Annotated in this window: 55 protein-coding genes; 21 read left to right on the forward strand and 34 right to left on the reverse strand. The window is 62.5% G+C overall.

Translation table 11 applies throughout. The annotated features are described in order from the left end of the window. The coding region (locus CF161_RS16500; protein ID WP_020297745.1) for an MFS transporter at positions 1 to 559 on the reverse strand (559 nt) is incomplete at its 3' end. Positions 560 to 661: 102 nt separating this feature from the next. Between CF161_RS16500 and CF161_RS16505 the strand changes: the two genes are divergently transcribed. After that, positions 662 to 1,549: a LysR family transcriptional regulator gene (locus CF161_RS16505; RefSeq protein WP_020297746.1), complete on the forward strand. Its 888-nt coding sequence runs from the start codon at positions 662 to 664 to the stop codon at positions 1,547 to 1,549. Positions 1,550 to 1,634: 85 nt separating this feature from the next. Beyond that, positions 1,635 to 2,759 (forward strand): GNAT family N-acetyltransferase, encoded by a 1,125-nt coding sequence (locus CF161_RS16510; protein ID WP_020297747.1) that lies wholly within the window; start codon positions 1,635 to 1,637, stop codon positions 2,757 to 2,759. Positions 2,760 to 2,776: 17 nt separating this feature from the next. On the opposite strand, the gene aqpZ is transcribed toward CF161_RS16510, so the two are convergent. The 5 genes from aqpZ to CF161_RS16535 all read right to left on the reverse strand — a co-directional run bounded on the left by aqpZ (position 2,777) and on the right by CF161_RS16535 (position 7,900). Then, positions 2,777 to 3,472: an aquaporin Z gene (gene aqpZ / locus CF161_RS16515; protein ID WP_020297748.1), complete on the reverse strand. Its 696-nt coding sequence runs from the start codon at positions 3,470 to 3,472 to the stop codon at positions 2,777 to 2,779. 183 nt (positions 3,473 to 3,655) lie between these two features. Beyond that, positions 3,656 to 5,488: an ABC transporter ATP-binding protein gene (locus CF161_RS16520; protein WP_020297749.1), complete on the reverse strand. Its 1,833-nt coding sequence runs from the start codon at positions 5,486 to 5,488 to the stop codon at positions 3,656 to 3,658. A gap of 88 nt (positions 5,489 to 5,576) precedes the next feature. Next, positions 5,577 to 6,140, reverse strand: a complete 564-nt coding sequence (locus CF161_RS16525) for a peptidylprolyl isomerase A (RefSeq protein WP_020297750.1) — start codon at positions 6,138 to 6,140, stop codon at positions 5,577 to 5,579. A gap of 3 nt (positions 6,141 to 6,143) precedes the next feature. Continuing rightward, the gene (locus tag CF161_RS16530) at positions 6,144 to 6,947 is read right to left on the reverse strand and encodes an alpha/beta fold hydrolase (RefSeq protein ID WP_020297751.1); all 804 of its coding nucleotides are present in this window, start codon (positions 6,945 to 6,947) and stop codon (positions 6,144 to 6,146) included. A 29-nt stretch (positions 6,948 to 6,976) separates the two neighbouring features. Beyond that, positions 6,977 to 7,900, reverse strand: coding sequence for a LysR family transcriptional regulator (locus CF161_RS16535; protein WP_020297752.1), 924 nt, complete (start codon positions 7,898 to 7,900; stop codon positions 6,977 to 6,979). 49 nt (positions 7,901 to 7,949) lie between these two features. On the opposite strand from CF161_RS16535, the gene CF161_RS16540 reads away from it, so the two are divergent. From CF161_RS16540 to CF161_RS16550, 3 genes are all read left to right on the forward strand, one after another. After that, positions 7,950 to 8,264 carry a hypothetical protein gene (locus tag CF161_RS16540; protein WP_020297753.1) on the forward strand — a complete coding sequence of 105 codons (315 nt, stop codon included), beginning with the start codon at positions 7,950 to 7,952 and terminating at the stop codon, positions 8,262 to 8,264. Between the two features lie 160 nt (positions 8,265 to 8,424). Continuing rightward, positions 8,425 to 9,024, forward strand: a complete 600-nt coding sequence (locus CF161_RS16545) for an FMN-dependent NADH-azoreductase (protein WP_020297754.1) — start codon at positions 8,425 to 8,427, stop codon at positions 9,022 to 9,024. A 198-nt stretch (positions 9,025 to 9,222) separates the two neighbouring features. Continuing rightward, positions 9,223 to 10,089 carry a carboxylate/amino acid/amine transporter gene (locus CF161_RS16550; RefSeq protein ID WP_020297755.1) on the forward strand — a complete coding sequence of 289 codons (867 nt, stop codon included), beginning with the start codon at positions 9,223 to 9,225 and terminating at the stop codon, positions 10,087 to 10,089. A gap of 54 nt (positions 10,090 to 10,143) precedes the next feature. Here the strand turns inward: CF161_RS16550 and CF161_RS16555 are convergent, their stop codons facing one another. Then, positions 10,144 to 11,442, reverse strand: coding sequence for a mechanosensitive ion channel family protein (locus CF161_RS16555; protein ID WP_020297756.1), 1,299 nt, complete (start codon positions 11,440 to 11,442; stop codon positions 10,144 to 10,146). A 193-nt stretch (positions 11,443 to 11,635) separates the two neighbouring features. Here CF161_RS16555 and CF161_RS16560 point away from each other — a divergent pair, with 193 nt between their 5' ends. Then, positions 11,636 to 12,982 (forward strand): DEAD/DEAH box helicase, encoded by a 1,347-nt coding sequence (locus CF161_RS16560; protein ID WP_020297757.1) that lies wholly within the window; start codon positions 11,636 to 11,638, stop codon positions 12,980 to 12,982. 60 nt (positions 12,983 to 13,042) lie between these two features. Here the strand turns inward: CF161_RS16560 and CF161_RS16565 are convergent, their stop codons facing one another. Beyond that, positions 13,043 to 13,318 carry a hypothetical protein gene (locus CF161_RS16565; RefSeq protein ID WP_020297758.1) on the reverse strand — a complete coding sequence of 92 codons (276 nt, stop codon included), beginning with the start codon at positions 13,316 to 13,318 and terminating at the stop codon, positions 13,043 to 13,045. Positions 13,319 to 13,500: 182 nt separating this feature from the next. Between CF161_RS16565 and CF161_RS16570 the strand changes: the two genes are divergently transcribed. From CF161_RS16570 to CF161_RS32315, 5 genes are all read left to right on the forward strand, one after another. After that, complete coding sequence (locus tag CF161_RS16570; RefSeq protein ID WP_020297759.1) at positions 13,501 to 13,929, forward strand: hypothetical protein; 429 nt, start codon at positions 13,501 to 13,503, stop codon at positions 13,927 to 13,929. Then, positions 13,922 to 14,359 (forward strand): hypothetical protein, encoded by a 438-nt coding sequence (locus tag CF161_RS16575; RefSeq protein WP_020297760.1) that lies wholly within the window; start codon positions 13,922 to 13,924, stop codon positions 14,357 to 14,359. The genes CF161_RS16570 and CF161_RS16575 overlap by 8 nt, the downstream gene beginning before the upstream one ends. 449 nt (positions 14,360 to 14,808) lie before the next feature. Continuing rightward, positions 14,809 to 14,952: a hypothetical protein gene (locus CF161_RS32855; protein ID WP_156882696.1), complete on the forward strand. Its 144-nt coding sequence runs from the start codon at positions 14,809 to 14,811 to the stop codon at positions 14,950 to 14,952. A 9-nt stretch (positions 14,953 to 14,961) separates the two neighbouring features. Further along, positions 14,962 to 15,645, forward strand: a complete 684-nt coding sequence (locus CF161_RS33160) for a hypothetical protein (RefSeq protein WP_177326785.1) — start codon at positions 14,962 to 14,964, stop codon at positions 15,643 to 15,645. 2 nt (positions 15,646 to 15,647) lie between these two features. Next, complete coding sequence (locus tag CF161_RS32315; protein WP_084471729.1) at positions 15,648 to 16,250, forward strand: hypothetical protein; 603 nt, start codon at positions 15,648 to 15,650, stop codon at positions 16,248 to 16,250. Between the two features lie 94 nt (positions 16,251 to 16,344). On the opposite strand, the gene CF161_RS16580 is transcribed toward CF161_RS32315, so the two are convergent. From CF161_RS16580 to CF161_RS16590, 3 genes are all read right to left on the reverse strand, one after another. Next, positions 16,345 to 16,929, reverse strand: coding sequence for a DUF4291 domain-containing protein (locus CF161_RS16580; RefSeq protein WP_020297763.1), 585 nt, complete (start codon positions 16,927 to 16,929; stop codon positions 16,345 to 16,347). 50 nt (positions 16,930 to 16,979) lie between these two features. Next, complete coding sequence (locus CF161_RS16585) at positions 16,980 to 17,252, reverse strand: hypothetical protein (RefSeq protein ID WP_043229655.1); 273 nt, start codon at positions 17,250 to 17,252, stop codon at positions 16,980 to 16,982. Between the two features lie 413 nt (positions 17,253 to 17,665). Continuing rightward, positions 17,666 to 18,613 carry a GyrI-like domain-containing protein gene (locus tag CF161_RS16590; RefSeq protein ID WP_020297765.1) on the reverse strand — a complete coding sequence of 316 codons (948 nt, stop codon included), beginning with the start codon at positions 18,611 to 18,613 and terminating at the stop codon, positions 17,666 to 17,668. A 178-nt stretch (positions 18,614 to 18,791) separates the two neighbouring features. Between CF161_RS16590 and CF161_RS16595 the strand changes: the two genes are divergently transcribed. Further along, on the forward strand, positions 18,792 to 19,184 hold the full coding sequence (locus tag CF161_RS16595; RefSeq protein WP_020297766.1) for a hypothetical protein: 393 nt from the start codon (positions 18,792 to 18,794) through the stop codon (positions 19,182 to 19,184). Between the two features lie 37 nt (positions 19,185 to 19,221). Here CF161_RS16595 and CF161_RS16600 read toward each other — a convergent pair whose 3' ends face one another. The 3 genes from CF161_RS16600 to CF161_RS16610 form a co-directional block, all read right to left on the reverse strand. Then, positions 19,222 to 20,091, reverse strand: a complete 870-nt coding sequence (locus CF161_RS16600; RefSeq protein ID WP_020297767.1) for a DUF6279 family lipoprotein — start codon at positions 20,089 to 20,091, stop codon at positions 19,222 to 19,224. A gap of 65 nt (positions 20,092 to 20,156) precedes the next feature. Then, a complete protein-coding gene (locus CF161_RS16605) occupies positions 20,157 to 20,876 on the reverse strand; it encodes a TorF family putative porin (protein WP_020297768.1) in 720 nt (239 codons plus the stop codon). Positions 20,877 to 21,073: 197 nt separating this feature from the next. Continuing rightward, positions 21,074 to 21,262: a hypothetical protein gene (locus CF161_RS16610; RefSeq protein WP_017337097.1), complete on the reverse strand. Its 189-nt coding sequence runs from the start codon at positions 21,260 to 21,262 to the stop codon at positions 21,074 to 21,076. 349 nt (positions 21,263 to 21,611) lie between these two features. Between CF161_RS16610 and CF161_RS16615 the strand changes: the two genes are divergently transcribed. The 3 genes from CF161_RS16615 to CF161_RS16625 all read left to right on the forward strand — a co-directional run bounded on the left by CF161_RS16615 (position 21,612) and on the right by CF161_RS16625 (position 23,975). After that, a complete protein-coding gene (locus tag CF161_RS16615; RefSeq protein ID WP_020297769.1) occupies positions 21,612 to 22,448 on the forward strand; it encodes a S1 RNA-binding domain-containing protein in 837 nt (278 codons plus the stop codon). Positions 22,449 to 22,476: 28 nt separating this feature from the next. Then, the gene (locus CF161_RS16620; protein WP_020297770.1) at positions 22,477 to 22,890 is read left to right on the forward strand and encodes a DUF2177 family protein; all 414 of its coding nucleotides are present in this window, start codon (positions 22,477 to 22,479) and stop codon (positions 22,888 to 22,890) included. A 161-nt stretch (positions 22,891 to 23,051) separates the two neighbouring features. Beyond that, positions 23,052 to 23,975 carry a DMT family transporter gene (locus tag CF161_RS16625; protein WP_020297771.1) on the forward strand — a complete coding sequence of 308 codons (924 nt, stop codon included), beginning with the start codon at positions 23,052 to 23,054 and terminating at the stop codon, positions 23,973 to 23,975. Here CF161_RS16625 and CF161_RS16630 read toward each other — a convergent pair. Further along, a complete protein-coding gene (locus CF161_RS16630) occupies positions 23,929 to 25,140 on the reverse strand; it encodes an MFS transporter (protein ID WP_020297772.1) in 1,212 nt (403 codons plus the stop codon). The genes CF161_RS16625 and CF161_RS16630 overlap by 47 nt on opposite strands. 103 nt (positions 25,141 to 25,243) lie before the next feature. Between CF161_RS16630 and CF161_RS16635 the strand changes: the two genes are divergently transcribed. Together CF161_RS16635 and CF161_RS33430 are read left to right on the forward strand one after the other, a co-directional pair. Beyond that, complete coding sequence (locus CF161_RS16635; RefSeq protein ID WP_020297773.1) at positions 25,244 to 26,149, forward strand: LysR family transcriptional regulator; 906 nt, start codon at positions 25,244 to 25,246, stop codon at positions 26,147 to 26,149. 124 nt (positions 26,150 to 26,273) lie between these two features. Beyond that, a complete protein-coding gene (locus tag CF161_RS33430) occupies positions 26,274 to 26,402 on the forward strand; it encodes a PA1414 family protein (protein ID WP_020297774.1) in 129 nt (42 codons plus the stop codon). 108 nt (positions 26,403 to 26,510) lie between these two features. Here CF161_RS33430 and CF161_RS16640 read toward each other — a convergent pair whose 3' ends face one another. From CF161_RS16640 to speB, 5 genes are all read right to left on the reverse strand, one after another. Continuing rightward, positions 26,511 to 26,762, reverse strand: a complete 252-nt coding sequence (locus tag CF161_RS16640) for a hypothetical protein (protein WP_020297775.1) — start codon at positions 26,760 to 26,762, stop codon at positions 26,511 to 26,513. Between the two features lie 309 nt (positions 26,763 to 27,071). Further along, positions 27,072 to 28,451, reverse strand: a complete 1,380-nt coding sequence (locus CF161_RS16645; protein ID WP_020297776.1) for a sodium:solute symporter — start codon at positions 28,449 to 28,451, stop codon at positions 27,072 to 27,074. Positions 28,452 to 28,528: 77 nt separating this feature from the next. Next, positions 28,529 to 30,040 carry a cytosine permease gene (locus CF161_RS16650; protein WP_020297777.1) on the reverse strand — a complete coding sequence of 504 codons (1,512 nt, stop codon included), beginning with the start codon at positions 30,038 to 30,040 and terminating at the stop codon, positions 28,529 to 28,531. Positions 30,041 to 30,095: 55 nt separating this feature from the next. Continuing rightward, complete coding sequence (locus CF161_RS16655) at positions 30,096 to 30,503, reverse strand: nuclear transport factor 2 family protein (RefSeq protein ID WP_020297778.1); 408 nt, start codon at positions 30,501 to 30,503, stop codon at positions 30,096 to 30,098. Positions 30,504 to 30,512: 9 nt separating this feature from the next. Continuing rightward, entirely contained in the window at positions 30,513 to 31,463 is a 951-nt protein-coding gene (gene speB, locus CF161_RS16660) for an agmatinase (protein ID WP_020297779.1), read from the reverse strand. A 323-nt stretch (positions 31,464 to 31,786) separates the two neighbouring features. On the opposite strand from speB, the gene CF161_RS16665 reads away from it, so the two are divergent. After that, positions 31,787 to 32,680: a LysR family transcriptional regulator gene (locus CF161_RS16665; RefSeq protein ID WP_020297780.1), complete on the forward strand. Its 894-nt coding sequence runs from the start codon at positions 31,787 to 31,789 to the stop codon at positions 32,678 to 32,680. Between the two features lie 10 nt (positions 32,681 to 32,690). Continuing rightward, positions 32,691 to 33,287 (forward strand): tRNA-uridine aminocarboxypropyltransferase, encoded by a 597-nt coding sequence (locus tag CF161_RS16670; RefSeq protein WP_020297781.1) that lies wholly within the window; start codon positions 32,691 to 32,693, stop codon positions 33,285 to 33,287. 4 nt (positions 33,288 to 33,291) lie between these two features. Here CF161_RS16670 and CF161_RS16675 read toward each other — a convergent pair whose 3' ends face one another. Next, positions 33,292 to 33,687 carry a YbaN family protein gene (locus tag CF161_RS16675; protein ID WP_020297782.1) on the reverse strand — a complete coding sequence of 132 codons (396 nt, stop codon included), beginning with the start codon at positions 33,685 to 33,687 and terminating at the stop codon, positions 33,292 to 33,294. Positions 33,688 to 33,839: 152 nt separating this feature from the next. Then, on the reverse strand, positions 33,840 to 34,427 hold the full coding sequence (locus CF161_RS16680) for a YecA family protein (protein ID WP_020297783.1): 588 nt from the start codon (positions 34,425 to 34,427) through the stop codon (positions 33,840 to 33,842). A gap of 275 nt (positions 34,428 to 34,702) precedes the next feature. Between CF161_RS16680 and recQ the strand changes: the two genes are divergently transcribed. Together recQ and CF161_RS16690 are read left to right on the forward strand one after the other, a co-directional pair. Continuing rightward, positions 34,703 to 36,829: a DNA helicase RecQ gene (gene recQ, locus CF161_RS16685; RefSeq protein WP_020297784.1), complete on the forward strand. Its 2,127-nt coding sequence runs from the start codon at positions 34,703 to 34,705 to the stop codon at positions 36,827 to 36,829. 117 nt (positions 36,830 to 36,946) lie between these two features. Continuing rightward, positions 36,947 to 37,381, forward strand: a complete 435-nt coding sequence (locus tag CF161_RS16690; RefSeq protein WP_020297785.1) for a MarR family transcriptional regulator — start codon at positions 36,947 to 36,949, stop codon at positions 37,379 to 37,381. A gap of 105 nt (positions 37,382 to 37,486) precedes the next feature. Here the strand turns inward: CF161_RS16690 and gspM are convergent, their stop codons facing one another. The 12 genes from gspM to CF161_RS16750 are packed head-to-tail and all read right to left on the reverse strand — an operon-like array spanning position 37,487 to position 47,411. Beyond that, complete coding sequence (gspM, locus tag CF161_RS16695) at positions 37,487 to 37,933, reverse strand: type II secretion system protein GspM (RefSeq protein ID WP_020297786.1); 447 nt, start codon at positions 37,931 to 37,933, stop codon at positions 37,487 to 37,489. 2 nt (positions 37,934 to 37,935) lie between these two features. After that, a complete protein-coding gene (gene gspL / locus CF161_RS16700) occupies positions 37,936 to 39,015 on the reverse strand; it encodes a type II secretion system protein GspL (protein WP_020297787.1) in 1,080 nt (359 codons plus the stop codon). Positions 39,016 to 39,022: 7 nt separating this feature from the next. Beyond that, entirely contained in the window at positions 39,023 to 39,901 is an 879-nt protein-coding gene (gene gspK / locus CF161_RS16705; protein ID WP_043229658.1) for a type II secretion system minor pseudopilin GspK, read from the reverse strand. Further along, entirely contained in the window at positions 39,894 to 40,493 is a 600-nt protein-coding gene (gene gspJ, locus CF161_RS16710; protein ID WP_020297789.1) for a type II secretion system minor pseudopilin GspJ, read from the reverse strand. Before gspJ ends, gspK begins: the two co-directional genes overlap by 8 nt. Then, positions 40,490 to 40,858 carry a type II secretion system minor pseudopilin GspI gene (gspI, locus tag CF161_RS16715; RefSeq protein ID WP_020297790.1) on the reverse strand — a complete coding sequence of 123 codons (369 nt, stop codon included), beginning with the start codon at positions 40,856 to 40,858 and terminating at the stop codon, positions 40,490 to 40,492. Before gspI ends, gspJ begins: the two co-directional genes overlap by 4 nt. After that, on the reverse strand, positions 40,845 to 41,327 hold the full coding sequence (locus tag CF161_RS16720) for a prepilin-type N-terminal cleavage/methylation domain-containing protein (RefSeq protein WP_020297791.1): 483 nt from the start codon (positions 41,325 to 41,327) through the stop codon (positions 40,845 to 40,847). Before CF161_RS16720 ends, gspI begins: the two co-directional genes overlap by 14 nt. Before the next feature lies 1 nt (position 41,328). Continuing rightward, entirely contained in the window at positions 41,329 to 41,763 is a 435-nt protein-coding gene (gene gspG / locus CF161_RS16725) for a type II secretion system major pseudopilin GspG (RefSeq protein ID WP_020297792.1), read from the reverse strand. Between the two features lie 15 nt (positions 41,764 to 41,778). Further along, positions 41,779 to 42,996, reverse strand: a complete 1,218-nt coding sequence (gspF, locus tag CF161_RS16730) for a type II secretion system inner membrane protein GspF (protein WP_020297793.1) — start codon at positions 42,994 to 42,996, stop codon at positions 41,779 to 41,781. A 2-nt stretch (positions 42,997 to 42,998) separates the two neighbouring features. Beyond that, the gene (gene gspE, locus CF161_RS16735; RefSeq protein ID WP_020297794.1) at positions 42,999 to 44,471 is read right to left on the reverse strand and encodes a type II secretion system ATPase GspE; all 1,473 of its coding nucleotides are present in this window, start codon (positions 44,469 to 44,471) and stop codon (positions 42,999 to 43,001) included. Then, positions 44,468 to 46,378 carry a type II secretion system secretin GspD gene (gspD, locus tag CF161_RS16740; RefSeq protein WP_020297795.1) on the reverse strand — a complete coding sequence of 637 codons (1,911 nt, stop codon included), beginning with the start codon at positions 46,376 to 46,378 and terminating at the stop codon, positions 44,468 to 44,470. The genes gspE and gspD overlap by 4 nt, the downstream gene beginning before the upstream one ends. Further along, the gene (locus CF161_RS16745; protein ID WP_020297796.1) at positions 46,375 to 46,896 is read right to left on the reverse strand and encodes a type II secretion system protein N; all 522 of its coding nucleotides are present in this window, start codon (positions 46,894 to 46,896) and stop codon (positions 46,375 to 46,377) included. The genes gspD and CF161_RS16745 overlap by 4 nt, the downstream gene beginning before the upstream one ends. After that, positions 46,893 to 47,411 carry a cytochrome b/b6 domain-containing protein gene (locus CF161_RS16750; RefSeq protein WP_020297797.1) on the reverse strand — a complete coding sequence of 173 codons (519 nt, stop codon included), beginning with the start codon at positions 47,409 to 47,411 and terminating at the stop codon, positions 46,893 to 46,895. Before CF161_RS16750 ends, CF161_RS16745 begins: the two co-directional genes overlap by 4 nt. Positions 47,412 to 47,617: the final 206 nt, after the last annotated feature.

Below are 47,617 nucleotides of genomic sequence, written 5' to 3' on the forward strand. Positions count from 1 at the left end.
CGGCGCGGCGTTCGCGGATCCAGCACCAGGCCAGGCCGGCGGCCAGCAGGGAAAACGGCAGGTTGCTGGAGAACACCCAGCGCCACGAACTGTGGTCGACGATCAGCCCGCCAAGGGGCGGTGACAAGGCGGGGGCGATCAGCGCCACGGCCATGATCAGGGTCGAGATCTTTGCCCGTTGCTCGCCCTGGAACAGGTTGAACGTCAGGGCCTGCCCGACCGGAATCAGCAGGCCGCCACCGATCCCCTGGAGCAGGCGCCAGAACAGCAGCTCGGGAAAACTGCCGGCCAGGGCACAGAGCCCGGCGGTGAGGCTGAACAGCAGCATCGACAGGGTGAGGATTTCGCGGCTGCCATAGCGCCCGGCCAGCCAGGTGCTGATGGGCATGATCAGGGTCAGGCCGAGGATATAGGCGTTGGCGACCCAGGCCACGGCAGTGCCGGACACCTGCAGGTCGGTCGCGATGCTGGGCAGCGCCACGGCCGACATGAAGATATTGACGCAGTCGATAAAGAACCCGAGCAGGAATACCAGCGCCACTTGGTAGCGATAAGTCATGTGATCTCCCGTTTGCCGGGGAGCTTAGGGGCGATATGCCGACCGGGTCCATGCCCCTATACTTGAAACATTGTTTGATGAGGCTTGACAGTGAATAACCCTTTGCACGCTCACCTCAATCGGGTGCAGACCTTTCTCGCGGTGGTGGATTTCGCCTCCTATACCAAGGCCGCCCATTACCTGGGCATGAGCAAAGCCATGGCCAGCCTGCATGTGAAGGCCCTGGAGCAGGCGCTGGGCAGCACCTTGCTGATCCGCAGCACGCGACGTGTTTCCCTGACTGAAACCGGCCAGGATTTCTATCAGGAGTTCAAGGGCATCGTCGCCAGTATCGACAATGCATTTGACAATGTTCTGAATGGCCACGGACGGGTCGCGGGCACGTTGCGCTTCAGTTCCACCGGCGAATACGCCGAGAAATATGTCTTGCCGCTGTTGCCGCTGTTTGCCGCGCGCCATCCCGAGGTGCGCCTGAGTTACCACTTCAACTCATCCTTGAATGACCTGGTGGCGGAAAAACTCGACCTGGTGATTCGCCTGGGCAACCTCGGCGATTCGGCGTTCAAGAGCCGCAAGCTCGACGAATACGAGATTGTGCTGGTGGCCAGTCCGGCATTCGCCGAGGGGGTTGCGGTGCAGGTTCCCCAGGACTTGAGCCGCCTGCCGTGGATCACCCATAACACGCTGCAGGGGCCGCCCAGCTGGACCTTCAGCCACCCGGTGCGGGGCGAGGTCCAGGTCACGCTCATCAGCCAGCATGAGTCCAACGCGTCGACGGCGATTCGCGCGTTGACCCTGGCCGGCCTCGGGGTGGCGGTGCTGCCGGCCTGGATGGTGGACGACGATCTGGCCCAGGGGCGCCTGGTGCGCCTGCTGCCCGAGTACGGCCTGCCGAGGCAGTCGGTGCAGCTGGTGTTTCCCAACAGTGCGCACCTGCCGGCGAAATCCCGGGCCTTTATCGATTTCCTGGCGCAGCACCTGGGCCGTTGAGCGTGCCCTGGCGGTTTTTATTTCGGCGCGCCGGACGATGGGGGATACTCGGCCGGTGTTTGGGCCATCCATACCGGGGAACGCAATGCCGCTTCAATCCTTGAACAGTCTCTCTGCCGTCGACCCGCAACAGTGGGATGCCCTGGTGGCCGATGCGCAGCCGTTTTTGCGTCATGCCTTTCTCAGCGCCCTGGAAGACAGCGGCAGTCTCGGCCCGCGCTCCGGCTGGCAGCCCGAGCACCTGTTGCATGTGCAAGACGGGCGTTTGCTGGCGGCGCTGCCCAGTTATCGCAAATGGCATTCCTATGGCGAGTACGTGTTCGATCACGGTTGGGCCGAGGCTTGCGAGCGTGCCGGAATCGACTACTACCCCAAGCTCCTGACCGCCGTGCCCTTCAGTCCGGTCAGCGGCCCGCGGGTGCTGGCGGCCAGCCAGGAGGACGCCTTCGAACTGCTGAAAAGCCTGCCCGGTTATCTGGAGATCGAGCAGCTTTCCAGCGCCCATATCAATTTCACCGACCCCTTTGCCGACGCCGCCCTGGCCGGGCAGGCGGGTTGGCTGCAGCGCCTGGGGTGCCAGTTTCATTGGCAGAATCGCGGGTACCGGGACTTCCAGGATTTCCTCGACACCCTGGCCTCGCGCAAGCGCAAACAGATGCGCAAGGAGCGCGAGCAGGTGGCGGGGCAGGGCATCGAGTTCCAGTGGCTGGGCGGGCACGAACTGGATGAGGCGCAGTGGGATTTTGTCTACGCCTGCTACGCCAATACTTACGCCGTGCGGCGCCAGACGCCCTACCTGACCCGGACCTTCTTCAGCTTGCTGGCCGAGCGCATGCCCGAGGCCATTCGCGTGGTCCTGGCCAAGCAGGGCCCGCGGCCGGTGGCCATGGCCTTCAGTCTGGTGGGTGGCGACAGTTTCTATGGCCGCTACTGGGGCTGCCTGGCGGAGTTCGATCGGCTGCATTTCGAAACCTGTTTCTACCAGGGCATGGATTACGCCATCGCCCACGGCCTGCAACGCTTCGACGCCGGGGCCCAGGGCGAGCACAAGCTGATTCGCGGTTTCGAGCCGGTTATTACCCATTCCTGGCACTACCTGCGCCATCCCGGGCTGAATGCGGCGGTGAAGGATTTCCTGCAGCAGGAACGGCTCGGCATCCTGGCCTATGCCGAGGAAGCGAGGGCCGCCTTGCCTTATCGGCAAGCCTGACCCTCGCGGTCAGCGCACTAGCGGTCTTCCCGGCCCAGCCAGCGATAAAGCCCGCCACCGATCACCGCACCCAAAATCGGCGCGACCCAGAACATCCACAACTGCTGGATCGCCCAGCCGCCGACGATCAGCGCCGGGCCGGTACTGCGCGCCGGGTTGACCGAGGTGTTGGTGACCGGGATCGAGATCAGGTGGATCAGGGTCAGCGCCAGGCCGATGGCGATCGGCGCAAAGCCCGCCGGGACCCGTTTATCGGTGGCGCCGAGGATGATCACCACAAACATCAAGGTCATCACCACCTCACAGACAAAGCCCGCTGCCATCGAGTAACCGCCCGGCGAATGCTCACCGTAGCCGTTGGACGCCAGGCCGCTGGCCAGTTCGAAGCCGGGTTTGCCGCTGGCGATGTAGTAGATCAGGCCCGCCGCGACAATCCCGCCTATCACTTGCGCCACCACATAGGCTGGCAGCTCCCTGGCCGGAAACCTGCCACCCACCACCAGCCCCACCGACACGGCAGGGTTGAGGTGACAACCGGAGATATGGCCGATGGCGAACGCCATCGTCAGAACGGTGAGGCCAAACGCCAGGGCCACACCCAGTACACCGATACCCAGGGGGGAAGACGCGGCCAGCACTGCGCTGCCACACCCACCCAGAACCAGCCAGAACGTACCCAACAACTCAGTGACTGAACGCTTGAACAGAGACATGAGGTGAATCCTTGATAGGACGACCTATCGATTCGATAACGCCATGATGCGTCCCTGCAGATGAACTACAGGTTCTGCGCCAGAACCTAGGGTGAGTACAGCAGGATTCTGGCCGAATTCCAGCGCCCATAAAAAAGCCAGAGCCCTCTACACACAAGGGCTCTGGCTGGTTTTGCAAGGCTGTCAGTCGATGCCGACAAAGCCCCCGGTCTGGTGCTGCCACAGGCGTGCATACAAGCCGCCGTGGGCCAGCAATTGGGCATGGCTGCCGCTTTCGGCGATGCGGCCTTTTTCCAGGACCACCAGGCGGTCCATACGGGCGATGGTCGAGAGCCGGTGGGCGATGGCGATCACGGTCTTGCCTTGCATCAGGGTTTCCAGGCTCTCCTGGATCGCCGCTTCGACTTCCGAATCCAGGGCCGAGGTGGCCTCGTCCATGATCAGGATCGGCGCGTCCTTGAGCAGCACCCGGGCAATGGCGATGCGCTGGCGCTGGCCACCGGACAGCTTGACCCCGCGCTCGCCGACATGGGCGTCAAAACCGCTGCGGCCTTCGGAGTCCACCAGTTGCGGAATGAACTCGTCGGCCCGCGCCTTGCGCACCGCCTCCCACAGTTCCTCGTCGGTGGCGTCGGGCTTGCCGTACAGCAGGTTGTCGCGGATCGAGCGGTGCAGCAGCGAAGTGTCCTGGGTGATCATGCCGATGTGTTCGCGCAGGCTCTCCTGGGTGACTTCGGCAATGTCCTGGCCATCGATCAGGATGCGCCCGCCCTGCAGGTCATAGAGCCGCAGCAGCAGGTTGACCAGGGTCGACTTGCCCGCACCGGACGGGCCGATCAGGCCGATCTTCTCGCCGGGTCGGATCACCAGCTTGAGGCCGCCGATGACCCCCGATTGCTTGCCGTAGTGAAAGTCCACCTGCTCGAAACGCACTTCGCCCTGGGTCACGGCCAGGCGTGGCGCCTGGTCGCGGTCGGTGACACTCAGGGGCTGGGCGATGGTCTGCAGGCCGTCCTGGACCATGCCGATGTTTTCGAAGATGCCGTTGACCACCCACATGATCCAGCCCGACATGTTGACGATGCGGATCACCAGGCCGGTGGCCAGGGCAATGGCGCCGACCGAAATCAGCGACTGGGTCCACAGCCACAGGGCCAGGCCCGTGGTGCCGACGATCAGCAGGCCGTTCATGCTGGTGATGACCACGTCCATGCTGGTGATGACGCGGCTGGCGAGCTGGGTTTTTTCGGTCTGCTCGGCAATCGCTTCGCGGGCGTAGTTCTGTTCGAACTGGGTGTGGGCGAACAGCTTGAGGGTGGTGATGTTGGTGTAGCCGTCGACGATGCGCCCCATCAGTTTGGAGCGTGCATCGGAGGACACCACCGAGCGGTCCTTGACCCGAGGCACGAAGTAGCGCAGCGCGCCGATGTAGCAGGCGATCCACGCCAGCAGCGGGATCATCAGGCGCCAGTCGGCCTCGGCGAACAGCACCAGGGCGCTGACCGCATAGATCAGCACGTGCCACAGGGCGTCTACGGCTTGCACCGCCGAGTCGCGCAGGGAGTTGCCGGTCTGCATGATGCGCTGGGCGATGCGCCCGGCAAAATCGTTCTGGAAGAAATTCAGGCTCTGCTTGAGCACGTAGCTGTGGTTCTGCCAGCGGATCATGCTGGTCATGCCGGGGCTGATGGTCTGGTGCACCAGCAGGTCATGCAGGCCGACGAACAGCGGCCGCAACAGCAGCGCGACCACGGCCATCCAGATCAGCTCGGTGCCGTGGATCTTGAAGAAGTCCACATTGGGCGTGCCCTGGGCCAGGTCGATCAGGCGGCTCAGGTAGCTGAACAGCGAGACCTCGATCAGGGCCACGAACAGGCCCACCACCAGCAGGGCGGCGAAGCTCGGCCAGACTTGCTTGATGTAGTACAGGTAGAACGCCAGGACCCGGTTTGGCGGTGCAGCCGTGGGGGCGTCGCGGAAGATGTCGATCAGTTGTTCGAAACGGCGATAGAACATTGGGTTTGGTGCCCGCGGGGCGGGCTCTCCTGGTCAAGATATGAGCGGCCGCACGGCACGGTACGACCGCTCCTGACGCCTTGCCTCTTTAGTCGATGCGCTTGGCCGACTTGATCAGCACAGGGTCGATCGGCACATTCTGCATGCCTTGTTTAGTGGTGGTCTGGGAGTTGACGATCTGGTCGACCACGTCCATGCCATTCACCACTTTGGCGAATACCGCGTAGCCGGCATCACGGCCCGGGTCGAGGAAGGCGTTGTCGGCCACGTTGATAAAGAACTGGCTGGTGGCCGAGTTCGGGTTCGAGGTGCGGGCCATCGACAGGGTGCCACGCACGTTGTGCAGGCCGTTGCTGGCTTCGTTCTTGATCGGGTCGCGGGTGTCTTTCTGATTCATCTGTGCAGTGAAACCACCGCCCTGGACCATGAACCCCGGGATCACCCGGTGAAAGATGGTGTTGCTGTAGAAGCCGCTGTCGACGTATTCAAGAAAGTTCTTGCTGGAGATCGGTGCCTTGACCGGGTCCAGTTCGATTTCGATCTTGCCGAAGCTGGTGTCCAGCACGACGTGGGGAGCCTTGGCCGGTTGTGCGGCCATCAGGTTGGCGGCGAACAGAACGGAGCCGGCGACGAGGGCGATTTTTTTCAGCATGGGTCAGTGATCCTGGGTGGTGGTGTCGACTGTGGTTAAAAACTCAAGCAGGGTTTGATTGAAGCGGTGTGGCTGGTCCAGCGGGGTGGCGTGGCGTGAATCATCGATCACCACCAGTCGTGCGTGGGGCAGCAATTTCACGTAGGCCTCTTTCTGCGCCACCGGGGTGTAGTCGTGGTCGGCGCTGACGATCAGAGTTGGACAGGGAATGCGGGAAAGTCGTTCCTTTACCCCCCAGCCAACAATGGCGTCGAAGCTGGCGAGATAAGCACGTTTGTCGTTTTTTGCCCAGCGTTCGGCCATCTTTTGCCGCAGCTCGGCCTGCTCCGGCTTGGGGAACAGGTTGCGGCCCAGGGCTTGGCCGATGGTCGCCAGGCCCAGCACCCGGGCCAGGCTCCAGCGTTTGAACCATTGCCAGTAATCGGCGCGGCTGCGCAGCTTGACCTCGGGCCCGCTGTTGACGATGCACAGGCTCCTGAGCAACTGCGGGTGATCGACTGCCAGTTGGAAGCCGATCATGCCGCCCATGGACAGCCCGACCAGGTGCGCGGGCGCAAGGTTCAGGTGCTCGATCAGGGCAACCAGGTCGGCGCTGAACCCGGAAATGCTGTAGCGCTCGTGGGGTTTGTCGGAGCGGCCGTGGCCACGCACATCGGGCACGATCACCCGGTAACGGGCTGCCAGATCGGTGATCTGCATCTCCCAGTCCAGGGTGCTGGAACCCAGGCCATGCATCAGGATCAGGGGTGTGCCCTGGCCGTATTCCTCAAAGTGCAGGGTGCATCCTTCATGTTCGAAATAGGCCACGGCACAACTCCTGTTGGGGCGGGTGGGGGTCAGGCTTGTTCGGGGGCGGCGAAGGGCGCATCCAGCGGCGCGGTGTCAAAGGTGCGCAGCAGCTCCACCAGAATCTGCGTGGCCGGGCCCAGGGGCTTGTCTTTGTTCGAGTACAGGTAAAAGGTCGGGTGCCGGCTGCCGCCTTGTTCCATCGGCAGCACCTTGAGCACGCCTTCGCGGATTTCCCGTTCGATCAGGTGCCGGGGCAGCCAGGCAAAACCCAGGCCGCTGCCGACGAAAGTGGCGGCGGTGGCCAGGCTGCCCACGGTCCAGCGCTGTTCGGCGCCGAGCCAGCCGACATCCCGGGGTTGCTGGCGGCCGGAGTCGCGGATCACCACTTGCAGCTGGCTTTCCAGGTCCTGGAAGTTCAGCTCGCGTTGCAGGCGATGCAGGGGGTGTTCCGGGTGCGCCACGGCGACGAATTCCACCGAACTCATTTCCGTGCCCAGGTAGCCGGGGATGCTGAAGCCGCTGATGGCCAGGTCGGCGATGCCTTCGAGCAGTACTTCCTCGACCCCGGACAACACTTCCTCGCGCAAGCGCACCCGGCAACCGCGGCTCTGGGGCATAAACGCGGTCAGGGCGCGCACCAGGCGCGCATTGGGGTAGGCGGCGTCGACCACCAGCCGCACTTCGGCCTCCCAGCCTTGTTCCATGTGGTGGGCCAGGTCTTCCAGCTGGCTGGCCTGCTTCACCAGTTGTCGCGAACGCCGCAGCAACACGCCGCCGGCTTCGGTCAAGACCGCCTTGCGGCCGTCGATGCGCAACAGCGGCACGCCCAGTTGGTCCTGCATGCGGGCCACGGTGTAACTGACGGAGGATTGCGAGCGATGCAGCGCCTCGGCAGCCTGGGCAAAGCCGCCATGGTCGACCACGGCCTGCAGGGTTCGCCATTGATCGAGGGTAACGCGGGGCGCTTTCATGAGGGGCTCCTCTTGTCCTAAGCTGGCGCTCCACATTGGAGACTGCCGAATGAAAAAATTCTGTTGTGCGCTGCTGGCCCTGCTGCCGCTCAGCGCCTTTGCCTACCCGATCGATGTCGAGAAACAGCTCAATGGCCTGAGCATCGACTACACCGCCTACGACACCGACCAGGACATCGGCTCCATCCAGTTGAACAACTTCGGCAAGACCGATGCGCTGTGTTCGGTGGTGTTTCGCAACGGCCCCGAAGCACCGCGCACGCGCAAGGTGGAAGTCGCCGCAGGGCAGAGCAAAAACGTCACCGCCAAGTTCAACCGCAAAATTATCAAGCTGCGGCTGGACCTCAGCTGTTCCGCCAAGTGATCCCGGTGGTGCCCGGCTTATAGGGCTTATGCCGGGTACGCTCCGCTTATAAACGAATTTGTTGATTGGTTATAGCAGTTATTTGCGCTTTTTCATCGATATCACTCTGTTTAGTCTCCCCTCCATCGACTTACGCACCCCCCGATGGAGGCTTCAGCCCATGTCCCGCGTCCTGATCATCGAAAGCAGCGCCCGCCAGCAAGATTCCGTGTCTCGCCAACTGACCCAGACCTTTATCAGCCAGTGGCAAGCCGCCCACCCAGGCGACGCAATCACCGTGCGTGACCTGGCGCGCCAACCGGTGCCGCACCTGGACGCCGACCTGTTGGGCGGCTGGATGAAGCCTGCGGAACAGCGCAACGCCGGCGAACACGCCTCCCTGGAGCGCTCCAACCAATTGACCGACGAACTGCTGGCCGCCGATGTACTGGTGCTGGCGGCGCCGATGTACAACTTCGCCATCCCCAGCACCCTCAAGGCCTGGCTCGACCATGTGCTGCGTGCCGGCGTGACCTTCAAATACACCGCCACCGGCCCCCAGGGCCTGCTGACCGGCAAGCGTGCCTACGTGCTGACTGCCCGCGGCGGGATCTACGCCGGCAGCTCGGCCGACCATCAGGAACCCTACTTGCGCCAGGTGCTGGGGTTTATCGGCATCCACGATGTCGAGTTCATCCATGCCGAGGGCATGAACCTGGGCGGCGACTTCCAGGAGAAGGGCCTGAACCAGGCCAACGCCAAGCTCGCCCAGGTCGCCTGATCCGTTAATCGTCAGATAATCGCGCAGTGCTTAAGTAACGCCTGCGCTTCCCCCTTCAAGCGGTTCGCGCATCGAACCTCCCTTTGCACTTGTTGCTCCTGAGTGCTCCTGCCCGATCGAACGCATGGCGAGATCGGGTTTTTTTTGCCTGCGAATCGGCAAACCGCTATCGTCGCCGCCATTCCAGACGAGGCGACCATGGGCTATCTACTTTTTGTCACGCTGATCCAGGCGTTTTCCTTCAGCTTGATCGGCGAGTACCTGGCCGGTCACGTCGACAGCTATTTCGCGGTGCTGGTGCGGGTGGTGCTGGCGGGGCTGGTGTTCATTCCCCTGACTCGCTGGCGCCAGGTCGAGCCCGGGTTCATGCGCGGCATGCTGGTGATCGGCGCCTTGCAGTTCGGCGTGACCTACGTCTGCCTGTACCTGAGCTTTCGTGTGCTGACGGTGCCGGAGGTGTTGCTGTTCACCATCCTCACGCCGTTGCACGTGACCCTGATCGAAGACGCCCTGAACCGTCGTTTCAACCCCTGGGGCCTGCTGGCGGCACTGGTGGCGGTGGCGGGGGCGGCGGTGATCCGCTACGACCGCATCAGCCCGGATTTCTTCCTCGGCTTCCTGTTGCTGCAACTGGCCAACTTCACCTATGCCGCCGGGCAGGTGCTGTACAAGCACCTGGTGGCGCGTCACCCCACGGATCTGCCGCATTACCGGCGTTTTGGCTATTTCTACCTGGGGGCGCTGGCGGTGGCGTTGCCGGCGTTTGTGTTGTTCGGCAAATCCAACTTCCTGCCCGAAGCGCCGCTGCAATGGGCCGTGCTGCTGTTTCTTGGTCTGGTATCCACGGCGCTGGGCCTGTACTGGTGGAACAAGGGCGCGTGCCTGGTGAGCGGCGCGACCCTGGCGGTGATGAACAACCTGCACGTGCCGGTGGGGTTGCTGATCAACCTGTTGATCTGGAACCAGCACGAAGCACTGGGGCGGCTGTTTTTCGGGGCTTTGGTGATCCTGGCGGCGGTATGGATCAGCCGGCGAGGCAACACCTCACAGCCTCGATCCACCTGACACCCCACGCCGGCCCCCCTGTAGCCGCAGCGTTCGGCAGCGGCTACAGGCACATCAGATCGCGCGTTTTTCCACTTCGGGAATTGCGCTGGCCCCCAGCACTGCGGGCAGCAGGCCGGCGCGCAGGTCGTTGCCGCTGGGTTGCTGGTACAGGCTCAGGCCGAATTCCGGCATCACCGCCAGCAGGTAATCGAAGATATCGCCCTGGATCCGCTCGTAATCGGCCCAGGCCGTGGTGCGGGTGAAGCAGTAGATTTCCAGGGGGATGCCCTGGGCGGTGGTCTGCATCTGCCGGACCATGCAGGTCATGTTCGGCTGGATCTCGGCGTGGCTCTTCAGGTACGCCAGGGCGTAGGCGCGAAAGGTGCCGATATTGGTCATGCGCCGACGGTTGGCCGACATGGCGGCGACGTTGCCCTGGGCTTCATTCCAGCTTTTGAGCTCGGCCTGCTTGCGGCTGATGTAGTCGGTCAGCAGGCGGACCTTGCTCAGCCGCAGCTCTTCATCGTCATGCAGGAAGCGCACGCCGCTGGCGTCGATAAACAGGCTGCGCTTGATCCGCCGCCCACCCGATTGCTGCATGCCGCGCCAGTTCTTGAACGACTCGGACATCAGGCGCCAGGTCGGGATCGAGACAATGGTCTTGTCAAAGTTCTGCACCTTGACCGTGTGCAGGGTGATGTCCACCACGTCGCCATCGGCGCCGACCTGGGGCATTTCGATCCAGTCGCCGACCCGCAGCATGTCGTTGCTGGTCAACTGCACGCTGGCCACGAACGACAGCAGGGTGTCCTTGTAGACCAACAGGATCACCGCCGACATCGCACCCAGGCCCGACAGCAGCAACAGCGGCGATCGGTCGATCAGGGTGGCGACAATAATGATCGCGCCAAACACGTACAGCACCATCTTCGCCAGCTGCACATAGCCCTTGATCGAGCGAGTGCGGGCGTGTTCGGTGCGGGCGTAGATATCCAGCAAGGCATTGAGCAGCGCGCCCAGGGCCAGGACCTGGAACAGGATGGTGAAGGCCATCGCCACATTGCCCAGGAACACCAGGCTGGCCTTGCTCAGTTCGGGCACCAGGTGCAGGCCGAACTGGATCACCAGCGATGGGGTCATCTGCGCCAGGCGATGAAACACTTTGTTATGCCGCAGGTCGTTGATCCAATGAAGCGCCGGTTGGCGCCCCAGCAATTTGGTGGCGTGCAGCACCAGATAGCGTGCCACTCGTCCGAGGACCAGGGCCACGATCAGCAGCAGCGCCAGGGCCAACCCCGAAAGCAGGAAAGGGTGCTGGTCGAGGGCGCCCCAAAGGTCTTGGATATTGAGCCAGAGCTGTTTGAAATCCATAAGCTAAAACGATTCTTCTGTCAGACAAGTTCGGTCGATTAGAGCATTTAAGTCGTAAAAAGTGACGGTTGCCGACAAACCCGCTGACAAAAAACCATCGGTTTAGCGCCGTTCGCGCAAAGAAACTCGGCCTCGGCGCTCGAAACCGGTAACCTATGCAGCTGTTTTTTTGCATATCTTCGAGGTAGCACCCGTGTTTTCCCAATTCGCCCTGCACGAACGCCTGCTCAAAGCCGTGGCCGAGCTTAAATTTGTCGAGCCTACGCCTGTGCAAGCAGCGGCTATCCCGCTCGCGCTCCAAGGGCGTGACCTGCGGGTGACAGCTCAAACCGGCAGCGGCAAGACCGCGGCCTTTGTCTTGCCGATCCTCAATCGCCTGATCGGCCCGGCCAAGGTCCGCGTCAGCATCAAGACCCTGATCCTGCTGCCGACCCGCGAACTGGCCCAGCAGACCCTGAAGGAAGTCGAGCGTTTCTCGCAGTTCACCTTCATCAAGTCCGGCCTGATCACCGGCGGTGAAGACTTCAAGGTCCAGGCCGCCATGCTGCGCAAGGTGCCGGACATCCTGATCGGCACCCCGGGCCGCATGATCGAGCAACTCAACGCCGGCAACCTCGATTTGAAAGAAGTCGAAGTGCTGGTGCTCGACGAAGCCGACCGCATGCTCGACATGGGGTTTGCCGAAGACGTGCAGCGCCTGGTGGAAGAGTGCACCAACCGCCAGCAGACCATGCTGTTCTCGGCCACCACCGGCGGTTCGGGCCTGCGCGAAATGATCGCCAAGGTCCTGAACAACCCGGAGCACCTGCAGCTCAACGCCGTCAGCCAGCTGAACGCTACCACCCGTCAGCAAATCATTACCGCTGACCACAACCAGCACAAAGAACAGATCGTCAACTGGCTGTTGGCCAACGAGACCTACCAGAAGGCCATCGTGTTCACCAACACCCGGGCCATGGCCGACCGCATCTACGGCCGACTGGTGGCCCAGGACTATAAAGCGTTCGTCCTGCACGGCGAGAAAGACCAGAAGGACCGCAAGCTGGCCATCGACCGCCTGAAACAGGGCGGGGTCAAGATCCTGGTGGCCACTGACGTAGCCGCACGCGGCCTCGATGTGGACGGCCTGGACCTGGTGATCAACTTCGACATGCCACGCAGCGGCGACGAATACGTGCACCGTATCGGTCGTACCGGCCGCGCCGGCAATGATGGCCTGGCCATCTCGCTGATCTGCCACGGCGACTGGAACCTGATGTCGAGCATCGAGCGCTACCTCAAGCAGAGCTTCGAGCGCCGCACCATCAAGGAAGTCAAAGGCACCTACGGCGGACCGAAAAAGGTCAAGGCTTCGGGCAAGGCCGTGGGCGTGAAGAAGAAAAAGGTCGACGCCAAGGGCGACAAGAAGAAGACCGGGGCCAAGGCTCCGACCAAGCGCAAGATCGCCAATCGGCCGAAAACCGATGCCCTGTCGCTGGTCAGCAAGGACGGCATGGCGCCGCTCAAGCGCCGCAAGCCGGAAGCTCCAGCCGCTGAATAAGCGCCCGGCGTGACCCTGAAAAAAGCCCGGACCTGTTCCGGGCTTTTTGCATCCGGGGCCTCAGCTGTCGGCTTTCTTGCCGGCGGTGTCGAGTTCCTTGATGCGCTGATCGATCAACTGGCACTTGTCGGGCAGGTCCTTGCTCGCGGTTTCCAGGTTCATCTTTTGCAACTCGTCATTGATTTCCTTGGCCTTGGCCGGGTTCTGCTGGGTGAGTTTCGTCACTTCCTGGGCCAGCTGTTCGCGCTTGGCGGTGGCCTCTTCCAGGGTGCAGGCCCAGGCGGGCAGGGCGCAGAGCAGCGTGCTGGCGATGGCAAGGTTACGCAGGGTTTTCATGGCAGTGGCCTCGGGGTCCGATAAGGCAGTTACCCGGTTGAGGCCGAGGGGCGGATAAAAGTTCAGAGTTTCAGGCGCTGCGCAGCGCCAGGAAATGACGTTGTTTCCGCTGGCCGGCTGTTATCGTGAGCGCCCCGAAGCCCCGTGCGGCCGGGAAGCAGTTATCAGCAATGAGATGAGCAATGGATGCCCAATTGAACCAGCAGTGCACCACCCTGCGTGCCATGAGCTCCGCCGAGGCCGCGCAGTGGCTGCTGCGCGAATACCCCGCCGCCAGCCCTGCAAGCGCGGTCGCCCTGCAACTGATCCCCCATCGTTCCTGGCAGCGCAGCGAGCAACGCTTGCTGGCCGAGCACTACCTGACGCTGTCCTTTGCCAGCGCCCGGCCTTATCAGGCGTTTTGTTCGATCATGTCCACCCAAGTGCTGGCCGACTGGGTCGCCCAGCGCCTTCCCCAATCCCCCCGCGACCGCAGCCTGTTGGCGTACCTGTTATTGCCGACCCTGAAGCAGCACATCCGTACCGAGCGCGACGCCGAGGCCATGCAACGTCTGGCCCAGGCTCTGCGCGACAAGGCAGAATCCGACCCGGAGCACACCGCAGATGAGTAACTACTTTGACCAGGAACTGCTACAGGACCTGCGCCAGCCGCTCGCCAGCGGCCAACTGCGGATCGAACCGCAAGTCGATGCTTACTTTGACCTGATGAAGGACTGGTTCGAGATCCGCAACCTGCGCCCACACTGGCCGAGCCTGCCGTTCGCGGTGACCGAGGTGGCGCTGGATCGCCAGCAGCAGACCCAGGCCTTCTGCGACTTCTTTGCCCGAATGGCCCAGCAATACAGCCTCGCCGGAGACGCCGTGTACGTCGGCGACAGCGCCACCAGCCTGGCAGTAGTGGGCGATGTCTCGGCCTTGCTTGGTGTGTCTGAGTGCCTGCTTTCCATTCCCCAGCACCATTACCTGCTGGCGGCGGATCATGGGTGGTTTATGTGTTTCACCTTTGAGGGGGATATGGGGTTTGGGTTTGTGCCGGCGTAAAAAAGACAACGTATGGATTAAGAAGTGTCTGATTGGCTCGTCTACAACAGGGCACCGTCGAGTTGGGTGTGGTTTTCGGTGCGGATATCGACTTTGTTCTTGCCGGTGGCCGTAGCCGACCGAGCCGCTGATCCCGGCCCCGGGGCACTGACCTGAAGTCGGCAGCCGAAGAAAGCAATAGAGAAATAGTATCAAGAGAGGATCACCGCAAGCTCTTCAGTAAAGATGAGAGCAAAAGGGCTTACGCAATTGATCGCCTATTTAAAAATAAGGTCGGTGAGCTTAATAGTGACGCCACTAGACTTCTTGCTGCTCGGATACAGGATATTGCTCGTGAAAGCCCAGAAAAAACCCTTGAAATCGCAGTATTAATTAGCAGTTTAAGAAGCTCCCCGACGGGCTCGAATAATTATGTTCAAGGGGCTGCGGTTCCGGCAGCATTGGCGTATGTGCTGATCTCTCAAGTGTCGACACCTGAAAACCAAGAACGGATGCGTGGCGCTGCCAACACCTTCATTGAAAACTCTAGCCAATTTACCCAGGCGACAAAGGAAGAAGCGGAAAATCAACTGAAGATTTCGCTGTCGCTCTGACAGTTGGTGATGCTCACACCATTTCCAACTCACCTACTTGATGATGAAAACCGCAAGTTGGTCAACCCGGTTGTTGATGCCTCAGGACGTAATCCTGCAAGTGGCGGCTATGCTGAAGGCGGTGGGGTTGCCACCACACCTCATACTGGCGGGACTCAGCTGGATGGAGTACAGACGGGTGGAACGTATGTGACTCCGGAGCACAAGTTGAATCCGGGGGTGATGTATAGTGAAACAGGTGATTCAAAAGACATCGGTAATTCGCAGGATGATAAAATTGCGAAACTTGCGCAACAAGCGCTGTTTGATGAAATAACAAAGTTCCAATCTAAAACTCAGGTCGGTAAGGTCGCGACAATGGTCGGAGCATATGATCCTGTGACAGGTATGACGGCCGTGGGGACGAGTAGTGGTAGCATAAATGTCGATGCGTTGCATCCGGCTACTGTGAAGTATATTGGAAGTCAATTGGGCGTTGAGATCGGTCAGTTCACTGCTCTTTGCAAAAATAAGGTTGGTGCTTGTGCGGAGGTTTCAGGTGCAGATCAGTTGGTTAGACGAGGAGCTAATCCAGCAGGAATAAAATTTACGGACGCCGTAAGGCCCAGAGATGTTTGGGGGAAGAATAACCTGAGCGATGGTCTAATTAAAGCTTGTGAGAACTGTAGTGCTATTTGGTCTAGTGGGGGGTGAGGATGAGTGAATTGAATAAAGATTGGCGTCCAGGATTTGGAATTATCTATACATGGTTTGCAATGGATAAGAACGGAAAAGTTGCTGTTATGGTAAATAATTGCTTTGGAAATTTGCCGAGGGTATTGCTTGAGCTCGAATCAGTTGAGCTTTTGCTCGATAAATTAACAGAGTTTGTGTGGGAGGAGTCTCCTGTTTATACAAGCTATCCCGATAATAAAGAGGGTAGGTTTGGTGTGGATTATTATTCGTCGTGGCGTAATAGTGAGCGGCTTTCTAAAGAGTTAATATTTGAAAAGCTTAATTCTGATTTGGTTGGCTTGGGAGCGTATGCAGAGGCTAATCTATCCGCGAATAAAGGCCTTTTTGTATATCACGCGGTTGAGGGGTCTAAACCCGGTCAAGATTATCCTGCTGGGTATGTTGGAGTAACTAGTATGGGAGACTACTATAGGTATTTGGTTCCTGGCGATTATGCCTCAATAGAGGATTTTCCAAGTGAGTTGCGTAAGGGGATAGTAGTTTCGAAGGTGCTAGATTTTTTGAGTGATCGTATATTGTATAGTGATAGGGTTGATGAGTATTTTTCTAGTGTTTATAAGTGATTCATAAGAGCTTGGTTGGTTGTTGGTGTGATGGTGCTGCGCTTTATTAGTGGGTGTTTGATTTGCATTTTTGGTAAGGTTGGGAGGTTTTTCTTTAAGTGAGATATATGTACTCCCGCTCCTCCGGCATCATCTCCCTAGCCTTTACCAAATCCCCCTCCTGAACCAGTTTGCAGATCGAATGGGCTAAGGGTGTGACGTCAGTAATGCGCTGTATCCACTGATGCACATATAACTGCACCGCCTCTTTACTCAATCCAATTTGAATCGCTCGGTGTTCCTGTGGCTGCAAGTGCAGATCCCGTTCCGGGTCCCATTGAATGCGCACCGGTGAGTTGTTTTTGAGTGTGAGCCATTGTTCTTGGCTGACTGACTCATCGGCATGGCTTAAACAGCCATTGGCCAGAGCCCATTCGAAGCCTTCCCGGCTGATGTCGATGGCGAGGATGCGCTGTTGTCCGGTGTCTTTAAACCCCCAGCCGGCGCGGTACATCATCCACAGGAAGGACGGTTTAACCCAGGTCATGCGTTCCATTTTGAACGGTGGGGAGATGAATGTGCCGTGGGCTAGGGCGGAGTCGGCGATGGTGTCGCAATAGGCTTGGTAGACGCGAATGGTGTGGGCGTCGTAGACCGCTCGGATTTGGCGGTGAGGTATGTTCGATGGTGTTACGGGCATATTTTCCTTGATGGCATTAAGCGGGCGACTTTCAGGTCGCCCGTTTTGTTTTAGAGCGTGAGTTGTTCTTGCAGGCGTCGGGTCGTCACGTCCAGCAAATCGCAGCCGTCGCGCAGCAGGATGGTGCAGACCAGGGACAGTTCCTGGAGCACGACCGGCGCGTGGTCTGGTTTCTCGGGGCCTGCGAAATTTTCCAGCAGTTGGGTGGCGGCACGAATGCGGTAGGCGGCTGCGTCGTGCAGCACGTCGATCGGGGCGTGGGTGTCGATCAGCAGGGACGGCAGAGTGCTGTCGTGTCCTGTAATGGGCATGTATCGGTTCATGTGAAAACCTCTGTGTGATTGGATCAATGCCATCACCCATCGTCGCCAAACAGCAGGGTGGCGGCTGTGCGCAGGTTGGCGAACCGACTACAGAGCAAAGCCGGCAGATCAAGTGATCTCCCACGCACAGCCCCCATAAAGCTGATTGTGCGGACGCAAAATACCTGCAAGCAGGATCTTTTGCATCACTCTGTAGATATAGGTCGCCAAACCCAGCCGTCGTTATTGACGGCTTGCCGACTATAGCCAATCCGTTGATTGCCTTTAAAGGTCTGGCCGGGTTGGGGTTTCTGATGTTGTTGTAAGGCCTTTCCTATTTTGCAGGGAGGCTGCCCGGGGAAATCCTGGCTCAGGTTTGCGACCGCTGTGCGCTCGAGCGGGAGCACGCTCCCTCACCACGGGAAGTCCTGTGGTTAAAGCGCCTTCACCGGAATACAGATCTCACACTCCAACTCACCGGTTTGCGCGTCGTAGTGGGCGTCGACCGGGTAGCGTTCGAAGGCCAGCCGGGCGTCGAGTTGCAGGCCGCTGCGCGGGAGCCAGTCGCGGCAGAGTTCGAGCCAGGCATCGGCGATGTCCGGGCCTTTGCCTGCGTAGGGCGCGACGGCGTAGAGGCCGCCGGGCAGGAGGCTGAGGGTAGCGGGGGCGGTGCTGATGAAGTTGGCGGGGACTTCGATGCAGGCGTCGTAGCGGCATAGGTGGGCCGGGGTGCTGCTGGGGTCGTCGTGGCCGATGCCATAGCGCACGCGGTTGAACAGCTGCTTGTCGATCATCCAGCGCGCTGCGGTCTCGCGCCAGAACAGGCCGATGCCGGTGCCGTAGGGGCCGGTGTAGCGCAGGCAGGCCACGCGCACCGGTGGCAGGTGTTTGAGGGGGACGTTCATCAGCGGCTCCTTGAGGTGAATGAAGGCGTCAGGGTCGTCGAATCCCGGGATATGGGTCTGATCGGGGTTGGGTAACTCGCGCAGGCGGCGCTCGCGCACGTCGCTGAGGCGACGGTGCCAGCGTTTGGGTTCGCTGCTGCGCCAGCTGCTTGGGGTGACTGAATAGTGTTGCTTGAAGGCCCGGGAAAACGCCTCGCCCGAGCTGAAGCCGGCTGTCAGGGCGACCTCGAGAATGCTGGCCTCGGGTTCACTGGCCAGTTGATAGGCAGCGTGGGCCAGACGCCTGCGGCGCAGGTAATCGCCCAGGGGTTCCCCGACCCAGGCGTTGAACAGGCGATGAAAGTGCTGGGGGGTGAAATGCGCGATTTGCGCCAGGTCCGCCAGCTCCAGGGGCTGGTCCAGGTGATGGTCGATATGCTCCAGCACCCGGTTCATGCGCAGGGTGTATTGGTGCAGGCTGAGGTCGGCGGGGGTCATATTTGCAGCTTAGCTGGGGCTTGGCGGTATGCGGGTTAGCCGTTGCCGCGTTTGATCCGGGCCTAGCGGTTTCCGATCAAGGGTCGGATCGGGCGCAGGAAATCCTGAACGGCTGAAAACCACACCGGTCACAACCTATGAAAGGCATTTCACTCTTAGGTGTGGAGGTTGAATCAGGATGACGACTTATAACTGGGATTTGATTGAACGGCTGTTGCACGAAGTGCAGAACAGCGCCGGCCATAGCTTTACCCCACGGCCCTACGCCGAGCAGCATGCGGCGGCCAAGGAAGCCGAAGGCGAGTCGACGGGCAATCTGGATGAGCTGAAGGTCACGGCCACCGAGTATGAAAAGCTGCTGTTGGACCGGGGCTTTATCGAGCCGCGGCCGGAGGACGAGGGCGGCAACGGTGAGAATTTCATTCTGACGCCGCGCGGCTCCAGCCTGTTGTGCATGATCGACAGCAGCATCCCCGGCAACGATCACCCGCGTCAGGTACTGGACGAACAGGCCGATGCCCTGGATCCGGCGACCTTCGACGAAGTGGCGAGCAAGGCCCAGATTGCCTGACTCTTGAACCCCGCGTCGCCAGTTGCCAGTGAACGCTTCAGCTCTGGCGCGCGGCTTTTAGGCACTTGAGGGCTTCGAAGTCGCTGCGTACGCCATCGATCTTCTTCAGCAGGCGTTGGCGTTGCTCCGCCGTGCTTTGGGCCATCAGGTCCACCAAAAGGCTGCGCGCCGCCTGTTCAGTGGCGGCGTAGGCCTGGCGATATTCCGGCGTCCACAAGCTCTCGCGATTGACCAGCAGTTGCTCGATGCGTTGCGGGAAGTCGCTGGCGTGGCGTTGCTCCACGGCGGCGCTGAATTGCGCCTGCCAATGGGCGCGGTTGGCGATCCATTGTTGATTCTGATCGCCAAGGTCGGCTGACCATTGTTCAACCCGCTGCTGCTGTTGCGAGCTGAGCGGGCCCAGCCAGGCGTTGAGGCGTTTGGTCATCCGCTCGCTGCGTTGCTTGATCTGCTCCTGCAAGGTCGGCTTGAGGTACTGCGCCTGCCGCTCGCGCTGATCCTTGGCGAAGGCGTTGTTCATGTCCTTGACCTGTTGATCGTCCAGGCCCTGCAGCAATTGGATGGCCGATGGGGTGATTTCCCGGGCGGTCTGGGCGATGGCCTGCTTGGCTTCCTGGGTTCGCACTTGCAGGGCTGCGTCGTCGACCTGGTTGCTTTCGACCATGTGTTGCAGGCGGTCGAGCCAGTCGAGGTAACCCGGCAGTTGGGTGCTGCAATGCCAGCTCAGGTGTTCCTTGAGGCGTTGGTTGAGCCAGCCCTTTTGCTCGCTGTTCATGTCCAGGTAGTCGTTGAGCGTCCAGGGGATGATCACGTCGAGGTTGCGATAGGCCAGGCCAACGCGGTTACAGGCGCTGGAGGCGAAGCACAGCACTAACAGCAATGCGAAGTGGATTAACCGGCGCGACATGGGCGAGTCCTTGCGAATGCGGGTTTGTGTATCTGAACCCAAAAGGCGCCTGGCAGTTCAGCCTTTTAATAGAAGGAGCGTTCGGCCTTGAACGTCAGCAGGCCGTCGCATTCGGCGTTTTGCCCGGAATAGGCCGAGCAGTCGCCGCCGCTGAGGTTGGAGTCGCTGTAGATCAGGTTGAGGTCGATCCCCATCCACGGCCGTGAGAGCTTCACTGACCAGTCATTGAAGCTATTGACGTAGCCGCCGCTGGTGATCGACACCGGGTTGCCCAGTTGGTGGTTGGTGTATTTGACGCTGACGCCTATGCCAAATGGCGCGTTCCCGCCGAGGTCGGCGAACAGGGTGCTGTTGCGTTTGTCCGGGTCGTTGCTGAAGGCGGCGCCAAAGCGGCTGCCGAGCAGGGTCAGGCCGCCGAAGAATTCATGGCTGTCCAGAGTTTCCAGCTTGGGGTAGCTGTAATGGATCATCCCCAGTTCATAGCCCAGGGTCTGGTCGAAGGGCTGCTTGTAGCCGAGGTAGGAGTCCACTTCCAGTTTGCTCGATGGGCTCAGGCCCACGCTGGGTGACCATTGCCCGGCGTACCAGCCGCTGTCGTGGCTCAGGTCCAGGCCGCCGTGGAACGAGCCGGAGCTGGTCGGCTTGACCAGTCCCTGGGCCATGCTGCGGGTCGGGGTGGTGCCCAGCTTGAGGTCGAAGTCGCCCAATTCACGCTGGAAAACCTGGGCATGACCGACGGGGCTGACCAACAGTGCGCTGATCAGCAGGAAAGAGGGTTTGAGCATGCTGCACTCCATGGGTAGCGAGGAGCAGAAACCAAGAGCCCTTGGCAAAGGCCCGTTCTAGACGTGTGCAAGCATACCGGCGAAACCTCGGGGCTGAGGGCCGTTCGTCGATTTATGCAAGGAGAAGGGAGTCAGGCTCTAGTCCTAGCGCTTTGAGGTTCAAAGCGCTTAGGGACCAGGATGTGCTGCGGGGGGTATTACTTTTTGCCGAGGGTGATCTGCTTCGACGGGCCGAAAGTCTGGCCGCTGACGCCTTTGGCAATTTGCTGGATCTCGCCGCCAGACTTGAGGAATGCAGCGATCTGGTTGTTGATCGATTCGCTGGTTTCAACGGCTGGAGCTGGCTTTGCTTTGCTGTTGGATGCTTTTACACGCATGGCGGCCATTAACCTGTAGAAAATTAACTTGGCCACGCATAATACATGAAATGCTTGACAATTGCTTGGTAAATATCCTTCGGAATAACCTGGGTGATAAAGAGTTGAGCGCCGGATAATGCTCGCCGTATTTACCTAAGCCGCTGTTTTAACTAAAACTTTGGCTGGATCATGGCGTTTTTTAGCGGTCAGGACGGGGTGCGCGGGGCGGCCTCTGCCTGACGAGCGGAGGCCTTTGGCGGTGGAAGTCGAGAAAAATCAATGTCTTCAAGGAAATTTCGTCCGCCGTCCGCCTGCGCATCAAACCAACCGGGTAAAACCCCTGTAGAATGCCGCCCACGCAATGAGGGTATTGGAAATGGCTTTAGTCGGGCGCTACAACAGTTTGCAAGTGGTTAAACACACTAACTTTGGTTTGTATCTGGACGGTGGGGCGGACGGCGAGATATTGCTGCCTAATCGTTATATTCCCAAAGATATTCCCAGTGAAGACGAAGACTGGCTCAATGTTTTTGTTTATCTGGACAGTGCAGACAAACTCATCGCAACTACTGAAAAACCGAAAGTTCAAGTCGGTGAGTTCGCCAGTCTTAAAGTCGTTGAAGTTAACAGCATCGGTGTATTCCTCGATTGGGGTTTGCCCAAGGATCTGCTGCTGCCGTACTCCGAAGAAAAGCGCCAGATGACCGCCGGCGAGTACTGCGTGGTGCACGTCTATCTCGACAAGCACACCCGCCGTATCACCGCCACCGCGCGCCTTGACCGCTACCTGGACAAGACCCCGGCCAACTACCAGCCGGGTCAGGAAGTCGACTTGCTGGTGGCCGAAGCCACCGACATGGGCTTCAAGGCGATCATCAACAATAAGCACTGGGGGCTGATCCACAAGAACGAAGTGTTCAAGTTCCTGCGCCCGGGCAAAGAAGAAAAAGGCTTTATCAAAGAAGTTCGCGGTGACGGCAAAATCAGCCTGAGCCTGCAACCGGTGGGCGAAGAAGCCTCCACCAGCCTGAACTCGAAGATCCTCGCCAAGTTGCGTGAAAACAACGGCACCTTGCCGGTCAGCGACAAGAGCGACCCGACCGTGATCAGCAGTTTGTTCGGTGTCAGCAAAGGCAACTTCAAGAAGGCCATCGGCGCGCTTTATAAGCAGGGTCAGATCGTGATCCATGCCGACCGCATTGAACTAAGCTGAGCGGGACCCCACTGAACAGGCATTCGACATGCGACTCCGGCTGATTGCCTATTTCGGCACATTGCTTGCGTTTCTGCTGCTCGACGGCCTTTGGCTGGGGCTGTTGATGGGGCCGACCTACAAGGCGCTGCTGGGTTCGCTGATGCTCGACCAGCCGCTGCTGGCCCCGGCAGCGCTGTTTTATCTGCTGTATGTCCTGGGTTGCCTGGTGTTTGCAGTACAGCCGGCGCTGGCTCGGGGCAGTTGGCTGCACAGTACGCGGCTCGGCGCTTTGCTCGGGCTGGTGGCGTACGGCACTTATGACCTGAGCAACTGGTCGACCCTGCACGGCTGGTCGGCGCAGCTGGCCTTGCTGGACATGGCCTGGGGCACTTTCGCCAGTGGTGTCGCCTGCAGTGTTGGCTATGCCTGTGCGCGGCGCTTTGGCGGTCCTCGCGCTTAGCCGGTCGTGCCTGGTGCCGCCAAGGATGTGGGGTGCCGGCGAGGTCCTGGCAACGCCTTTTTTTAAAACAAGCTGATTCTGTTTCGCCACGCAGCCCTTGCGAGGCTTGTTCGTTTTTGTCGAGTAACTGCCATGTCGTTGATTAACGTTGAGTGTTTGCGGTGAGCACCGAGCGGCGTAGCGCCGATGGCTTTGCCCTGCAAGTGATGCTGGGGCTGTGCCTGATCTGGGGCGTGCAGCAGGTGATGATCAAGTGGGCGGCGGCGGATATCGCACCGGTGATGCAGGCTGCGGCTCGCTCCGGGATTTCCGCGCTGCTGGTGGCCTTGTTGATGTGCTGGAAGGGCGGCTGGTCGCAGATCGGCAGCACCTGGCGTGGCGGTTTGCTGGCCGGCAGCCTGTTCGGCCTGGAGTTTCTGTTTATCGCCGAAGGCCTGCAGCTGACCAGCGCCGCCCATATGTCGGTGTTTCTGTACACCGCGCCGATCTTTACCGCGCTGGGGGTGAATTGGCTGTTGCCCAGTGAGCGCCTGCGGCCCCTGCAGTGGCTGGGGATTTTGCTGGCGTTTATCGGCATCAGCATTGCCTTTGCTGGCGGCATCTCCCTGGAGAACCTGGACCGGCGCATGTTGCTGGGCGACACCCTGGGCCTGCTGGCCGGCATGGCCTGGGGCGCGACCACCGTGGTCGTGCGGGCCTCGCGATTATCCGAGGCGCCGGCGACCCTGACTCTGTTCTATCAGTTGATCGTCGGCTTTGTCGGCCTGCTGCTGATTGCTGCGCTGAGCGGGCAGATCAGCCATGTCAGCCTGACTCCGGTGGCGGTCGCCAGTGTGTTGTTCCAGGGGCTGGTGGTGTCGTTTTTCAGCTACCTGACCTGGTTCTGGCTGCTGCGGCGTTATCTGGCGGCCAACCTGGCGGTGTTCTCCTTTATGACCCCGCTGTTCGGCGTGACCTTTGGCGTGCTGCTGCTCGGTGAGCCCCTGAGTTTCAACTTCGTGATAGGCGCGGTGCTGGTGCTGTTGGGCATTACGTTCGTCAGCGCCGAGCAGTGGTTGCGCCGGCGTATTCGCCGCTTTCTGTAAGGGTTGCGCAGGGTTCCGGGCTCTTGCCGGCAAACCGCTGGCGGCTGAGCAGCAACGCTCCCGCCAGCAGCAGGCCCCCGCCGGCGATGATCAGCGCCGGCTGCAGGTCGTCGCTGTAATGGCTGCTCAGGGCCGCGAGCAGCGGTCCGCTCAGTTGGCCAATGGCAAAGCAGGCGGTCAGCAGCCCGGCGTTGCGTTGGGTGGCATGGGGGGCTATTTCCCGTGAGCGTTGCATCACCAATTGCATGCAGGCCAGGAACGAGGTCCCGCACAGGATCACCCCCAGCGCCAGCCCACTGCCATTGCCCAGCAGGCAGGCGAAGACTCCGGCAGCTATCATCCACAGTGTTGCCATCAGCCAATAGCGGGTTGCCCCGGGGCTGGCGCGGCGCAGGCTGACCAGCAACACCCCGAGTGCCGCCATCAGACCGAAACAGGGCCAGAACAGGTCCGCTTGCCACTGGCCGCGAAAATGCGCGCTGGCCATCTGCGAAAGAAAGGTCGCCGGGATGATGTAGCCCAGGCCATACAGGGCGTAGATCAGCCCCAGGCGGGGGATTTCCCGGCCCTCGGCAGTAGCAGGCGCGGGTGCGTTGAGCGGCATGGATTCGGGCTGCGGCAGGATCGGCAGGATCACCAGCAGCATCAGCAAACCGACTGCGGCATACACCAGCCAGAGAATGGCCGAACTTTGCCCGAGCAGGTTCGAGCCCAGCGCCAGCAACCCGGTCAGAAAGATACCCAGGCCCGGCCCGGCAAATACCAGGGCGCCGAGCCGTGGCCGACCGGCTGCCTGGGCCAGGGGCTGGCTCAGGGCGGTGATCATCACCAGCACCCAGGCGCTGGCCACCCCGGTGCCGAAGCGCAGCAGCACGTGCGCCCAGAAGCCCTGGGCCCAGAACGAGGCCAGGGTCAGCAGCACGCACAACCACAGGCCGCCGAGCAGGCGCTGGCGCACTTGGCGAGGGCGGTGGGCAACCATCGCATCCAGGGCGCCCAACAGGTAACCCAGGTAATTGGCGGCGGCGATCAGGCCGGCGGCGGTCAGGTCGATCTGGCCTTCGCTGAGCAGATGGGGCAACTGCGGGGTGAGGGCAAAACGGCCAATGCCCATGGCCATCATCAAGGCGATAAAGCTGGCGAGCAGGCGAATCAGCGGGGACATGGTCGGGATTCCATCAGTGGAGCAGTGACCGTCAGGCTAGGATCGATTGACTTTCTTTAAAAATGAATAATATTAAGCAACTTGTTCAGTTTTGGAGAGTGTCGTGGAATTCAGCCAGCTCCGCATCTTCCAGGCTGTAGCCGAGGAGGGTTCCATCACCCGCGCTGCCGAGCGTCTGCATCGGGTGCCGTCCAACCTTTCTACCCGGCTCAAGCAGTTGGAGGAGCAATTGGGCGTCGAGCTGTTTCTGCGGGAGCGGCAGCGGCTGCTGCTCTCGCCAGCGGGCAAGGTGCTGCTCGATTACAGCCTGCGTTTGTTCGCCCTGCACGATGAGGCCCAGGCCGCGCTGCAAGGAGGGCAGCCCGCGGGCGTGTTCGTGCTGGGCACCATGCACAGCTCGGCGGCCATCCAGCTGCCGCCGCTGCTGGCGCGTTATCACCGCACCTATCCGATGGTGAACCTGCAGGTACAGTCGGCCCCCAGCGGCGAGTTGCTCGAGGGCCTGCTCACCGGGCGCCTGGATGCGGCATTGGTCGACGGTCCGTTGCAGTTGGCGGGGCTGGACGGTGTACCCCTGTGCGATGAAACCCTGGTGCTGATCAGCGAAGCGGGCCACCCACCGGTGCGCAGCGCCCGCGACGTGGAGGGCCGGGCGGTATTTACCTTTCGTCGGGGCTGCTCCTACCGCATGCGCCTGGAGTCCTGGTTTGCCCATGACCACGCGACCATGGGCCGAGCCATGGAGATCGAGTCCTATCAGGGCATGCTCGCCTGTGTGATTGCCGGTTCCGGGGTGGCGATGATGACGCAGTCGATGCTGGCCAGCCTGCCGGGGCGGGAGAGTGTCACGGTGCACACCCTGGCCGAGCCGTTCGCCAGTGCCACCACCTGGTTGATGTGGCGCAAGGGCATGCTCGGTGCCAACCTCACGGCCTGGATCGAACTGCAGGAAGCCGCCAAGGCCGAAGCGGCGGTGGATGGCTGTTCTTTAAGAAAAATTCACGGATGATTCAGATTAATCCGGTAACAGATCATTGCGATCTAGGGCGAGCAATGCGTAGGACTTAGGACTATTATCAGTTCGAAGCGACCAAAGAATCCCGTCGCTCGGCATGACCCTTAAGGGGGGCGCTATGAAAGACAAACTGCAAAACTGGCTTCACGACCTTGGCGTCGCATTGGGCCTGATCGAGCCACCGTTGCAGCCGGTGCCGATTCGTACGGACGACGACCCACGACGTCGGCAGCAAAAACGCCGCTGATCGGGTCGATGTGGAGCAAGCGCAAGGCTTGCTCCTCTACTTTTCAACCCGCGCCGAGGATGTGGCTACCTCCCCATAGGCGCACCTCCAGTATTCCCACCTTGATGTTCAATGCCTGGAAATCTTCAGCAAAAACCGGCTGAGGTCATTGGCCGTGCTCGCGGCCTTGAGTAGCTGATCTTCCTCGTGGGTAAAGGCTGTCAGGCCGAACTCATCTTCCAGATGGAAAATCAATTCCTCCAGATCCTGCTTGTCCAGGCCCAGCGTTTGCAGGTCGAGGTGGTCGTCGAATGGCTGGTTGCGCTCCAGCAGGCGGCTGATGTAGTCGTGCACGACTTGGCGCACATGGGCGCGGTTCATGGCCGGGTCTCCCGCAGCTCATCCGATGGCGCGCTTGCGCAGCAGGGAGGGTGGCATGGGGGGATGCTGCCGAGTGGCAAGTCAAAGGCGTTCATGAGCACCTCGGGTCTTATGGTTATTACCCTTGGCCGCGACCGGCGGAGCTGGTGCGGTGCTAGTCGCAGTACAGCACAGGTTGTTCGGGCTTGCCGCGAGCCCGGGTTTGCCCTCGGCGGGTAGGTGTTCGAGGTTTTTCCCAGGCAAAAAAAACGGGTGCAGCCTCCGACGCTGCACCCGCTGAAGAAACTCCCAAAAATGTCCGAATCCAGCTTAAACCGCGTTGGCCAGGGGCGCCGGGCGGCGGGACAGCAGGCTGACCGCCACGAAGCTGATCAGACCGACAGCCAGGCTGTAGTAGATCGGTGTGTTGGCGTCCAGGCCGTCCTTGATCATGAACACCAGGGCCGTGGCGAAACCCAGGCCCATGCTCGCGATGGCGCCGGAGGTGGTTGCGCGCTTCCAGAAAATCGCCCCGATCAGCGGAATCAGCATGCCGCCCACCAACAGGTTGTAGGCCAGGGTCAGGGCGCTGATCACGTCGTTGACCACCAGGGCGATGCCCAGCACCACGATCCCGGTGAGGAAGGTGAACAGGCGGTTGATGCCCAGGCTCGACTGTTTGCCGCCACGCAGTTTCGGCAGCAGGTCTTCGGTCAGGGTGGTGGAGGCGGCGAGCAGGCCGGCGCTGGCGGTGGACATCATGGCGGCCAGTGCAGCAGCGATCACCAGGCCACGGATACCGTCCGGCAACGAGGCTTTGACGATGGCGGCAAAGGCGTTGTTGACGTTGTCCAGGTCCGGCAGCAGCACGTGGGCGGCCATGCCGATCAGGGCGCAGGCCAGGCCGTAGATGATGCAGTAGACGCCGGCGACGGTGCCTGCGTACTGGGCCACTTTATCGGTCTTGGCGGTGAACACCCGTTGCCAGATGTCCTGGCCGATCAGGATGCCGAAGAAGTAGATCATGAAGTAGGTAATGATCGTGTCCCAGCCGATGGTGGTGAAGCTGAAGCTCGAGGCCGGCAGCTTGCTCACCAGTTCGTCCCAGCCGCCGACGCGGTACAGGCAGATCGGCAACAGGATAAACATCAGGCCCACGGTCTTGATCACGAACTGCACGATGTCGGTCAGGGTCAGCGACCACATGCCGCCGATCGCCGAATACACCACCACCACGCCACCGCCGAGCAGGACCGAGATCCAGAACGGCAGGCCGAAAAGCACTTGCAGCACGGTGCCGATGGCCAGGATCGAGGTCACGCCGATCATCAGTGCGTACGCCAGCATGATCACCGCGCTGGCCTGGCGCGCCATGGGGTTGTAGCGCTTTTCCAGGACCTGGGTCACGGTGAAGATCCGCAGCTTGAGCAGCGGTTTGGCCAGGAACAGGTTCAGCGCAATGATGCCCAGGCCCAGTGCGGCGCACAGCCAGAACCCGGAGATGCCATGCACATAACCCAGGCGCACGGTGCCAACGGTCGAGGCGCCGCCCAGCACGGTCGCGGCCATGGTGCCCATGTACAGCGTCGGGCCCAGGTTGCGGCCGGCCACCAGGTAGTCCTCGTGGGTCTTGGCCTTGCGCATGCCGTAGTAGCCGAGCACCAGCATTGCGGCAGCGTAGATAAGTACGACAAATAGATCTAAAGCCATGATGGCGTTTCTCCGATTATCTTTTTTATGGTGAAACTATTAGGTCAGGCAAGCGCCGGCCAGCCGGCGCCTTGAGCTCAGACGGTTTGGCCGAGGGCCGGTTTGGTGAGCGAATCCGTGCCCTTGCTGCGTGGGTCGCCTGGGCCGAACACCGCTGCCGGCTCCGGAAACAGGCCGAGTAGCACCAGGTACACCAGGGAGGCCAGGCCGAGGGTGACCGGCAGGCTGATGTCGATGCCGCCGGCCAGTTCGCCCAGCACCCCGACGAACTGCCCCGGCAGGTTGACGAAACACAGGCCCACCAGCGCGCTGGGGATCCAGGCGCCGAGACCGCGCCAGTTCCAGCCGTGCTGGAACCAGTAGCGGCCGCCTTGTTCGCCACGGGTGAAGACTTGCAGGTCATCCGGGCAGTAGAAGCCGCGTCGCACCAGCAGGCCGATGATCATGATCACCATCCATGGCGTGGTGCAGGTGATGATCAGCACGGCGAAGGTCGACACGCTCTGTACCAGGTTCGCCGCAAAGCGCCCGATAAAGATGAAGGCAATCGACAGCACGCCGATCAGCAGGGTCGCCTTGACCCGCGACAGCAGGCGCGGGAACACGCTGGACATGTCCAGCCCGGTGCCATACAGCGAGGTGGTGCCGGTGGACATGCCGCCGATCACCGCAATCAGGCACACCGGCAGGAAAAACCAGCTCGGCGAAACCGCCAGCAACCCGCCGACGTAGTTGTTGGCGGCGATGTAGTCCGGAGCCTTGATCGCCACGATGGTCGCGGTGGCCAGGCCGAACAGGAAGGGGATCAGGGTTGCCAGTTGCGCCGCGATCACGGCCAGCATGATGCGTGCTTTCGGGGTTTCCCGCGGGATATAGCGCGACCAGTCGCCAAGGAAGGCGCCGAAGGAGATCGGGTTGCTCATGGCCACCAGCGCGGCGCCGATAAAGGCCGCCCAGAATCCGGCCTGGCCCATGGCGACGGTTCCGGCGAACTGGCTGTCGAAGGTCGGCGCGAAGGCAAAGATCCCCAGCAGGAACAACAGGCTCGCGGCCCAGACCGCAATGCGGTTGACCCAGAGCATGAAGCGGAAGCCGTAGATGCACACCGTCAGCACCAGGATCGCGAACAGGCCGTAGGCCAGGCCCAGGCTCAGGTCGGTTTCCGGCAGGCCGATCAGGCGCTTGGCGCCACCGATCAGCGCATCCCCCGAGCTCCAGACCGAGAGCGAGAAGAAGGCGATGGCGGTCAGCAACGACAGGAACGAGCCCACAATCCGCCCGTGCACGCCAAAGTGCGCGCCCGAGGAAACGGCGTTGTTAGTGCCGTTGAGCGGGCCGAACAGGCCCATGGGCGCCAGGATCAGCGCACCCAGCACCACGCCGAGGACGATGGCCCAGACTCCGGCCTGGAACGACAGGCCGAACAACACCGGGAAGCTGCCGAGCACGGCGGTGGCAAAGGTATTGGCGCCGCCGAAGATCAGGCGAAACAGGTCGCCGGGGCCGGCGCTGCGTTCGTGATCGGGGATCTGTTCGACCCCGTTGGTTTCAATGCTGCTAAGGCTGTGTTCTTTGTTGTTGTTATTCATGATCTGCTCCGATCATCGAGGCGCGCCCATCGTGTGTGGGCGTCACCTGTATTGGCTAAGGGGGTGGCAGCCCTTCCGGCATGGCGGATAAATGTTCGTGGCAGGCCAGCCAATGGCCTTGTTGTTGTCGGCGAAACACGATGGTTTCGCGCTCCTGGCTGAAGTGTTGCTCCCCTTGCATGCGCAGCTCGGTGGCCACGTCATGAATAAACAGCGCCACGTCGCCTTGCAGGCTGACGAAGGCATTGCTCGAGGTGCACGTGAGCACCTCGAAGCCATCCTCGGCGCGCCATTGGTCCCACAACACCTGATAGGCATCGCGGGACAACAGCGGCTGGGGAAGGGTGTAGAACACAAAACTGGCATCGGCACTGAACGCCGCGAAGTAGGCTTCGCGGTCGTTACGGGCGAAGGCCGCGACCAGTGCGGCAGCGGCGTTGAGGACGTTCTGCTGATCGCTCATGGCCGGGACTCAGCGGTGGGCCACGCCAGGCAGTACGCAGAGCATCTCGTACAGCAGGTTGGCGCCCAGCAGCGAGGTATTGCCGGTGGTGTCGTAGGGTGGCGAGACTTCTACCAGGTCGCAGCCGATCAGGTCCAGGCCCTGGCAGCCACGGACGATTTCGATGGCTTGGATGGTGGTCAGGCCGCCGATTTCCGGGGTGCCGGTGCCAGGGGCCCAGGCCGGATCGATGCCGTCGATGTCAAAGCTCAGGTACACCGGGCCGCCGCCGACTTTTTCGCGGACTTCGGCCATCAGCGGGGCCAGGGATTTGTGCCAGCACTCTTCGGCCTGGACCACGCGGAACCCTTGTTTGCGGCTCCAGTTGAAGTCTTCGGCGGTGTAGCCCTGGGCACGCAGGCCGATCTGTACCACGCGGTCGCAGTCCAGCAGGCCTTCTTCCACCGCGCGGCGGAAGGTGGTGCCGTGGGCGATTTTCTCGCCGAACATGTGGTCGTTCACATCCGCGTGGGCGTCGATGTGCACCAGGCCGACCTTGCCGTGCTTTTTATGGATCGCGCGCAAAATCGGCAGGGTGATGGTGTGGTCGCCACCCAGGGTCAGGGGGATCACGTTGTGTTCGAGGATGCCGTCGTAGGCTTCTTCGATGATGCGCACTGCGTCCAGCAGGTTGAAGGTGTTGATCGCCACATCGCCGATGTCGGCCACCGACAGCGAGTCGAAGGGCGCGGCGCCGGTGGCCATGTTGTACGGACGAATCATCACCGATTCAGCGCGGATTTCTCGCGGGCCGAAGCGGGTGCCGGCGCGCAGCGAGGTGCCGATATCCAGCGGGATGCCGATGAACGCGGCGTCGAGGCCGGCGGCGGTGGGCAAATGGGGAAGACGCATCATGGTGGCGATGCCGCCGAAGCGCGGCATTTCGTTGCCGCCCAGTGGTTGGTGAAGGATCTTGTCCACGGGATTGGCCTCATCGTTGTTTTATTTTTGGGCTGGGCGGCGCAGAAGGCTCTGCCCGCACAACCGAGTGAGGCCGATTCTGCGAAATGTGCTGCGGGGAAAGAATCGCTGCGAACAAATACTTAGTTCAGATTTTTCTGAACTAATGCCGAGCTTGGCGCTAGACTCTCGCCCAGCCGCCACGCCCCCTGTGGCGAGGATGCTCGCTCCCGCTCGGTGATGCAGCCGGCGTAATCCGGGTGTGTGCTGGGTCGGTTCAATCCGGGGGCAGGCTTTTTTCTCCGCCATGGATGGTGTTTTTTCGCTGGTTATCGGAGCCCGTCATGGCCAACGCTTTACCTGATCTGAAACTATTGCGCATCTTTGTCAGCGTGGTGCGGCATCAGGGGTTCGCCAATGCCCAGCACGAACTCAATCTGTCGACCTCGGCCATCAGCACCTACATGAGCCAGCTGGAAGCGGCGCTGGGGCTGGTGCTGTGCCATCGCGGGCGCGGCGGTTTCAGCCTCACCAGCAAAGGTGAACTGTTTCATCAGGAGACCCTGCGCCTGCTCGGTGAACTCGAAGGCTTCGAGCAATACGCCGCGGCGCTCAAGGGCGAGTTGCGCGGCACCCTGAACCTGGGGGTGATCGACTCCACCGTCAGCGACAAGGCCCTGCCTTTCGCCGAAGCCATCGGCGCCTACAGCCAGGAGCACCCGGCGGTGCATTTGCACTTGTCGGTCATGAGCCCTTACGAGTTGCAGCTGGGGGTGCAGGACAACCGCCTGGACCTGGCCATCGGCGCGTTCTCCACGCGTATGAGCGGCCTGGTGTACATGCCGCTGTACCGCGAACAGCACTGGCTGTATTGCAGCAGTCGGCATCCACTGTTTACCGAGCGGCGGATTCCCGAACAGCTGATCACCCAGCAGCGCATGGTGGGCCGGGGTTATTGGAGCCAGGCGGAGCTGGCCCGGCATGGTTTCAAGCACAGCGCGGCAACCGTGGAGAGCATGGAGGCGCAGTTGATCCTGGTGCTGTCCGGCGCCTACATCGGCTACCTGCCGGAGCACTACGCCCAGGCCTGGGCCGACAAGGGCGACCTGCGGGTGCTGCTGCCGGCGACTTTTGGCTACCAGGCGCCGTTCTCGATGATCATGCGCCGTGGGCGCAGCCGCGAGCCGTTGATCCAGACCTTCCGCGACCTGCTCAAGGCGCAGCTCAACCAGGCTTGAGGAGGCCGCCATGTCACGAAGCCAATGCCCGCGTTGCCTGCGCCCAGAAAGCCATTGCCTGTGCGCGCTGATCCCGCAGCTGGACAGCCGCACCCGGGTGCTGTTGCTGCAGCATCCCAGTGAGGTCAACCATGCGTTGAACACCGCCCGCCTGGCGGCCCTGGGCCTGACCAATGCCGAGCTGATCGTCGGCGAAGTGTTCGCGGACTTGCCGCAGTTGCTGAATCGCCCCGGCTATCAGGCCAGGTTGCTGTTCCCGGCCGATGACGCACAGACCTTGCAGGCTTATGGCCCAGCGGCGCAGCCGTTGCTGCTGGTGGTGCCCGACGGCACTTGGCGCAAGGCGCGCAAACTGTTGCACCTCAACCCGCTGCTGGCAGCGTTGCCGCGAGTCAGCCTGGGGCCGGGCGGGGTGTCGCGCTATCGCCTGCGCAAGGCGCCCGGGCCGGGAGCGTTATCGACCTTGGAGGCCATCGTCCAGGCCTTGCAAACCCTGGAAGCGCCGGCCTCGTTCGAACCGTTGCTCAAGCCGTTCGAAGCCTTGATCGAGGGGCAGATTGCGGCCATGGGCGAGGACACTTACCAGCGCAACCATGGTGGTCACTGACGGCTCAGGGTTTGTGCAGGGTTTTTTGCCGCAGGATGTAAATCGTCACCAGCACTGCGCTGGTCAGCATGAAACCACGGGCCCAGGGCAGTGGCACCAGGTAGCAGGACAGGCCGATGCTCAGCCACATCAGGCCGATCGCATAGACCTTGCCCTTGAGCGGAATGCCGTTGCCATCGAGGTAGTCGCGAATCCACGGGCCGAGCCGTGGGTGTTCCACCAGCCAGTGGTAGAAACGCGGCGAACTGCGGGCAAAGCAGGCGGCCGCCAGCAGCAGGAAGGGAGTGGTGGGCAGCACCGGCAGGAAAATCCCGATCACCCCCAGCACCACACTCAGCCAGCCAATGGCCAGCAAGGCGTAACGCAGGAGCAGCGGGCGATTGCCTATGGGCGGGGTCATAGGCAACGACTCAGAACCTGTTCACGATGGGCTGTGCTTGGGGGAGCTGCGTTGAAAATGGCCTCGGAATGCTCATTTAGCTGCCTAAACTCCGCTTCCTCAGCCATTTCTGCCGTGCCTGACCCTTTGCTCGCGAGATCGTGGGCAGGTGCTTAGTGGTGGCGTGGCTTGAGGATCGCCGGTTTTTCGTCCGGGGCGTTGCACAGCAGGTACAGCGCGGTCAGGGCTTCCGGGATTTGTACGATCATGTCGTCCATCAGGTTGGCATCGCTGGCGATGTCGGAGAATTCAGGCTGTTCGTCGAACAGGCCGGAACCGACCATGATCGGCAGGAGCATTTCGCTGACTTCTTCTTCGGCGGTTTCGAACCAGGCCGCTTCACGCAGGAACACCCCTTCCATGAAGCCGATGCACCAGCCGCGCAGGTCGGAGTCATCCGGGTCTTCGCCCAGGTCAAGTTCGCACGGCAGCTCGAACTCTTCGTCGGACGCCAGTTGGCGGGCGATGTGGGCCTTGAGGGCAATCAGGGTGGATTCGATCACTTCGCGTTCGGTGTCGTCGCTGTAGTGCGGCTCCTCGGCGAACAAAGCGTCGATCCACTCGCGCTCGGGAACGCTCTCGGAACAGATCGACAACGCAGTCAGGTAGCCGTGAGCGGCCACGTAGTCCAGCGCCTCGTCGTGCAGCTCATCGGCGTCGAGGAAGACTTGCAGGCGGGTTAGTTGCTCGGCGAAGGACATTGAAGGGCTACCTTGGGGAATAAACGATGCTGAATTCTAGGCTTTCTTGAGCGCCCAGGCCAGCCGCAGCGCAGATTTGAACGCTTCCAAAGGTTACCGGTGGCTGATTGTCGGCACCCTTTGTCGGGGAGGGCTCGGGTATACTCGCGCGTTTTGTGATGCCCTGCAGGCGTTGCGGCGGTTGCGGAAAAGTCCGCTAACGGATTTGTCCGTGAAGCCCGGCGTGTTTTCAGTCAGCCTGCGCTCAGGGATTTCAGCGATTTTTGGAGTTTTTCATGCTCGAACAGGCTCAACGCGTCCTCAAGGACATCTTCGGCTACGACAGTTTCCGTGGTCGCCAAGGTGCGATCATTGAGCGCGTGGCCAGTGGCGGCGATGCCCTGGTGCTGATGCCCACCGGTGGCGGCAAGTCCCTGTGTTTCCAGGTTCCGGCGCTGCTGCGCGAAGGCCTGGCGGTGGTGGTATCGCCCCTGATCGCGCTGATGGACGACCAGGTCGCCACGCTTGAAGAGCTTGGCGTCGCCGCCGCCGCGCTGAACTCCACCCTCAGCGCCGAGCAGCAGCGCGACCTGGCGGCGCGCATCCGTCGCGGCGAGGTGAAAATGCTCTACCTGGCCCCCGAGCGCCTGGTACAGCCACGCATGCTGTCGTTCCTGCAGGGGCTGGATATCGCCCTGTTCGCTATCGACGAAGCGCACTGCGTCTCGCAATGGGGCCATGACTTCCGCCCGGAATACCTGCAACTGGGGCAGTTGGCGGAGATGTTTCCCGATGTGCCGCGCATTGCCCTGACCGCCACCGCCGACAAGCGCACCCGCGAAGAAATCGTCACCCGCCTGCATTTGCAGGAGGCCGAGCGTTTCCTGTCGAGTTTTGACCGGCCGAACATTTTCTACCGCATCGTGCCCAAGGAGCAGCCGCGCAAGCAGTTGCTGGCGTTCCTCAACGAGCGGCGCAGTGATGCGGGTATCGTTTATTGCCTGTCGCGCAAGAAGGTCGATGAAGTGGCCGCGTTTCTCTGCGAGCAGGGCTTCCCGGCGCTGCCGTACCACGCCGGGCTGCCGAGCGACCTGCGGGCTCACAACCAGAAGCGCTTCCTCAATGAGGAAGGCCTGATCATGGTGGCGACCATTGCCTTCGGCATGGGCATCGACAAATCCAACGTGCGCTTCGTCGCCCACATGGATTTGCCCAAGTCCCTCGAGGCCTATTACCAGGAAACCGGGCGCGCCGGCCGTGATGGCCTGCCAGCCGATGCCTGGATGGTCTACGGCCTGCAGGACGTGGTGATGCTCAAGCAGATGCTGCAGAACTCCGAAGGCGACGAGCGCCACAAGCGCCTGGAGCAGCACAAGCTCGACGCGATGCTGGCGTTGTGCGAAGAAACCCGCTGCCGCCGCCAGACCCTGCTGGCCTACTTCGATGAAGACATGCCGCAACCCTGCGGGCATTGCGACAACTGTGTCGACGGCGTGCAAACCTGGGATGCCACCGAGCCGGCCCGGCAGGCCTTGTCGGCGATCTATCGCACCGGCCAGCGTTATGGCGTCGGCCACCTGGTGGACGTGTTGCTGGGCAAGGATAACGAGAAGGTGCGCAGCTTCGGTCATCAGCACCTGTCGGTATTCGGTGTCGGCAAGGCCCGGAGCGAGGGTGAATGGCGTTCGCTGTTTCGCCAGTTGGTGGCGCGCGGCCTGGCCGATATCGACCTCGAAGGGTATGGCGGCCTGCGCCTGAGCGACAGCTGCCGGCCGCTGCTCAAGGGCGAAGTGACCCTGGAATTGCGCCGCGAGCTCAAGCCGCAGACCACCACCAAGACCAGTACCAGCCAGGCCAGCCAGCTGGTGCGCGGCGAAGAGCGCGAACAGTGGGAAGCCCTGCGTGCCCTGCGGCGCAAACTGGCGGAAGAACACGGTGTGCCGCCGTACGTCATCTTCCCCGATTCGACCTTGCTCGAAATGCTGCGCAGCCAACCCACGTCCCTGGCGGAAATGGCCAAGGTCAGCGGTGTCGGCGCGCGCAAGCTCGAGCGTTACGGCGAGGCCTTCCTCGAAGTGCTGGGGGGCGAGGTCGAGGCGCCGAAAGTGGTGGCCGATATTCGCCACGAGCTGATTACCCTGGCACGCGCCGGGATGACCCCGGTGCAGATCGCCGGGCAGCTGCAATGCTCGGAAAAGAACGTCTACACCCTGCTGGCCGAGGCGGTCGGCAAGCAGGAGTTGTCGCTGGAGCAGGCGTTGGACCTGCCGGAAGACTTGTTGGGTGAGATCCAGGATGCCTTCCTGGACGGCGAGGGTGAGCTGCCGCCGGTGGCCGAAATTGCCGAGCTGTTCGCCGGGCGCGTGCCTGAAGGCGTTCTGTACTGCGTGAGGGCGGCGCTGCAATCGGAATTCGAAATGTAAGGCGCTGCGTCAACGAAGTAACGATTCAGTACATGTCGGGCCTTGCCTCCGGGCAAGGCGCATGCTTAGCTGACTAATTATTAGTTTTCACTACTTCAGTCTAATCATGAGTTTTTTATGCCGTTAACCGATCAACACCGTTTTGGCATGCAGTTGGCGCAAATGTCCCGTGGCTGGCGTGCTGAACTGGACCGGCGTCTGGCCGGGCTGGGCCTGTCCCAGGCGCGCTGGCTGGTATTGCTGCACCTGGCCCGCTTCGAAGACGCCCCGACCCAGCGCGAACTGGCCCAGAGCGTGGGCGTTGAAGGCCCGACCCTGGCCCGTTTGCTCGACAGCCTGGAAACCCAGGGCCTGGTGCAGCGCCAGTCGGTGCTGGAAGATCGCCGGGCGAAAAAGATCGTGCTGTGCGCCCCGGCCCTGCCACTGATCGAACAGATCGAAACCATCGCCAATGCCCTGCGCCACGAGCTGTTTGTGGGTGTTGAAGAAGAGGACCTGCGGGTCTGCATGCGCGTCCATGGCCACATCCTGACCAACCTGGAAAAGTCCTGATCCCGGGCTTTTCCCTCTCTCCCTGATTCCCATACCAGCCCCCTTGGACCGCCTGTTTTGGCAGCTCCATGGCGGCTGGCGTGCGCCGGTATGTCGGGGGCGGGGTTATTTGACCTCCAGCACCAGCCGCGCCCGGACCTGGGCCTGCGGACTGACTTCAAGGTTCGCCGAACTCACCTCCACCCCTTGCTCGCCCAGGTGTTGCAGCCAGGGCAGGAGGTCGGCCAATGCGCCATCGAGGCTGAGGTTGACTCGGCCCTGCTGCTCGTTATCCAGACGCTCCAGGTTCAGCTTGGCCTCGGCGCTGGTGCGCGCCAGCAAACCCGGCAAGGCGTCGGCGTCGATCGCCGCCTTTGGCTGGCTGCTGCCGCTGGCCGGCAGGCGTTGCAGGTCGGCGGCCAGTTGCAGTTCGTCCTGGTAGTGGCGTTCGGCGTTCTGTAACGCCAGGCGCTGTGGCTGCCACAGCAACGTCCAGATCAATACCGCGCCGAGGAACAGGGCCAACAGCGCCAGGGCTCGGCGTTCACGGGGGGGCAAATTGCGAAAGGGCATATTCATTCCTTGATCTGCAAGCGGGCGCTGACCACTTGGCCGTCGCGGGCGGTGGAATCGGCCTGCACTGCAAGGCCGGCCCGGGTCAGCCCCTCGCGCAGGCGTTCAAGGTCGGCGAAGGCCGGGGCGATCACGCGCAAGGTCCAGCCTTCGCCCTGTAGATAGTCGAGCCGGTCGACCCGGGCCAGGGCGCCGCCGCTGTTGCCCCAGTGCCGGGCCAGGGTGTCCAGGCGCCGCGCCAGGTCCTGCTGCGGCGCCTGGTCTTGTTGCAGTCGAGCCTGGACCTGGCGCTTGAGGTCGATGACCCGCGGCTCGTCAGGCACCCGTTGCTGCCAGGTGTCGAGGTTGGCCTGATGCAACTCGGCACTGCGCTGTTCAAGCACCAACCGGTGGCCGATGTCCTGCGCCAGGTGGGCGCCACAGCCCAGCACCAGCAGCATGGCCAGGGCTCGCCAGGGCAGGCGACGCTGGCTGCCCAGGGCGAATTCACCCTGGCGCAGGTCGATGGCCTGTTGCGCGCCCTCGGCCAGCAGCGGCCAGGGCGAGTCGGTGCAGCGTTGCAGGTCCTCTGGCAACAGTGTGGCGAGGGTTTCCAGTTCTTCTTCGACCAGGGCCGAGGGATGTTCCGCCGCGCCGCCCAGCAACCAGCGATCGGCGCAGTACAAGGCCCGTGGCTGCTCACCCGGGATGCAGTCGGCATCGATATGGATCCGCGTCGGCACCAGGCCTTTGTCGGCCAGTCGCGCCAACAGCGCCTGCAGCCAGTCGCGGCGCAGCACCCAGAGCCGGCAATGACGCCGCTGGCGCAACGGCCCCTGGGCCAGGTGCAGTTGGTCGAGGTCATCCAGCAGTTTTTCCTCCAGCGCCGAATGGATCGCCTGGCGCAGCCAGCGGCCGCTGCGGGGCGGGACGTCGATGTGGTGATGGCTGGCGGCTTCGGCGGGCAACAGCAGGAGCAGCGGCTGGCCAGCCAGGGCCTGGGCCGCCTGATCCAGGTCGCCCTGGACCACGGGGCCATAGCCGCGCCACCAGGTGAGTGGCGCGTCATCGGCCAGGGAAGAGAGATGGAGCAGGGCGTGCACGTTGGGGTTACTCCGAAAAAGGGCGGTCGGGGGCGACCAGCGTTCGCCGCAGGACCTGGACCTGGCCGTCGCTCCCGGTGCGCAAGTCGCTGACCAGGCGCAGGCGGCGTTCGCCCACCGCTACATCGAGGGTCGCGCGAAAGTTGTGGCTGCTGACGGCCAACCCCGAGCCACTGACCTGGCGGTTTTGCAGCAGCGGTTGTTCGAGAAATGCTTGTACGCTTTTGTAGCCGTCGACTGGGCGGGCCTGCACCAGGCTACGGGCAGTGCCGCTGTCGAGGCTTTCCAGGCTGGCCAGGACTTCGATGCTGGCGGTATTGATGTTCAGCGGCGCCTTCCCGGTAGTCGCGACCCAGGGTTGCAGACGCTGCCAGCTCGACGCATCCAACGCCGACAAGCGTCGCAGCTCGCTGCTGTCGGCGAACGGCTGGGGTTTTTGGTTGGGCCCCAAGGGCGCGGGCAGGGTTGCCGGGTCGTGGGGCGGCAGGCCGAGTTGGGCCAGCAGGCGTTGGTAGCGGGCGCGGTTCAGGTCGTCGTTGCGATAGCGCAGGCGGTCGATGTTGAAGCGCGCGCCGAGGTCTTCCAGGCGGATGCGGATGTGCCCGTCTTCGATATCGAATTCGCCGATGCCCTGGGCCCAGCGCTGGGCCAGGTGCACTCGGGGTGGGCCGTCGTCGGTGAGCAGTTCGGGGCGCAACTGCTCGCGGGCCCAGGCCTCGCCGCTCAGGGCCAACTGCCAGAGTTGCTGCTGTTGCAATTGGTTGGCGCTGCTGGCCACGCTCAGGCGCTGGCGGGCGAGCATGTCGCTGATGATCAGGGTCACCAGGGCGGTGATCAGCAATACGCTGATCAGCGCCACCCCCCGTTGCCGGCGTGGGCTATGCACCGGCGTCGCCCTGGAAGCCGGGCAGCAGGATGACCCGGCGCATATCCGGGTAGCCGGGGGCGTCGAGTTCGATCTCTATCGCCTGCGGCAGGCTCAGGGGCAGGCCCAGGGCCGGCCAGGCCGAGTGCGCGGCACCGCTGGCATCGATGTAGCGCAGATGCTTGAGTTGCACGCCGTCGAGCAGGCGCTGCTGGCGCACGTCCCCGGGCCGTGGCGCTTGCCCGGTGGGCGTGTGGTAGTCGCGCATCCATTGGCCGTTCTCCCAGCGATGGCTGACTTGCAGCACATCGCTGCGTGCCTGATCCAGCGGGTTGCTCCAGCCACCCCGGACCAGGCGCAGGTTGTCGGTACGCCCGATCAGTGCCTGGCGGCGGCTGAGGTCATCGCCCAGCGGGTGGGCGATGGCTTGCGTCAGGTCGCGCTCGAAGATCCCCAGGGCCCGTTGCAGGCTGCGCAGTTGCTGTTCGTGCTGCTCGATGCGCCGCTCACTGTGCAGCACCCGTTCCAGCAGTTGATAACAGGCCAGGCCCAGCAGGCTGAACAGGGCCATGGCGATCAGCACTTCGAGCAGGGTAAAGCCGCGCTGACTCATGGTCGTGCCTCGATGAAGCCGCTGAGCAGGGCCCGGCGCACGGGCCGTGAGCCGACCACTGTGACTTCCAGGGTGACCTTGCGCAGGACGGGGTCAGGGGCGCTGCTCACGTTGCTGTCGAGCAGCCATTGGCGGCCGCCGAAGTCCAGTCGTTCCTGGCGCTGGCCAGTGGCGAGCGGGCGCATGCCGGCGCGCAGTTCGTTCAAGCGGTTGTCCGCCAGCCAATGAGCCAGGCTGCGCTCGGCAAGCCCGGCGCTGTTGCTGGCGATGTACTGGGCGGCGCTGTAGAGGGCGACTGACAAGGTGGCGAAAATACTCAGGGCGACCATCACCTCAAGCAAGGTAAAGCCGTCACAGCGTTTCAATGCGCACCTCTTCCAGACCGTCGCTGTGCAGCGAGAAGACCGGCATCAGGCGTTGTTCCACACGTAGGGTAAATGGCGAAATTTCATCGTTGGACAGCACCAGCAACTGGGGACCCTGGTCGCTGACCGGGGCCTTGGGGTTAAGCAGGTTCACGTCCACGTCCAGTTGCAGGCGAATGTCGGCCGGCAACTGCTGCTCCCGGTATTGCAGGGCTGGCTGCCAGCGCCCGTCGCCGGCGCGCAGCTGCACCGAGTAACGGTCTTCATCCAGGCGCAGGCCGTAATCGCGGTGGTTGAGCAGGGCGTCGGCGCGCAGCAGCCCGATCAGGCTGCGCAGGCGTTCGGCCTCGCGGCGCGCCTGCTGGCCGCCGTCGACCTGGGCCAGCCCGGCGAGGCCGGCCAGCAGGCCGACGATCAGGATCACCACCAGCACTTCGAGCAGGGTGAAACCCCGGGCTGCGCGTTTCACGTTAAAGGTCCCAGTTACCGATTTCGGCATTCAGGCCTTCGCCACCTGGGCGGCCGTCGGCACCAAAGGAGAACAGGTCATAGGCATTCGCCCGGCTGCCCGGGGCCAGGTACTGGTACGGGTTGCCCCAGGGGTCGACCGGCAGGCGCTTGAGGTAGCCGTCGGCATTCCAGTTGCGCGCCGGTGGGCTGCCCGAGGGTTTGCTGACCAGGGCTTCGAGGCCTTGCTGGGTGCTGGGGTAGTTGTGGTTGTCGAGCTTGTAGATGTCCAGGGCCATGGCGATGGCCTTGATGTCGCTCTGCGCCGCAGTGGCCTTGGCCTGGTCCGGGCGGCTCATGATCTGTGGCACCACCAGGGCGGCGAGGACCCCGAGGATCACCACCACCACCATGATTTCGATCAGGGTAAAACCCCGTTGCCTGTGTCGCTTGTGCATGCGCGTTCCTGTGTATCAGGTGATGAGTTGGTTGAGGCTGAGGATCGGCATCAGGATCGCCAGGACGATCAGCAGCACGCTGGCGCCCATGAACACCAGCATCACCGGCTCGAACAGGCCCACCAGCATGGCGATGCGATTGGCCAGTTGCGCTTCCTGCTGGTGCGCGGCGCGGTCGAGCATGGCGTCCAGCTCGCCGGAGCGTTCGCCGCTGGCGATCATGTACAGCATCATCGGCGGGAAATGGCCGCTGTGTTCCAGGGCCCGAGTCAGGCCGCTACCTTCGCGCACGGCTTGGGCGACGTCTTTCAGACAGGTACGAATCTGCTGGTTGGCCACCACCTCGGCGGCGATTTCCAGGGCGTCCACCAGGGGCACGCCGCTGCGTCCGAGAATCGCCAGGGTGCTGACAAAGCGCGTGCAGTTGCTGGCGCGGATCACCCGGCCGATCAACGGCAGGCGCAGTTGCAACTGGTGCCAGCGCAGGCGCGCGGCCGGTTTTTGCAGGGCCAGGCGCGCCATGCCGAGGCCGCCTGCCAGTAGCAACAGCATGAACAGGCCGTAGTCGCGCAGCAGGCCACTGGCGGCGATCAGGCCCCGGGTCAGCACCGGCAGTTGCTGCCCGCTGTCGATAAACACCTTGACCACGTCCGGCACCACGAACCCCAGGAGGAAGCCGACGATGCTGAAGGCCGCCACCATCAGGATGCTCGGGTACAGCATGGCCAGCTGGATCTGCTGCTGCGCGGCCTGGCGCGCCTCGGTGTAATCGGCCAGTTGCAACAGCACCTGGCCCAGGTGCCCGGCGCGCTCGCCGGCGGCCACCGTGGCCCGGTACAGCGCCGGAAAGGCCCGGGGGAATTCGCCCATGGCGCGGGCCAGGCTGTGGCCTTCGAGGACCCGCGCGCGAATCGCCAGGACCATGCTCTGCTGTGCGCTTTTTTCGCACTGGGCGGCCACGGCGGCCAGCACTTCTTCCAGTGGCAGGGAGGCTTGCACCAGGGTTGCGAACTGGCGCGTCAGCAAGGCCAGTTGCGCCGGGCTCAGGCTGCGTCGGGAGGCTGCCGTCGAGCCCGAACCGCGCTCCTGGTTGCCGCGCGCCGGCTTGATCTGCAGCGGGATCAGGTTGCGTTCGCGCAGCAACTGGCGGGCGTGGCGCAGGCTGTCGGCTTCCTGCACGCCGCGGGTCTTGCGCCCGGCATTGCACATGGCGAGGTATTCGAAGGCGGCCATGGTCAGTCCTCCTGGGTCACGCGCAGCAGTTCTTCAAGACTGGTGCTGCCTTGCAGCACCTTGTCGCGGCCATCGGCGAACAGGCTTGGGCCGTGGGCGCGAGCGTGGCGGCTGAGTTCGGCTTCGCCGGCGCCCTGGTGCACCAACTGGCGCAATTCATCGTCGAACAGCACCAGTTCGTAGATGCCTTGGCGCCCGCGATAGCCGCTGTGCTGGCAGGCCGCGCAGCCGGGGGCGTGATACAGCAGGGGTGGGGCCAGGGGGTCGAGTTCGAGCCGGGCGCAGGCGCTGGCATCGGCCGGCGCGGCGACTTTGCATTCGACGCACAGCACCCGCACCAGGCGCTGGGCCAGCACCCCGAGCAGGGAGGTACAGAGCAGGAACGGCTCGACGCCCATGTCCACCAGGCGCGTTACCGCGCCCACCGCGCTGTTGGTGTGCAGGGTCGACAGCACCAGGTGCCCGGTGAGGGAGGCCTGCACGGCGATTTCCGCGGTCTCGCGGTCGCGGATTTCGCCGACCATGACCACGTCCGGGTCCTGGCGCAAAATCGCCCGCAGGCCACGGGCAAAGGTCATGTCGACCTTGGTGTTGACCTGGGTCTGGCCGATGCCCGGCAGGTGGTACTCCACCGGGTCTTCGATGGTCAGGATATTGCGCGACAGGGTGTTGAGGCTGGCGAGGCCGGCGTACAGGGTGGTGGTCTTGCCCGAACCGGTGGGCCCGGTCACCAGCAGGATGCCGTGGGGCCGCGACAGTGCGCCTTCCAGGCGTCGACGGCTGGCGTCGGCCATGCCCAGGCGGCTCAGGTCGAGGCGCCCGGCCTGTTTGTCCAGCAGGCGCATCACCACCCGTTCGCCATGGGCCGAGGGCAGGGTCGAGACCCGCACATCGACTTCATGGCCACCGATCCGCAGGGCGATCCGGCCGTCCTGGGGGATGCGTTTTTCGGCGATGTCCAGGCGCGCCATGACCTTGATCCGCGACACCAGTAGCCCTGCCAGTTCGCGCCGAGGGCGCAGGACTTCCCGCAGCAGGCCATCGACCCGCAGGCGCACCGACAGGTGTTGCTCGAAGGTTTCCAGGTGGATGTCCGAGGCCTTGGCCTTGACCGCCTCGCCGAGGATGGCGTTGATCAGGCGGATGATCGGCGCATCGTCTTCCTGCTCCAGCAGGTCGGTGGTTTGCGGCAGGTGTTCGGCCAGGCTGGCGAGGTCATCCTGGTCGGCAATCTGGTCGCCCAGGCCCTCGGCCATTTGCATCGCATCGTCCTGGCCGTCGCGGTAGTGCTCGGCCAGGCGCAGGGCGAAGGCTTCGGCGTCGAGCACCTGGCTGTGGAGCGGTGCGCCATGGCGGCGGCGCACTTCGGCCAGCACCGACAGCGGCGTGTCGTTGCGGCACAGCAGTTGGCTGGTCTCCAGCAGCACGCCGTGGCGTCGGGCAAAACTGAAGGGCAGGCGTGGAGCCTGGGTCATCGTTTCGGCTCGCTGCGCATGTCGATCACGGTGCCTTGCGGGGCGGCCTCGAACATCTGCCGTGGGTCATTGGGCAGGCGCAGGCTGTTGGTGCTGCCGTCCAGGGCTCGCAGTTGGCGCAGGTTTTCGTACTTGCGCTCGCCGAGCTGGGTGTTGTCGTTGCTGGTGCGCAGCAGGGTCGGGCGCAGGAACACCATCAGGTTGGTCTTCTCGGTGACCTCGCGGCTGCTGCTGAACAGCCGGCCAATCAGCGGGATGCTGCCCAGTACCGGAACCTTGCTGACCTGGGTCTTGACGTTGTCCTTGATCAGGCCGCCGAGCACGATGATCTGCCCGTCGTCGGCGAGGATGGTGCTTTTCACCGAGCGCTTGTTAGTGATCACGTCGCTGGTGCTGATGCCGGCCGGGGCGGCGGCCAGTTCCGAGCTTTCCTGCTCGACTTGCAGGCGCAGGGTGTTGCCCTCGTTGATATGGGGCGTGACCTTGAGGGTGATGCCCACGTCCTTGCGTTCCACGGTGGTGAAGGGGTTGCTCGCGCCAGCGCTGTCGGTGGTGTAGGAGCCGGTCTGGAAGGGCACGTTCTGCCCCACCAGGATCTCCGCGGCTTCGTTGTCCAGGGTCAGCAGGCTGGGGGTCGACAGCAGGTTGTTGTTGGAGTCGCTGGACAGCGCGGTGACCAGGGCACCGAAGTTGCGGCTGCCCAGGCCGATGATCGCGCCATCGGGCAGGGTCGGGCGCTTGTCGCCGTCGAGCTTGCTCAGCAGGCTGCCGATGGCCAGGCCGCTGGCGGGGAAGTTGGTGCCGCCGCTGACGTTGCCGGACCGCGCGGCCCATTGCACACCCAGGGCTTCATTGATATCGCCGCTGACTTCGACGATGGCCGCCTCTACCAGGACCTGGGCCCGTGGGCGGTCGAGTTCGGCAATCACTTTGTCGAGCATGTTCAGTTGGGCCGGGGTTGCCATCAGTACCAGGGCGTTCTGGCTCTGGTCGGCGCTGACCAGAATCGAGTTGCCCTGGCTGCCGCTTTCTTTGCCGCCACGACCGCCGTCTTCGATGCGTTTGCCGATGCCATTGAGCAGCTCCGCCAGTTGCTTGGCATCGCTGTGGCGCAGGCGCACCACGCGCGTGCCATCGTCGGAGTTGCCGGCGATGTCCAGGGTCTTGGCCAGGCGTTCCATTTGCTGGCGTGCCGGTGCCGGGCCGATCAGGATCAGGCGGTTGCTGCGGGCGTCGCCGATGGCCTTGGCATTGCTCGGGCCGCTGCCACTCTGGCTCACGCTCTCGCTCAGGACCTTGGCCACGTCGACCGCCCAGGCGTGTTTCAGGCTGAGGGTGGTCACCGCCTTGTGCCCGGCGGCATCCAGTTCACGGACGACTTGGCGGATGCGCTCGACGTTGTTGGCGCTGTCGGTGATCACCAGCGCATTGGAGCTGGCCGAGGGGGCGAGGTAGGCGTCTGGCGCCACCAGCGGCCGGACCACGGTTGCCACTTCACTGGCATTGGCGTTGTACAGCGGCAGCACCTGGGTGATGAACATATCGCCAACGGCGATCTTGCTGCCGACGGCCTTGGTCTTGGCGTCGGTGACCGGCACGATCAGCACCCGGTCGCCCTGGTCGAGCGCGGCAAACCCCTGGCTGCGCAGCACGGTCAGGAACAGCGAGTAGATGCCCTCGCGGTCCATGGCCGAGGCCGACTGCACCGTGACCTTGCCGCTCATGCGCGGGTCCAGGACCATGGTCTTGCCGGTGATTTCACCGACTTCGCTGACCAGGTCCTGTAACTCGGCGTCCTTCATGTTCAAGGTCCACTGGCGTTTGGCTTCAGCGGCGGACAGGACGGGGAGGGGTGACAGCAGCGTGCCGAGCATCAGCACGGCACCGGTAATTTGAGACAGTTTCATGGTTGTATCTCTGCAAGGGGGGGAGGCGCGTCGGCCACGGGTGTGGGGGTCAGCAGGCGCGCGGTATGGCTGGGGAAAGCAAGGACTTGTGCTCGGCCGCCACGCATGATCGTGACGTGGTCCGGGCTGATTGAACTGAGGTTGGCGCCGCCGGGCAGGCGGTCGCCGACGCTATAGAACGCGGTGATTTCGGGGGTACGGATCAGCGCTCGCGAATCTTCGCTGCGCGGGGCGGCCAGGCTCGCCAGCAAGGTCAGTGGCACAGCATTGGCGCTCACCTGCATCTCGGGCGGCATGGCGCCGAACAGGCTGGCAATCACCTGCGGGTCCAACGCCGCCAGGGGCGGCGTTGTGGGGGCCGGGGTGGTGTCCGGAGCGGTGGGCTTGGGCAGCTGCTGGATGAAGTCCCAACTGTCCAGAGCCAGCGTGGCACTCAGCGCGCAAACGCTGAGTGGCAGCACGCAGCGGCGCAGTGGCAGTTTTGCCAGCCGTGCTTTCACCGCATTGAGGCTGATCAAGGGAGCATCCGCTGCAGCACTTTGTGCCCGCGCAGTTGATGCAGCACCACCGCGCCGATATGGCCCAGCACCAACAGGGCCAGGACTATGCAGCAGGCGCGATGCACGCTATTGAAAAACGCCTGTAGCAGCGGCTCTTCGAACGGCTGAGGAATGCTCAGTACGCCGAAAAAGTCGATGGGGCGGTCCATCATCAACACGCCGGTCAGCAGCACCAGGGCGGTGCAGCAGTACAGCGCAAGGTGGCCGAGCTTGGCCAGCAGCTGGCTGCCGGTGCCGATATCGGCGTGTTCTTCGGGTGCCGGTTGAGCCAGGGCTAAATACACCCGCACGAAAAAAAAGGGGATCAGCAACGTGGTCAGTGAGACGTTGATGAAGGTAATGGCGTTGGCTATCGAGAGTGGCAGTTGAAACAGTGCATTGGCAAAGCCGCTCACGGTGGCCCAGATAATGATCAGGGCAAAGCACCAGTGCAGGTGCCTGCGCGGCCTGGAGTAATTGAGAGTGATGGGCATAAGGATGTTCCTTGACGAAAGAGCGTGACGCCAGGCGTCACGCTCGCAGTGCGGTCTCAGGTATTACTTTTTGATCCAGGCCTGATCCCAAGCCCAACCCTTACCTGGCTCGTAAGCGTTGTTGGCCGGGCTGTAGTTCTTGCACCAGCCGGAGAACGGGTGCGGTTTGCACTCGTAGACGTTGCCGTCTGTGGCCAGTACCTTGG

Origin of the sequence: Pseudomonas sp. CF161 (genome assembly GCF_000416215.1) — a bacterium.
In the GTDB taxonomy this organism is placed as follows: domain Bacteria; phylum Pseudomonadota; class Gammaproteobacteria; order Pseudomonadales; family Pseudomonadaceae; genus Aquipseudomonas.

What these genes read in the sequence shown, in the direction of transcription:
- gspM (WP_020297786.1), bottom strand. Translation starts at nt 37,933, where the DNA reads ATGCCCTTTCGCAATTTGCCCCCCCGTGAACGCCGAGCCCTGGCGCTG.
- CF161_RS16640 (WP_020297775.1), bottom strand. Translation starts at nt 26,762, where the DNA reads ATGAACCGCGCCCATGTGCGCCAAGTCGTGCACGACTACATCAGCCGC.
- CF161_RS32315 (WP_084471729.1), top strand. Translation starts at nt 15,648, where the DNA reads ATGAGTGAATTGAATAAAGATTGGCGTCCAGGATTTGGAATTATCTAT.
- CF161_RS16615 (WP_020297769.1), top strand. Translation starts at nt 21,612, where the DNA reads ATGGCTTTAGTCGGGCGCTACAACAGTTTGCAAGTGGTTAAACACACT.
- CF161_RS16525 (WP_020297750.1), bottom strand. Translation starts at nt 6,140, where the DNA reads ATGCTGAAAAAAATCGCCCTCGTCGCCGGCTCCGTTCTGTTCGCCGCC.
- CF161_RS16550 (WP_020297755.1), top strand. Translation starts at nt 9,223, where the DNA reads ATGGGCTATCTACTTTTTGTCACGCTGATCCAGGCGTTTTCCTTCAGC.
- aqpZ (WP_020297748.1), bottom strand. Translation starts at nt 3,472, where the DNA reads ATGTCTCTGTTCAAGCGTTCAGTCACTGAGTTGTTGGGTACGTTCTGG.
- CF161_RS16690 (WP_020297785.1), top strand. Translation starts at nt 36,947, where the DNA reads ATGCCGTTAACCGATCAACACCGTTTTGGCATGCAGTTGGCGCAAATG.
- CF161_RS16645 (WP_020297776.1), bottom strand. Translation starts at nt 28,451, where the DNA reads ATGGCTTTAGATCTATTTGTCGTACTTATCTACGCTGCCGCAATGCTG.
- CF161_RS16630 (WP_020297772.1), bottom strand. Translation starts at nt 25,140, where the DNA reads ATGTCCCCGCTGATTCGCCTGCTCGCCAGCTTTATCGCCTTGATGATG.
- CF161_RS16610 (WP_017337097.1), bottom strand. Translation starts at nt 21,262, where the DNA reads ATGGCCGCCATGCGTGTAAAAGCATCCAACAGCAAAGCAAAGCCAGCT.
- CF161_RS16590 (WP_020297765.1), bottom strand. Translation starts at nt 18,613, where the DNA reads ATGACCCCCGCCGACCTCAGCCTGCACCAATACACCCTGCGCATGAAC.
- CF161_RS16605 (WP_020297768.1), bottom strand. Translation starts at nt 20,876, where the DNA reads ATGCTCAAACCCTCTTTCCTGCTGATCAGCGCACTGTTGGTCAGCCCC.
- CF161_RS16620 (WP_020297770.1), top strand. Translation starts at nt 22,477, where the DNA reads ATGCGACTCCGGCTGATTGCCTATTTCGGCACATTGCTTGCGTTTCTG.
- CF161_RS16665 (WP_020297780.1), top strand. Translation starts at nt 31,787, where the DNA reads ATGGCCAACGCTTTACCTGATCTGAAACTATTGCGCATCTTTGTCAGC.
- CF161_RS16540 (WP_020297753.1), top strand. Translation starts at nt 7,950, where the DNA reads ATGAAAAAATTCTGTTGTGCGCTGCTGGCCCTGCTGCCGCTCAGCGCC.
- CF161_RS16580 (WP_020297763.1), bottom strand. Translation starts at nt 16,929, where the DNA reads ATGCCCGTAACACCATCGAACATACCTCACCGCCAAATCCGAGCGGTC.
- CF161_RS16570 (WP_020297759.1), top strand. Translation starts at nt 13,501, where the DNA reads ATGGATGCCCAATTGAACCAGCAGTGCACCACCCTGCGTGCCATGAGC.
- CF161_RS16650 (WP_020297777.1), bottom strand. Translation starts at nt 30,040, where the DNA reads ATGAATAACAACAACAAAGAACACAGCCTTAGCAGCATTGAAACCAAC.
- CF161_RS16675 (WP_020297782.1), bottom strand. Translation starts at nt 33,687, where the DNA reads ATGACCCCGCCCATAGGCAATCGCCCGCTGCTCCTGCGTTACGCCTTG.
- CF161_RS16555 (WP_020297756.1), bottom strand. Translation starts at nt 11,442, where the DNA reads ATGGATTTCAAACAGCTCTGGCTCAATATCCAAGACCTTTGGGGCGCC.
- CF161_RS16585 (WP_043229655.1), bottom strand. Translation starts at nt 17,252, where the DNA reads ATGAACCGATACATGCCCATTACAGGACACGACAGCACTCTGCCGTCC.
- gspG (WP_020297792.1), bottom strand. Translation starts at nt 41,763, where the DNA reads ATGCACAAGCGACACAGGCAACGGGGTTTTACCCTGATCGAAATCATG.
- CF161_RS33160 (WP_177326785.1), top strand. Translation starts at nt 14,962, where the DNA reads ATGCTCACACCATTTCCAACTCACCTACTTGATGATGAAAACCGCAAG.
- CF161_RS16670 (WP_020297781.1), top strand. Translation starts at nt 32,691, where the DNA reads ATGTCACGAAGCCAATGCCCGCGTTGCCTGCGCCCAGAAAGCCATTGC.
- CF161_RS16655 (WP_020297778.1), bottom strand. Translation starts at nt 30,503, where the DNA reads ATGAGCGATCAGCAGAACGTCCTCAACGCCGCTGCCGCACTGGTCGCG.
- gspE (WP_020297794.1), bottom strand. Translation starts at nt 44,471, where the DNA reads ATGACCCAGGCTCCACGCCTGCCCTTCAGTTTTGCCCGACGCCACGGC.
- CF161_RS33430 (WP_020297774.1), top strand. Translation starts at nt 26,274, where the DNA reads ATGAAAGACAAACTGCAAAACTGGCTTCACGACCTTGGCGTCGCATTG.
- CF161_RS16520 (WP_020297749.1), bottom strand. Translation starts at nt 5,488, where the DNA reads ATGTTCTATCGCCGTTTCGAACAACTGATCGACATCTTCCGCGACGCC.
- CF161_RS16595 (WP_020297766.1), top strand. Translation starts at nt 18,792, where the DNA reads ATGACGACTTATAACTGGGATTTGATTGAACGGCTGTTGCACGAAGTG.
- gspF (WP_020297793.1), bottom strand. Translation starts at nt 42,996, where the DNA reads ATGGCCGCCTTCGAATACCTCGCCATGTGCAATGCCGGGCGCAAGACC.
- CF161_RS16750 (WP_020297797.1), bottom strand. Translation starts at nt 47,411, where the DNA reads ATGCCCATCACTCTCAATTACTCCAGGCCGCGCAGGCACCTGCACTGG.
- CF161_RS16600 (WP_020297767.1), bottom strand. Translation starts at nt 20,091, where the DNA reads ATGTCGCGCCGGTTAATCCACTTCGCATTGCTGTTAGTGCTGTGCTTC.
- CF161_RS16535 (WP_020297752.1), bottom strand. Translation starts at nt 7,900, where the DNA reads ATGAAAGCGCCCCGCGTTACCCTCGATCAATGGCGAACCCTGCAGGCC.
- CF161_RS16575 (WP_020297760.1), top strand. Translation starts at nt 13,922, where the DNA reads ATGAGTAACTACTTTGACCAGGAACTGCTACAGGACCTGCGCCAGCCG.
- gspJ (WP_020297789.1), bottom strand. Translation starts at nt 40,493, where the DNA reads ATGAGTCAGCGCGGCTTTACCCTGCTCGAAGTGCTGATCGCCATGGCC.
- CF161_RS16510 (WP_020297747.1), top strand. Translation starts at nt 1,635, where the DNA reads ATGCCGCTTCAATCCTTGAACAGTCTCTCTGCCGTCGACCCGCAACAG.
- CF161_RS16680 (WP_020297783.1), bottom strand. Translation starts at nt 34,427, where the DNA reads ATGTCCTTCGCCGAGCAACTAACCCGCCTGCAAGTCTTCCTCGACGCC.
- CF161_RS16545 (WP_020297754.1), top strand. Translation starts at nt 8,425, where the DNA reads ATGTCCCGCGTCCTGATCATCGAAAGCAGCGCCCGCCAGCAAGATTCC.
- recQ (WP_020297784.1), top strand. Translation starts at nt 34,703, where the DNA reads ATGCTCGAACAGGCTCAACGCGTCCTCAAGGACATCTTCGGCTACGAC.
- gspD (WP_020297795.1), bottom strand. Translation starts at nt 46,378, where the DNA reads ATGAAACTGTCTCAAATTACCGGTGCCGTGCTGATGCTCGGCACGCTG.
- CF161_RS16565 (WP_020297758.1), bottom strand. Translation starts at nt 13,318, where the DNA reads ATGAAAACCCTGCGTAACCTTGCCATCGCCAGCACGCTGCTCTGCGCC.